This is a genomic window from Arthrobacter sp. ISL-95 (assembly GCF_018613695.1).
In the GTDB taxonomy this organism is placed as follows: domain Bacteria; phylum Actinomycetota; class Actinomycetes; order Actinomycetales; family Micrococcaceae; genus Arthrobacter.
In genome coordinates, this window is record NZ_JAGGPR010000013.1 from 56,606 (window position 1) to 112,856 (window position 56,251).

Below are 56,251 nucleotides of genomic sequence, written 5' to 3' on the forward strand. Positions count from 1 at the left end.
CGTTCTGCTGGGGCTTCGCAAAGTTGCGGCGAACCCCGGCCTCACCGTGGGCTTGGACGGCTACCTGGACTTGGGTCTCTAAGGCGATGGGTAATTTCTGGACTTCATTGAAGAAGAATCGCACCAAAATCTGGGTAGGTGCCATCACGCTGCTGCTGGTGCTTTACCTGGTGGTTTCGGTACAGCGCTCTTTCCTGTTGCTCGGCGACCCCAATCTGGTTGCCAAGGGGATCGGAGCGGCCTATCTGGTACTGCCGGTCGTCGGCGCGTGGGCGCTCATCCGTGAGCTGCTCTTTGGTGCCCGGACCGAACAGATGGCGAAGGTCCTGGAGGCCGAGGGCGGGTTGCCGGTGGATGACCTCCCGCGCACTCCGGGCGGCCGCATAGTGCGGGCCGCCGCTGACGCCGAGTTTGAGAAGTACCGCGCCGAGGCAGAGGCCGCCCCCGAGGACTGGCGTTCCTGGTTCCGTCTGAGCTGCGCCTACGATGCTTCAGGGGACCGCAAACGGGCCCGCGCGTCAATGCGTGACGCCGTGAAGCTCTTCCGCGCTCAGCCCACCCCGGCAGGCCGGTGACTGCCCAGGCTTGACGCGGTGTGAGCTACCCATTCCATTGGTCCGCGGCGCCGGAGCACGGCGAAACAGACGCCGATCGCAATGGCGGAGAGTGCTTGGGCCCAATACATGCTCACGTCCGTCCACCCCGAAGGCAACGGCTGGTTGGTGAAGCCGGACAGCACCCAGACATGGGCAGAGTAGAGGCTTAGCGTCATGGCCCCCGGCCCGCTCAGCAGGACCAGGAAATTGACCTTGAGTCGCTCCGCCAAGGTGCCAAGCAGCAGGAACATGCCCACTACCGCCGCAGCTACGCCGCCGCTGTGCAGCAGGTCCAAGGTGGTTCCGGCATGCGGGGCTGCCGTTGCCAGCCACCACCAGGAGCCCGTCTGTTCCAATCCGGTGACGTTGACCTGAAGCATGCTTTCCAACGGATATCCCCTGGTGACCGGGAGGGCTGATAATGCAGCCCGTCCGCCCCACGCCTCCATGGCCAGCGTCCCGACGACTTTTGCCAAGCCGGCAACCGCAATCCCGGACGTCACCAGCAGCAGCTGGACTCTCGCCGTCGTCAGCGCCAGCCGTCCGATCACCAGTCCGATCAGCAGATATGAGATCCACTGGACCACGGGGTAGTAACCGGTGAAGAAGAGGTCGGCGAAAAGGCGTGCAGGGGTTCCGAAATCCTCCCAGTTGGGGTTATGACCCAGCGTCAAGGGAGGGTTTGCGTCCAGCAGCAGCGGCCGGACCAGATAAGCCAGCAGCGGAGACAACAGGACCCAGCCGAGTGCCCAGAAACAGAGAGCCTTGAGCCGGAGACCAAGGAACGGCAGGATGCACAGGAACAGGACAGCGTAGTGAACCAGGATCACAGCGACGTTGACATCAAGGCCTCCCAGCATCAGTCCGACGACGGCAATCACCAGGGCGCGCATGGCAACTCCACCCCGGGCAGCCCGCAGATCCGCGCCGCTGCGGGGCTCCTGTTTGCCTGTGCTGAGCGCCAGTCCGATGCCGGCCAGTACCGCGAAGAGGGCCGCGGATCGGCCTGAAAACACCAGCCCTACAAACGTTGGGTCCCACTGCGGGGAAGGACCAAACGTGGGCATCACGTGCGTGGCCATCATCCCCAGCAAGGCCGCACCCCTGGCGGCATCGACCCCCGTGAGCCGCGGGGGAACCGTGCGTTTACCCGGGGCTTTTCGCGGAGGTGCCGTCTCTTGCGAAGTCATGCAGCGATCGTCTCATAATCACCGGCCGGCCGACTGTAGAGTTCCATGACATGGAATCCGTGAACGCCCAGTGGGCCGGAGCTTTCGAGATCGTCGTCGACTCCGATGGCTGGCAGCAGTTCAGGCGCCTCGACTCTGCGCTGTTCATGCCTCCTGCCACAGATGGGCTGGCGGAACGTGCCAGGATGTGCGCCGGAATCCACGCAACGTGGACAGCAACGTCGGGGCATGTGGTCATTGAAGCCGAAGGTCCGGACGACGGAACTGACTTCGACGTCCTCGTAAACGGTGTCCTGCGGCATCGGGTCTCCGGGGCTGGACGCGTCAGTCATGACCTTGACCTTGGTGATATGCCGCCTCACTCCCGAGTGCAATTGTGGTTGCCGCATTACGGTGTCCTGAGGGTGCTGGAGGTATCCCTCAAAGGCGAAGACGTCAGGGTGGCTCCGGAAACCGGTAAACGGTGGATAGCCTACGGAAGTTCCATCACTCAATGCCGGACAGCACATGGTCCCTCCGAGGCGTGGCCGGCGTTGGTGGCCAGGGAACTTGGCTGGCAATTGCAATCGCTTGGCTTCGGAGGCGAATGCCAACTGGACCCTGCAGTTGAGAGCACGATCTCCCAGCTTCCTGCGGATGTTATTTCCCTCTGCCTGGGCATCAACACCTATAACGTTGCCGCCTTTTCCGGAAGGTCGTTTGCAAGCCAGGTCCTTGGGTTTGTCCACAATGTCCGCCGGGCACACCCCGGGGTGCCTATCGCGATCATTTCTCCCCTGCTGTCTCTTCCCCGCGAACACGTGGCCAACTCCGCAGGCTGGACGCTGGCTGATTACAGGAACGCAGTTGCCGATGTAGTCCGGACAATCCGCGAACGCGGGGACACTCTGGTTCACCTACTCAACGGCGCCGGGGTGTTTACACCGGAGGAGGCGGGTGCGCTGATGCCCGACACTTTGCATCCCAATAACGAAGGCTATCGGCTGATGGCTGAGAGGCTGGGCCCGGCCTTGGCAGCGATCTCCGCCGCTGCGGGCTAACTCGCACACTACAAGCGCGATGCTCAACTGCTCGTCACGCCCGTATTGCCCGGCCCTTGTTTTCGAATATATGTTCGAATAGCATTGCTGCATGAATGATGTTCCCAAGCCGCCGGCAGGCCTCCAAGGTCCCATGAAAGCGATGAGCCCCGGCGTGGTCGATTTCCTTTTCAGGCAACTCGTTGCCGGTGAGCCACCGGAAGACACCCAGTGGCGCCGCGAAGGTACCGCCCTGGCTGAGCAGGCGCCTGGTGCCGAACTCGCCCGCCGGTTATCCGAGGCAGACTTGGCGTCGTTGACACCCCTTGAACTCTTTGAATATGTTCGAGCTTCCCAGCGCCTGGTGGCTTGGGCGGAACAACTCAAAGAGCGGGCTGTGGCCCAGTATTGTGCAGAGGAGCCCACGCGGGCGCCTAAACCAGCGTGACGGACGCCGCGCTGCGGCTGCGGCCGAGGCCCAGGCCCAGGCGGACGCCTACGCAGTTTCCGCACTGTGCACGCAGGGCGAGGAACTTCGCCTTGGCCTACACATGGGTGCCCAGATAGCCGCGGTGAATGAGGACCATCAGGCGGGACCCATTCTTCCAACCGGCCCGTCACAGGGTAACGTTTTTCGTATGTCTGACTTGCGCGCTAACGTTCCCGCCCTTGGTACTCTGCTGACCGCCATGGTCACCCCGTTCACTGAGGACGGCAAGGTGGACTATGACCAAGCCGCAACGCTGGCAGAAAAGCTCGTCCAAGACGGTTGCGACGGACTCGTGGTCACCGGCACCACTGGAGAGACCTCAACCCTTACTGATGACGAAAACCTCGGAATGTTCCGGGCAGTCAAAGAGGCCGTTGGTGGCAAGGCTGCCATCATTGCCGGCACCGGCACCAACGACACCGCCCACTCTGTGCACCTCTCCCAGCGCGCGGCGGAACTCGGCGTCGATGGTCTCCTGATCGTCACCCCTTACTACAACAAGCCCAGCCAAACGGGCGTTCGTGCACACTTTGAGACGATCGCGTCGGCCACGGACCTGCCCGTCATGCTTTACGACATCCCGGGCCGGTCCTCCATTGCGATCGCTCCCGAAACCATGATTGAGCTGGCGAAGCACCAGAACATCGTGGCTGTGAAGGACGCCAAAGCGGATTTTGCCGCCGCAACGCGCGTGATGGCTGAGACGGACCTGGTCTTCTACTCCGGTGATGACGGTTTGACGCTGCAGTGGATGGCGCTCGGCGCCGTCGGCCTGGTGGGCGTTACCACCCACGTAGCCACCCGCCGCTTCCGTGAGCTGATCGATGCCGTCAACGCCAGCGACCTCGCCAAGGCAAGGGCCATCAACTTTGAACTGGAACCCGTCATACGTGCAACCATGACGCGGGTCCAAGGCGCAGTAGCCGCCAAACAGATTCTCAAGTGGCAGGGAGTCCTGCCCAACTCGGTTGTCCGTTTGCCCCTCGTGGAGCCGGACGCGGCCGAGATCGAAATCATCCGCGGGGATTTGGCGGAAGCCGGAATGGACTTCGACGTCCAGGACGGTTCCGCCGGAAAGTAGCAAAACATGACCCAAACCGCCCTTCCCGGACTGGTTACTCCGCCGAAACTGCCTCAAGGCACGCTGCGGATTGTCCCGCTCGGTGGACTGGGAGAGATCGGCCGTAACATGGCGGTCTTCGAAATCAACGGCAAACTGCTGGTGGTTGACTGCGGCGTGCTCTTCCCCGAAGAGACCCAGCCCGGCGTCGACTTGATCCTGCCTGATTTCTCGTACATCGAGGACCGGCTGCAGGACATCGTAGGCGTCGTGCTGACCCATGGTCACGAGGACCACATTGGTGCGGTTCCCTACCTCCTCCGCCTCAAGGCTGACATCCCCCTGATCGGATCCCAGCTGACCCTTGCCTTGGTGGAAGCCAAGCTTCAGGAACACCGGATCAAGCCGTACACGCTGACCGTCACTGAGGGGCAGGTTGAGCAGTTCGGCCCGTTCGAGTGCGAGTTCGTAGCAGTCAACCACTCCATTCCTGATGCCTTGGCTGTCTTCATCCGCACAGAGGGCGGAAATGTCCTCCACACGGGCGACTTCAAGATGGATCAGCTGCCGCTGGATGGCCGTATCACGGACCTCCGCCACTTCGCCCGCTTGGGTGAAGAGGGTGTGGACCTGTTCATGGCAGACTCCACCAACGCTGACGTGCCGGGCTTCACCACAGCCGAAAAAGAAATCGGCCCTACCCTGGACCGGTTGTTCGGACAGGCCAGGAAGCGCATCATCGTGGCCTCCTTCTCGTCCCACGTCCACCGTGTCCAGCAGGTTCTCGATGCCGCAGCCAAGCACAACCGCAAGGTGGCTTTCGTTGGCCGTTCGATGGTCCGCAACATGGCCATCGCCGCCAAGCTCGGGTACCTGGATGTCCCGGAAGGCATCCTGGTTGACATCAAGAACATCGACAACATGCCGGACGACCGCGTAGTCCTCATGTCCACAGGCTCGCAGGGTGAGCCAATGGCAGCGCTGTCCCGCATGGCCAACGGCGATCACCGTGTGATTGTGGGCAAGGGCGATACCGTGATCCTGGCTTCGAGCCTTATCCCGGGCAATGAAAACGCCGTTTTCCGCATCATCAACGGCCTTCTGAAACTCGGCGCAGACGTCATCCATAAGGGCACTGCAAAAGTCCACGTTTCCGGGCACGCGGCCGCCGGTGAATTGCTTTATTGCTACAACATCCTCGAGCCCCTCAATGCCATGCCCGTCCACGGTGAAACGCGCCACCTCATTGCCAACGGCAACATTGCGCTCGAATCGGGCGTTCCGTCCGAGGGCATCATCCTGAGCGACAACGGCACAGTCATCGACCTCAAAGACCACAAGGCAAACGTGGTGGGTCAGGTGGAAGTGGGCTTCGTCTACGTGGACGGTTCCAGCGTGGGCGAGATTACCGACGCCGACCTCAAGGATCGCCGCGTCCTGGGGGATGAGGGCTTCATTTCCGTTATCACGGTCATCAGCCGCACCACCGGCAAGATCGTGTCCGGCCCGGAGATCCACGCCCGTGGCGTAGCCGAGGATGATTCGGTGTTTGACGAGATCATTCCCAAGATCAACGCCGCACTCGAAGAAGCTGTGCTTAACCACACAGATCACACCAACCACCAGCTGCAGCAAGTGGTCCGCAGGATCATCGGCACCTGGGTCAACCGCAAGCTTCGCCGCCGCCCCATGATTATCCCGGTAGTCCTGGAAGCGTAACCGCCCGGCAACATGAATCCCCAAGGGGGCCTGAAATCCGCGGATTTCAGGCCCCCTTGGGGTAGCGTGGCACTTATGGCGACCCGTACTACCTCCACGCCACGAGGCAGCTCCAGCAGCAAATCCGGCGGCACAGGCCGGAGCACAGCCGCATCCAAAACCAGCGCATCCGCCAGTAAAAGCGGTCGAGGCAGCACTGCCCGCACCAAGCAGGCGGCCGCCGTCGAGCCCCAAGCGCCGCTGCCGCTGCGCATGCTGTCAGGTTTCTGGCAGGGGATCGGCCATGTCGTAGGCGCCGGTGTCCGGCGAATCGGCTATGACGTCAGCGATCTCCACCCCGCCGACCGCCGGGATGGCGCAGCCCTGTTCAATCTGGTGTTGGGCATCGCGATCGCCACCTTTGCCTGGTGGGGGCTGACCGGCTGGCTTCCGGACATGGTCTATAGCGTCGTCAACGGCACCTTCGGATGGATGTCCCTCATCCTGCCGTTCATGCTGTTCGTCTGCGCTTTCCGTCTCTTCCGCAAGCCGCAGGACGGACGCGGCAACAACCGGGTGGGCATCGGCTTCATGATCATGACCTTGGCCGGCTCCGGCCTGGCCCATGTCATCGGCGGCCTGCCCACCGTTGCGGACGGTTTCGACGGCTTGCGCAAGGCCGGCGGAATGCTGGGCTTCCTGGCAGCTGCTCCCTTGGCTGCGATCCACGTAGCTGTGCCCATTGTTTTGTACGGGCTGCTGGCGTTTGTGTCCCTGTTGATCGTCACAGCCACGCCGTTCGGTGCCATCCCGTCCCGCATCCGGGGCGCCTACGAGCACCTCATGGGCGTCGACCTCATGGACGAGTCCGGCAAGGACGCCCATGACCGCAGCTACCTCTACGAAAATGAGGCCGCCGCCAAGCCCAAGAAGAAAAAGCGTATGCGCTTCTTCGGCAAGGACGAGGAACCTGACACCAGCTTGGAAGGCTACGTCGGTGACGAGGCTTTCGAGCACGCTATTGTGGACGACGACGAAAATCCGGATGCGTCTGCACCACGGGTTCCGCCGGGCGTGCGTCGTCCAACACAGGCGGAAATTGCTGTCGAGAAGATCAAGGCCGCCCAAGGCCTGGGAACAACCCCCGGGATCGAGAACCCCACCGAAGCCATCCCGATCCTTACCCCTGAGATGCCCGCACCCGCACCTCCGGTTGCGCAGGTTCCGGCGAAACCTGCGGGAGCACCCCTCCCGCAAACGCCCATCCCGCAGCGTACAGAGCAACTGTCCTTGGCGGGCGACGTCACCTACACCTTGCCGGCCTCGGACTACCTGACGCCGGGCTCCATTCCCAAGGAGCGGACGGAAGCCAATGACGCCGTCGTCGCCGCCCTGACGGACACCCTCACGCAGTTCAACGTAGAGGCCGCTGTGACGGGCTTCAGCCGAGGTCCCACGGTGACGCGCTATGAGATCGAGCTGTCACCGGGTACCAAGGTGGAGCGCGTCACCGCTTTGTCCAAGAACATCTCTTATGCCGTGGCATCGAGCGATGTGCGGATACTGAGCCCTATCCCCGGCAAATCAGCCATCGGCATTGAGATCCCCAATACGGACCGTGAAACTGTGTCCCTTGGCGATGTGCTGCGGAGCCAGAATGCGCGCCGGACGGACCACCCGATGGTCATGGGTGTCGGCAAGGACGTCGAGGGAGGTTACGTCGTAGCCAATCTCGCCAAGATGCCCCACTTGCTCGTCGCCGGCGCCACCGGCGCTGGTAAGTCCAGCTTCGTGAACTCCATGATCACCTCAATCCTCATGCGCGCCACGCCGGATGAGGTACGGATGGTCATGGTGGACCCCAAACGCGTGGAACTCACGGCCTACGAGGGCGTCCCGCACCTCATCACGCCCATCATCACCAACCCCAAAAAAGCTGCTGAGGCCCTGCAGTGGGTTGTTCGGGAGATGGACGCCCGTTACGACGACCTCGCCAACTACGGCTACAAGCACATTGACGACTTCAACAAAGCGGTCAGGGTAGGCAAAGTTGTGCCGCCTGTGGACTCCAAGCGCGTCATCAAGCCCTACCCATACCTGTTGGTGATCGTTGACGAACTCGCAGACCTCATGATGGTTGCGCCGCGCGACGTCGAAGACTCGATTGTCCGTATCACCCAACTCGCTCGTGCTGCCGGCATCCACTTGGTGTTGGCAACGCAGCGCCCATCCGTGGACGTCGTGACCGGCCTGATCAAGGCGAACGTTCCATCCCGCATGGCGTTTGCGACATCGTCCGTGACGGACTCCCGTGTTGTGCTGGACCAGCCGGGCGCCGAAAAGTTGATCGGACAAGGCGATGCACTGTTCCTTCCGATGGGAGCTTCGAAGGCCATGCGTGTCCAAGGTGCCTGGGTTACGGAGTCGGAGATCCATCAGGTTGTGGAGCATGTCAAGGGGCAGTTGCAGGCCGTCTACCGTGACGACGTCGCTGCCGAGGCGCCCAAGAAGCAGATCGATGACGACATCGGCGACGACCTCGAAGTCCTGCTCCAGGCAACGGAGCTTGTGGTGACCACGCAGTTCGGTTCAACGTCCATGCTTCAGCGAAAGCTTCGAGTCGGCTTTGCCAAGGCGGGACGTCTCATGGACCTGTTGGAATCCCGCGGAGTTGTGGGTCCTTCGGAGGGTTCGAAGGCCCGCGATGTCCTGGTCAAGCCTGATGACCTCGCTGCCGTTCTAGCCGCGATGAAGGGTCAGGAGTCACCGGCTGCGCCCGACGCCCACACGGCGGCACTGAGCGATAACGCGAACTCGAACATCGCCGTCGGCGGTTACGCCGAGGACCTCGTTCAGGCGGACCTGGACAACCGCACGCAAGCCATTGAATATCACGACGGCGCCGATGTCCCGAATGATGATCAAGAGGGTGGCGAGGACGCCTGGTCCCTCACGGGAAGGTAGCCCCAAAGAGGGTAGCCTTGTGGGGTGACTAAAGCCGAGGGTGATAACGCGACTTCCAGCAGCTCCGACATCTGGAACCTGCCCAACATCCTCACAATGCTCCGCATCGCCCTGGTTCCGTTCTTCATATGGTTCCTTGTTGCCGACGACGGCCAGTACGGTATCTGGCGCTGGGCGGCCGTAGTGGTTTTCGCCGTCGCCATCTATACGGACAAGCTCGACGGCGACATCGCCAGGGCGAGGGGCCTGATCACCAATTTCGGTAAGATCGCAGACCCCATCGCCGACAAACTGCTGATCGGTTCCGCGCTCGTTCTGCTGTCCATCCTGGGAGAGTTGCCCTGGTGGGTGACCATCCTCATCCTCGTCCGGGAGTGGGGGATCACAGCCCTCCGGTTCGTCGTCATCAGGTACGGCGTCATGCCGGCCTCCCGGGGTGGCAAGCTGAAAACAGTAATCCAAACCGTGGCCATCTTCCTCTACATCCTTCCGCTGAAGGCGTTCGCTCCCTGGCTGGGTGACGTCGCCTTCTGGGTCATGATGCTGGCTTTTGCCATTACTCTGTGGACCGGAGTGGAGTATGTGGTCCAGGCCCTTAAACTGCGCGCGGCCGGGCGGCGTGCATGACGAAAAATGAAGGCGCATCCGCAGCCGCGCAGACATCCACGGCTGCGGTCGCTATCGCCATCGGGAACAAACTCACGGTAGCCACGGCTGAGTCACTGACAGCCGGAATGGTTGCTGCAACGCTGGCCAACACGCCGGGCGCCTCCGGAATGCTGCAGGGCGGTGTGGTTGCCTACCAGAATTCGGTGAAGGCCGGCGTTCTGGGCGTTTCGCAGGAGCTGCTTGACGCTGTGGGATCCGTTGACGGGCAAGTGGCGGAAGCAATGGCCGATGGCGCCCGGAGGGTCTGCGGGGCCGACCTCGGGATCTCCACCACGGGTGTGGCGGGACCCGATCCGCACGACGGCAAAGCAGTAGGAACGGTGTTCATTGGAATTGCCGGTAAATCCGGAACCGAGTCGTTTGAATACAGGTTTTCGGGGGACAGGCATTCCATCAGGGAGCAAGCCTGCGAGGCGGCTGTGGCGCGTCTGCTTGCTGCGTTGAGTGACGTTGGTTACCGTTCGTAAAGTAGTCGGGAACAAAAACTGATTGCCAATAGTTGTGTCATTGTGTCGCTTCGGAAGAGCCGGGGCGCCTAGGATGTAAAAACCAACCCGGTCCGCCAGTCAGCGAACCGGATGAATGAGGGAGCAAGGCGATACAGATGGTAAAGCAGCCCGTATCCGTAAACGGCGTTGTCCGCTGGAAGGATGTGGGCTTGGCTGATCAGACACAGAGCGAACAGAAGGAGCGCAAAATGGTTGTACTACGCCACGAGATCGGTGATGTACTGCGCGATGTCCGCCAGCGTCAGGGCCGTACCCTCCGCGAGGTTTCGCACAGCGCCCGCGTTTCACTCGGCTACTTGAGTGAAGTTGAACGCGGCCAAAAGGAGGCTTCTTCCGAGCTCCTGTCTTCTATCTGCACAGCCCTGGATGTTCCGCTGTCCCACATGCTTCGCGAAGTCAGCGATCGCGTGGCCGTCGCAGAAGGTGTTGCAGTTCCGGACACTGTTCCGCAGGAATTCTCCCAGCGTTATGGTCGCGATCTGGACCTCACGGACGACTTCCCGCAGGGAATGCTCTCCGGAGCCCGGTAACCGTTTCGCCAGAATCATGGAAAAGGTCCCCAGCCTGAGGCTGGGGACCTTTTTCGTTGAATGCGCGGGTCGTCCAATGGGCTGGATGCTGCTCAGACGGCCTCGGATTTGGCCTCGACGTCGATTTCCGGATCCTTCACGTTGAGGACGCCATCGCCGTAGATGGCGTTAAGGCGGCCCATGTAGTCAGCGAGCGTTTGGACGTCTTCCAGCGGCCATTCGCCGAGACGTTCACGGAATACCTGCCTCCGAGCGTCCTGAACCTGGTGCATCTTCTCTTCGCCCTTATCCGTCAACCGGATGGATTGGGCCCTGCCGTCCTGCGGGTCCGCCTCCTTGTAAACAAGGCCGATTCTCTCCAGGAAAGCGATCTGACGGCTCACGGAAGGCTTGCCCACCCCAATGCAGGTGGCAAGGTCAGTGAGTCGGATGGGCCCTTCCCTGCGGATGACGGTAAGGAGCCCGTAGGCGGCCGGTTCCATGTCCGGATGGACCTGCCGTGACAATTGATGGGAGATCGAACGGGCGCGGCGCCAGAGCAGGCTCAGCTGGTGTTCCACCTGCTGGAGGGCGTCGTCCACGGAATCGCCTGGCACGGCCGGACCGGGGGTGCTCTGGAGAGGATTGCTCATGGCAACCATTCTAGAGTCCGGCGTCATGAGAGACTCTATCGGTGAGGGCAAGTGACTTTTGGCGATTAATGGACGACGAATTCGGGGCAGGCTACTCCCGGGTCCTGGCCAACTCCCTGGTACTCGCCGGTGTAGGTGGACGGACCGCGGTCGAGGCATTGGCCTCCGGTTATCAGCCGCGAGAGGTGTGGTTGGCCATGTGCGAAGTTCAGGACGTTCCTCCTGAGCGAAGGCTGGGCAGGGACATCAAGCCGGCGGCCAACTAAGCGCCGGCACTCGATGGCGGGCGCCCGCGTTGGGACACGCCGATGCTTTGTTCGAATATCTGTTCGGATGGGGATATGCTCCTGTGAGAGGAAAATTGATCCTGAAGGACGCATTCCAGAGCTTCCGGCGGACCCGGTTTATCCACATAGCCACTGCCGGCTACTAAAAATGTCAGTGCACCGTAATAACGTCTGACATGACAGGAAAGCGGCCCTTCGGGCCACTCCACAGCGAGAAAGCATCAGAGGTGTGAACCATGGCGGCAACCCCGGATCGTGAGAAGGCGCTCGAAGCAGCGCTTGCCCAGATCGACAAGCAGTTCGGCAAAGGCTCCATCATGCGCCTGGGTGATGACACCCGCGCACCAATTGAGGTCATTCCCACCGGCTCCATTGCACTGGATGTCGCCCTTGGTATTGGGGGCTTGCCCCGAGGCCGCGTGGTGGAAATCTATGGCCCGGAATCATCGGGTAAGACCACCGTGGCACTTCACGCCGTAGCCAGCGCACAGCGCGCCGGCGGTATCGCGGCCTTCATCGACGCTGAACACGCGCTTGACCCTGATTACGCCGCCAAGCTTGGCGTGGACACGGATGCACTCTTGGTCTCCCAGCCGGACACCGGTGAGCAGGCCCTGGAGATCATGGACATGCTGGTGGGTTCCGGCTCGCTGGACATCGTGGTCATCGACTCCGTGGCCGCCCTGGTGCCTCGCGCTGAAATCGAAGGCGAAATGGGCGACTCCCACGTTGGCCTCCAGGCCAGGCTCATGAGCCAGGCACTGCGTAAGATCACCGGCCGCCTCAGCCAGACCAAGACCACCGCCATCTTCATCAACCAGTTGCGTGAAAAGATCGGCGTGTTCTTTGGATCCCCGGAAACCACTACAGGTGGTAAGGCGCTGAAATTCTACGCGTCAGTGCGCATCGACGTTCGCCGCATCCAGACCCTGAAGGAAGGTGCGGACTCCGTCGGTAACCGCACCAAGGCAAAGATCGTCAAGAACAAGATGGCTCCGCCCTTCAAGATCGCTGAGTTCGACATCATCTACGGCCAGGGCATCTCCCGCGAGGGCGGCATCATTGACATGGGTGTGGAGCACGGCATCATCAAGAAGTCGGGCTCGTGGTTTACCTACGACGGCGATCAACTGGGCCAGGGCATGGAGAACTCGCGTCGCTTCCTGCGCGACAATCCAGAACTCGCCCAGGAATTGGAACGTCTGATCAAGGAAAAGCTCGGTGTGGGCGTCGCCAAGGTCGAAGAGGATTCCCCGAAGCTGAAGGCCGTTGACGGCTAGAAGAGGGCCGGCCGCGGATTCTTCGATAGCGGCCGATCCCGAACCTGATCCTGAATCCGTGGCGCGGGCCATCGTCTTGAGACAGTTGACGATGGCGCCGCGGAGTCGGCTGCAGTTGTCACGGAAGCTCGCGGAGCGGAATGTTCCCGAGGACGTGGCTGAGGCAGTCCTGGATCGCTTCGAAGAAGTTCAGCTGATCGATGATGCTGAGTTTGCCAGGATGTGGGTCCGGAGCCGCTCGCAAAGCAAAAAGCTTGCAAAAGGCGCCATCCGTCGCGAACTGGCGGACAAAGGCATCGAGCTGGATGCGGCTGAAGAAGCCCTATCGCAGCTGAGCGACGAAGATGAGGAATCGGCTGCTCGGGAGCTGGTTCAGCGTAAGCTGCGGCCCAGTATGGACCTGACCGATCGGGCTGAGCGGGACAAGTACACCCGCCGGCTGGCGTCGATGCTGGCACGTAAGGGTTACGCCCCCTCCATGGCGTTCAGGATCGTCGGTGAGGTGCTGGCAGAAGCCGGTACCCTTGAGTAGTGAGTTTGACCATTCCCTCCCCATCAGCTGCCACCTCTCCTTCTGTTGACCCCCAAACTACTGCAGAGCCACGGACCTATCAGGTTCGGACTTTCGGCTGCCAGATGAACGTCCATGATTCAGAGCGCATGGCGGGACTTCTCGAAGAAGCCGGTTATGTGCCCGCTGATGGCGAGGTGGCGGATGTCGTGGTGTTCAACACCTGTGCTGTTCGTGAGAATGCAGACAACAAACTCTACGGAAACCTCGGACAGCTACGGGAGGTCAAAGAGGCGAACCCTTCAATGCAGATTGCTGTTGGCGGTTGCCTGGCCCAGAAGGACCGCGAAACCATCGTCAAGAAGGCGCCGTGGGTTGACGCCGTGTTTGGTACACACAACGTGGGGGCACTGCCGGCCCTGCTGAACCGTGCCCGGCATAACAATGAAGCACAGCTGGAGATTCTCGAATCCCTGGATGTTTTTCCTTCAACGCTCCCCACCAAGCGTGACTCCGTGTACGCGGGGTGGGTTTCGATCTCCGTGGGTTGCAATAACACCTGCACCTTCTGCATTGTGCCTTCGCTTCGTGGCAAGGAGAAAGACCGGCGCCCCGGGGAAATCCTGTCGGAAATCCAGGCGCTCGTGGATGACGGAGCTGTTGAAGTGACGCTGCTGGGCCAGAACGTGAATTCCTACGGTGTGGAATTCGGCGACCGCCAGGCATTTTCCAAACTCCTGCGGGCTTGCGGAGAAATCGAAGGGTTGGAACGCGTTCGTTTCACCAGCCCGCACCCCGCAGCTTTCACCGACGATGTTATTGATGCCATGGCTGAGACACATAACGCCATGCCCCAGTTGCACATGCCGTTGCAGTCCGGCTCGGACAAGGTGCTCAAGGACATGCGCCGCTCTTACCGTTCCAGCAAGTTCCTGGGAATTCTGGACAAGGTGCGCGAACGCATTCCCCATGCCGCCATCACAACTGACATCATTGTTGGCTTCCCGGGCGAAACCGAAGAAGATTTCCAAGCGACCCTGGACGTTGTGGAGAAGTCGCGGTTCGCCTCCGCCTTTACCTTCCAGTACTCCAAGCGGCCCGGCACGCCGGCTGCTGACCTGCCGGAGCAACTCCCCAAGGCCGTAGTGCAGGAGCGTTACGAACGCCTCACGGCGCTGCAGGACCGTATAGCTGGAGAAGAAAACGCCAAGCAGTTGGGACGCAAAGTGGAGGTCCTGGTCACCGCGCAGTCAGGACGGAAAGCCCGCGAAACGCATCGGTTGTCCGGCCGATCCAAGGACCAAAGGCTGGTGCACTTCTCCGTGCCGGACGGTGCTGAGGCTCCGCGGCCGGGTGACTTCGTCACCGTCACCATTACCGAGGCCGCAGCGTTCCACCTCGTAGCTGATCCGGAAACTCCGGAGGATTACGTTATGCGCCGCTCCCGTGCAGGCGATGCTTGGGATCGCTCACAGGCTGATTCCTGTGGCATTCCGGCAGCAGGGGCGGCGCCAGGCAAGACGGGTGTGTCGTTGGGCATGCCGTCGTTGCCTGTTCGTCGCGCCTAGGGCCGGACCACGGAATCACATGTCGGTCACCAGTCAGGAACTTCCGCAGTCTGTCATAGCAGTTGTTGGTCCCACAGGTTCAGGTAAGTCGGATCTGGGGGTCAACCTGGCACTGGCATTGAACGGTGAAGTGATCAATGCCGACGCCCTGCAGTTCTACCGTGGCATGGATATCGGAACGGCAAAGATCACCGTGGATGAGCGTAGAGGTGTCCCGCACCACCTGCTGGACATCATGGATGTCACCCAGGAAGCCAGCGTTGCCGACTTCCAACATGAATGCCGTGCAGCCATCGCTGATATCCACTCGCGGGGAAAGCGCGCCATCCTTGTGGGCGGTTCCGGGCTGTACGTGCGCGCCGCCCTGGACATCCTTGAATTTCCGGGAACTGATCCCGATCTCCGTAAGCTTCTGGAAAAGGAGTGCGAAACGCAGGGGCTGGCGCCGTTGAGGGCCCGTCTCGAGGAAGTGGATCCGGTTTCGGCGGCCCGTCTTGGAGACGCCCGCCGCGTGATCAGGGCCCTGGAGGTACACGGTCTCACCGGCCGTCCCTTTAGCTCATTCATGCCGCAACGTGAGTACTTCCAGCCCGCACTACAGATCGGGCTGGAAGTGGATCGGGAGCAATTGAGGGAACGCCTGGCGTTGAGGGTGCACCGGATGGTGGAGGGAGGTCTCCTGCAGGAAGTTGAACGGCTCGACGCCTTGGGACTGCGGAGGGGCAAGACGGCATCGCGTGCTTTGGGGTACGCCCAATTCCTGAAGGTTCTGGACGGGGAGATGACAGCGGATGCTGCCGCCGCGGAAACCATCGTGGCTACCCGGCAGTTTGCGCGGCGCCAACTGACGTGGTTCAGGGCAGATCCACGGATCACGTGGCTCGACTGGCAGGATCCGGAGCTCGCGGCCAGGGCGGTCGAAGCCGTCCTGGCGGCCGAAAAGTAGCCCACGCAATTTCTGGCCGAACAGGCGTGGCGGGTAGCCTAGGTCCATGGATCAAACCGACGCAGTTCCCGCCCGGAAGCCCGCAAATACGGACGCTCCCGTGACACTTTCCAGCCTTGCCGGTCTGGCTTTCTCAAAGGGCCACGGAACGGGCAACGACTTTGTCCTGATAGCTGATCCAGGCGACGCCCATGAGATCACTGCGGAGCACGTGGCTCAGCTGTGCGACCGCCATGTGGGCATCGGTGGCGACGGCCTCATCCGGGCAGTCCCGTCCCGCTTTCTCCCTGAGGGCCGCGTTGCACTGGAGCAGGATCCCAAAGCGGAGTGGTTCATGGATTACCGCAACGGTGACGGTTCGCTCTCGGAAATGTGCGGCAATGGGGTGCGCGTCTTCGTCCATTTCCTGATCGCCGAGGGACTGGTGGACCTGGGACCCGGGCAGACACTTGCTATTGGAACCCGCGGCGGCGTGAAGAAGGTGGTACGCACAGCCAACGGGTATGCCGTGGATATGGGCCCGTGGGAGTTCATCTTCCCGGACGAAGCCAAGAGCAAGGCCATGGATGCGCTGGTCAGTGCCGACGGCCTGGAAGTGGCAAGGCCTGGCCTCTCAGTTAGCATGGGCAATCCGCACACGGTAGTTGCACTTGCCGAACTCAGCGAGCTCTCAGCCACACAGCTGTTCAAAGTCCCCGTAGTGGATCCCAAACCGGTTAATGGGACCAACGTCGAGTTCGTGGTTCCCGCCGAGCCTTTGGTGGAGGACGGCGTAGGAACCATCACCATGCGCGTTCATGAGCGTGGCGTGGGGGAGACGCAGTCCTGCGGCACCGGCGCGTGCGCTGCCGCCGTCGCAATCCGTCACTGGGCCGGTGATGCGGCTCCCAACGACTGGCACGTCAACGTACCGGGCGGCGTCGTGGCTGTGAAGTTCTTCCCGGGCGCGGGAGGACGCGAGCACGTAGAACTCAGCGGGCCCGCCGTGATCGTGGCTACAGGGACGCTTTCCTGACCCGGATGATCCTGAACGTCTTGGATGTGCTTTCACGGGAGACGGTGTAAGCGCTGTCCAGCTCGGAAGCGAGCCACCGCTGGAGCGAGTCCGAGCCCAGGTTCTTCTGAACAACCAACCAGGCGCTGCCACCCGGCGCCAGCCGGGGCAGCCACGTCAGCAGCAGCGAGTGGAGCTCATCCTTGCCGATCCGGATGGGCGGGTTGGACCAGATGGTGTCGAATTCGACGGCGGGATCTACCTCATGCGGGAGGCTGGCGGTGACGTTGGTGAGGCCGAGCGCCGCGGCGTTCTCGTTGGTCAACGTGATGCAACGCTCATTTACGTCTACGGCATGAACATGAGCATGAGGCGCCATCAGGCCCAAGGTGAGGGCAATCGGACCCCAGCCGCATCCGATGTCCAGCAGGTGACCCTTCGGCGACGGCGGGGGAACTTCGGCGAACAGTACCGCCGTGCCTTTGTCTATGCCGTCCGGGCTGAAGATACCCGATGAGGTCTGCAGCCGGCGCGTGGCTCCAGCAAGTTCCACTGCTAGTGGCTTGCGTGTGAATGGTCCGGCCGGTTGGGCGCTGAAATAGTGTGCAGACTCCATAATTTGCCAGATTAGTTGGCTATCGTCGGCTTGGGAAACCGCCTCCTGTGGAAGTGCGTTTGACAGCGGCTGCTAAAGTGGAGTGCATGTTCTTGATCTTTGAGTAATCAGCCCGGACGCCTGAGCCATCAGGCGTTTCACGGCACCGCCCGCGACGCAGGCCCGGTAAGGCATTTTGCCCGTCCCGGCCATTCCGCACGGCAGGTCCCTCAGGCTTAGTCCGTTGACTCCTTTTTGGAGCCGGACACTTTGAAGATCCCGCTTGATTGTTCGCAGTGGACCGCAGTTTTGTAAGCGGCCCTTTATTGCCACCGGCGAAGCATCCTCGGCCCAAGGACCCTCCCGCGGATTCCATCACGCCACTTTTACAACAGCCGCCTCCCGGATGAGGGGTGGCCGTTCAGCACACAGGAGGCCCTTTTGGCCGATGCCCGTCAGCCCAGCGCGAATAGCGCCCCATCGAGCAGCAAACAGCACTATTCTGGAATTGCCGAACAGTCTAAGGAGACCATGACCACCCAGAAGCACTCCGGATCCGATTCCGACGCCCAGGACATGAGTCCTGAACAAATCCAGGCCGTGATCGACCGGATTCTTTCCAAAGATGTACCTGCGCAGGCATCCGACGACAACGACGCCAACGGTGTGTTCGGCAAGGCGCAGGCGATTTCCACGCTGGACCAGGAACACAGCATTTACGACGGCGACCAGGAAGACCTGGCCGAACGCCGCGCCCTACGGCGTACCGCGGGATTGTCCACCGAGCTTGAGGACGTCACCGAGGTTGAATACCGGCAGTTGCGCCTTGAACGCGTTGTACTGGCGGGCCTTTGGACCGAGGGGACTCTTGCCGATGCGGAGAACTCCCTCCGCGAGCTCGCCGCACTTGCCGAGACTGCTGGATCCGAGGTGCTGGACGGCTTGGTTCAGCGCCGGCAGAAACCGGACCCCGGGACCTTCCTTGGATCCGGTAAGGCCCAGGAGCTCAAGGACATCGTTGCCGCCACCGGCGCAGACACCGTGGTGGTGGATACCGAGCTCGCGCCATCGCAGCGACGCGGCCTTGAGGACATCGTGAAGGTCAAGGTCGTTGACCGCACAACACTGATCCTGGACATCTTTGCCCAGCACGCCAAGAGCCGCGAAGGCAAGGCGCAGGTTGAGCTCGCACAGCTCGAATACCTGCTTCCAAGGCTTCGTGGTTGGGGTGACTCCATGTCCCGCCAGGCTGGTGGCCAGGTGGGTGGAGCAGGCGCTGGCATGGGCTCGCGTGGTCCCGGTGAGACCAAGATCGAGCTCGATCGGCGTCGAATCCGCACCCGTATGGCCAAGCTGCGTCGCGAAATCGCCGCTATGAAGCCTGCACGTGAGACCAAGAGGGCCAACCGCCGTCGTAACGCTGTTCCTTCCGTGGCTATCGCCGGGTACACCAACGCCGGTAAGTCGTCCCTCCTGAACCGCCTCACGGACGCCGGAGTCCTGGTGGAGAACGCGCTGTTCGCCACCCTCGATCCCACCGTCCGCAAGGCCCAAACGCCGGACGGCATCGGATACACCCTTGCGGACACTGTTGGCTTCGTTCGCTCACTGCCTACCCAACTGATTGAGGCTTTCCGGTCCACGTTGGAGGAAGTAGCGGACGCAGACCTGATTCTCCACGTTGTAGATGCATCTCACCCCGATCCTGAGGGTCAGATTGCAGCGGTCAGGTCCGTCTTCACTGAAGTGGATGCCCGCAAGGTTCCCGAGATCATCGTCCTCAACAAGGTTGATGTAGCGGATCCCTTCGTGGTGGAGCGCCTTAAGCAGAAGGAACCCCGCCACGCGGTGGTGTCAACCCGCACGGGGCAGGGCATCACGGAACTTCTGGAAGACATCAGCCGGTCCATTCCCAGGCCTGGTGTGCGTCTTGAACTGCTCATTCCCTACGAGCGCGGGGAAATGATCAACAAGCTGCACAATTCCGATTCGGAAATCCTCAGCCTTGAGCATGAGGAGAACGGTACCCGCGTAGTTGTCATGGTGCGCGAAGGTCTGGCCGCCGAGCTGGAGTCATTCGTCAGTAATGGTTGAGAAGGTGGCGGCGGACGTCGTCGAGTCGGTGGGGGAGAAGGCCACCCTCGAGTTGCTGGATCGGGCTGTTGCCGGCATGGGCGGACAAAGCCGTGCCGGCCAGCACGAAATGGCCAAGCATGTCACCCGGGCCATAGAAACCGGGGAGCATCTGCTGGTCCAGGCGGGAACGGGAACGGGTAAGTCCTTGGCGTACCTGATTCCGTTGATCGCTCATTCCATGGACAGCGACAAACCGACGCTGGTGTCCACCGCCACCTTGGCGCTCCAAACACAGATCGTGGGGAGGGACCTGCCACGTCTGCTGGAGACCATCAACCCTGCCCTTGAGCGCCCCGTCAATGTGGCGCTGGTCAAGGGCAGGGCCAATTACGTCTGCCGGCAGAAGCTCGACGGCGGGTTCCCCAGCGAAGAGCCCTCCGAGGGACAGCTGTTCTCCCTGGGGGAGGACACCAGCGTCCCCCACTTCGCCGCCTCCATGGGTGGGCCACAATCCCAGTTGGGTAAGGAAGTGGTACGCCTCCGGGAATGGGCGGAGAAGACCGCTACGGGAGACCGCGACGAGCTCATGCCTGGCGTCACTGACAGAGCCTGGCGGCAAGTATCCGTGACGTCCATGGAGTGCCTGGGCGCCCAGAAGTGCCCCGTTGCAGAAGAGTGCTTCAGCGAGCTGGCACGTTCAAGGGCTGGTGAGGCCGACGTCGTGGTCACCAACCACGCCATGCTGGCCGTCAGCGCCTTTGAAGGCCTGGCTGTCTTGCCCGAGTACGACGTCGTAGTGGTGGATGAGGCCCACGAGCTTCAGGACAGGGTAACCGGTGCCGTCTCAGGGCAGTTGTCCGTTGCCATGGTCCACGCCGCGGCATCGAGTGCCCGCAAACACACCGCCATCACCGTCGATGCCCTCAACGCCGCTGCGGACCGCTTGGACATGGCTATAGCCGGCGTGCCCAACGGCTTGTTGGCCAACGGCCTCAACGACGAACAGCTCGACTGCCTGGACCAGTTGCGGGACGCCACACGCGCTGCACTGTCAGATTCGAAAACGGATTCCTCAAACGCAGTGGACGGCGGACGGCAGCTGGCCCGTTCACGGCTCATGCTCATCCTGGAACTGTGCGAGCGGATGCTGGCCGCCAAGGAGAACCGCGAAGTGGTTTGGTTCTCCCGGAACAGCACCTTCGACCCCCAGCAGGGCTACTCGCAACCGGACGAGACGGCACCTGCTTTGATCAACATCGCTCCGCTCAGTGTTGCAGGACGGCTTCGTGAGGGACTCTTTGCCGGCCACACCGTGGTGCTGACCTCCGCCACACTGGCGATCGGCGCGGCCTTCGAGCCGGCGGCAGGTGGTCTGGGCCTCATTGGAGACGGCGCACCAAGCTGGACCGGGATTGATGTCGGATCACCCTTCGACTATCCCAAGCAGGGTGTCTTGTACGTGGCAAAGCACCTGCCCAAGCCAGGCCGCGGTACCTCGCCCGAGGCGCTGGATGAGCTGGAAGACCTCATCCGCGCATCCGGCGGCGGAGCGCTTTGTCTGTTCTCCTCCCGGCGTGCAGCCGAAGAGGCCGCCGATGCCATGCGGCTCCGTCTGGACGTGGACATCCTCTGCCAAGGTGAATCCACCATGGCGGCTCTGGTGAAGCAATTCGCGGATGAGCCCGACACTTGCCTGTTCGGCACCATGTCCCTGTGGCAGGGCGTGGATGTTCCCGGTGGCTCTTGCCGTCTGGTGGTGATTGACCGCATACCCTTCCCGCGTCCAGATGATCCCCTGATGACCGCCCGTTCACGGGCAGTAGCACAATCGGGCGGGAACGGTTTCATGGCAGTCTCAGCCACCCACGCTGCCATCCGGCTCGCTCAGGGCGCAGGCCGCCTGATCCGCTCGACGGGAGACAAAGGGGTTGTAGCGGTGCTCGACTCCAGGCTCTCGACTGAACGCTATGGGGGCTTCCTGCGCGCCGCCCTGCCGCCGTTCTGGGCGACGACGGACCGAACAGTAGTGCGTGGTGTTCTGGAGCGTCTGGGGTCCGGCAAAGCCCCTTAGGGAAAGTTCGTAGGGCGCCTAGAGGGAGCGCAGTACCGAAACGACCTTGCCCATGATGGTGGCTTGATCTCCGAGAATGGGCTCGTACTGGGTGTTCTGCGGAAGCAGCCACGTGTGACCATCCCGCTGCCGGAACGTCTTCACCGTTGCTTCGTCATCCAGCAGGGCGGCAACGATGTCGCCGTTGATGGCATCGTTCTGCCTCCGGACCACAACCCAGTCGCCGTCACAGATAGCGGCATCAATCATCGAATCTCCGGCCACTTTCAGCATGAACAGTTCGCCATGTCCCACAAGTTGCCGGGGGAGTGCAAGGACGTCTTCCACGGTCTGGTCAGCCAGGATCGGACCACCGGCTGCAATGCGGCCCACCAGCGGGACCATGGCGGTATCACTGGCGCTGGCGAGCTCGGTAACGGCAAGGCCACCCGCGCTGCGAAGGCTGGTAGGTGCTTCCACGCCGGGAATGGATCCGCCATCAAGGGTCAGGGGCATGAGGACTTCCATGGCGCGGGGACGCTTGGGATCCCTGCGGAGGTAGCCAAGCTTCTCCAGTTGGGACAACTGGTGGGTAACGCTGGACAAACTGGCCAGACCCACGGTGTCGCCGATTTCACGCATGCTGGGCGGGTAGCCGTTGTCATTGACCGATCGCTGGATGGTCTCCAGGATCTTTTTCTGCCGGACAGTCAGGCTTTTGGGACTCTTTTGAGGCTGTTGGCTCCGCAGGGGTGCCCCGCCGCCGGTGGCTTTCGCTGCCATGTTCGCCAATGCCTTTCCATTCCGCCCGATAAGTGCCCGGGGTTGTGGGGTCTGCAAAAAATGTCAGACCCTCCTGTTCCACTGAAACAGTGCTGTTTCTTCACTCAAACGTAGGGCAGGCACAGGCGTTTATCAAACATTTGTTCTAGCGAGTCTCGACACCGTTCGTTGATAAGTGCTAAAAATGTCATAGCAAGGTTCGAATATGTGTTCTATAAACCCGATGCTGAAGCTGGATGTTCGAACAAAGCGTTCGAACATCCGGGTCCGGCGAGGGGAACACAAAGAATTGGCAGCCAAGCACCGGCACCCCGGAGCCTGGCAATAGCTCAGAAGGGCTCAGCTCATGTCCGCAGTCATTACGTTCGCTGATTTCCGTACTACTCAGGCACCCGCTCGCCTGCGCCTCACCCGACGGGGACGTATCGTCTTCTTCGGCATCCCGGCCATGCTGTTGGTGGCGGCGTTGCTGAGTCTTGCCGGTTTTATCAACTCCCCGGCCAAAGCCGCGGACTCGCAAGCGCAGCTGCGTCCGCCTGTGGCGGTCACCGTCACGGTCCAGCCCGGTCAATCCCTGTGGGGCATCGCCGGCGCAGCTGCTCCGGAGCGGGATCCTCGCGATGTCATTGCCGAAATCATCCAGCTGAACGACCTCCGGGGCGGTCGCATCCTGCCCGGCCAGCAGCTGTTCGTCCCCGCAAACTGACCCGTTCATCAGCTGCAGAAACCAGGGCCTGGGCGTCACAGTTGGTCGGCAGTCCCGGCAGCCCCTTAAACTGGGTTGGTGAGTGACCAGCTGGAGCGACTTGACCGACTTCCCCTTCGGACCAACCTGCGTGGACTGAGCCCCTATGGCGCACCGCAGCTTGATGTCCCCATCCTGCTCAACGTCAACGAGAACACTCATGGCGTCCCCGCGGATGTGCAGGCCGCCATCACCGAGGCTGTCGCTGCTGCGGCCACAGGGCTGAACCGCTATCCGGACCGGGAGTTCACTGAACTTCGTGAGGCCCTTGCCGAGTACCTGGGTCACGGACTCTCGCCGGACAACATCTGGGCCGCCAACGGTTCCAATGAAGTGCTGCAGCAGATCCTCCAGGCATTCGGTGGACCGGGGCGCAGGGCGCTCGGCTTCCCTCCCACGTACTCCATGTACCCCCTGCTCGCCAGTGGCACCGACACTGAGTATGTGCGCGGAGTCCGCGCTGACGACTACGGGCTGGACGCCGAGTCGGCTGCTGCCCAGGTCCGGGAAACCGGCGCCAACATTGTGTTCCTCTGCTCGCCCAACAACCCCACAGGTACGGGGCTGAGCTTGGACGTCGTTGAGGCCGTTTATGAAGCAGGCGAAGCCAGTCAGGCGATTGTGATTGTGGACGAGGCTTATCACGAGTTCGCTCACGACAACACACCAAGCGCCTTGACCCTGTTGCCCGGCCGTGAGCGATTGATCGTCTCGCGGACCATGAGCAAGGCATTTGCCCTTGCCGGTGCAAGGCTCGGTTACATGGCAGCGGCTCCTGAAGTCACGGACGCCATCCGATTGGTTCGCCTGCCGTACCACCTCTCTGCTGTCACTCAGGCAACCGCCCTCGCGGCGCTGACCCACCGCGAAGCCCTTATGGCCGACGTCGAAGACATCAAGATCCAACGCGACCGCATTGTTACTGAGCTGCTGCGCATGGGCCTCAAGCCTGCAGCTTCGGACTCCAACTACGTCTTCTTTGGCGGGCTTGAGGAATCACACGCGATCTGGCAGGGCCTGCTTGACGCCGGCGTGCTGATTCGCGACGTCGGCATCCCTGGGCATTTGCGTGTCACTGCCGGAACCGAGCCGGAAACCAGCGCCTTCCTGCAGGCCCTGGAAGCCCTGCTGGACGGCACCTCACCACAGCGCGCCTAAACTTGTTCCTAGACCCAACCCACCCTCCGTGTATAAGGACGTCCCAATGAGCGAAACCGGCGCCGCGCCGACCGCTGCCCGCACCGCGCGCATGGAGCGCACCACCAGCGAATCTTCGGTCCTGGTGGAGATTAACCTGGACGGTTCAGGTGTCTCGGACATCAGCACCTCGGTTCCGTTCTATGACCACATGCTGACGGCACTGTGCAAGCACTCCCTGATTGACATGACAGTCAAGGCCACTGGGGACACCCACATTGACGCGCACCACACTGTGGAAGACGTCGCCATCACCTTTGGCGAGGTCCTCCGCACGGCCCTGGGCAACAAGGCAGGCATTCGTCGGTTCGGTGAGGCCACGGTTCCTTTGGACGAAGCCTTGGCGCATGCTGTTGTAGATGTCTCCGGTCGTCCCTACCTTGTGCACGGTGGTGAGCCGGCCGGCCAGGAGTACCACCTGATCGGCGGACACTTCACGGGATCGTTGACACGCCACGTTTTTGAAGCCATCACGCTGCACGCCGGAATCTGCCTGCACATGAACGTCCTGGCCGGGCGCGACCCGCACCACATCGTTGAGGCACAGTTCAAGGCCTTTGCTCGCGCGCTGCGTGCAGCGGTTGAGTCCGATCCCCGTGTTGAGGGCATCCCATCTACCAAGGGCGCGCTATGAGCGGCCAGTTTTTGAAGGATGGGGCAGTGGCTGACGCCATCGCATCCGTGAAGCCGGATTCGCCGGAGGGCAAGCCTACCGTTACCGTTCTGGATTATGGATCGGGCAATGTTCGGTCCGCTGTTCGCGCCCTCGAACGGGCGGGCGCCCACGTGGTGCTCAGCTCCAAGCCTGAGGACGTCCTCAATGCTGACGGTCTGGTGGTGCCCGGAGTTGGTGCTTACGAGACGGTCATGAAGGAGCTTAAGTCCGTTGATGCCATCCGCATGATCGGACGTCGGGTTGCCGGTGGGCGTCCGGTGCTGGCCATCTGTGTGGGTTTGCAGGTTCTCTTTGAAGCCGGCGTTGAGCACGGCACGGAATCCGAGGGTATGGCCGAGTGGCCCGGCAAGGTTGAGTTCCTTCCCGCTCCGGTCGTGCCCCACATGGGTTGGAACACCGTGGATGTCCCGGAAGGCTCCAAGCTGTTCGCCGGTGTTGAGAAGGAACGGTTCTACTTTGTGCACTCTTATGGTGTCCAGGAGTGGAACTTCGAAGTCGTGCAGCCCCGGATGGCTCCTCCCATGGTCACTTGGTCCGAGCACGGTGCACGCTTCATTGCTGCGGTGGAGAACGGCCCGCTATGCGCTACTCAGTTCCACCCGGAGAAGTCAGGCGATGCCGGAGCCCGGCTCTTGCGAAACTGGGTGGATAGTCTCCGTAAGCCCGCTTCGGTAGCATCCGGAAGCGGGGCTGCCTAGATGTGGTGGTCGGTAATATTGATGGGCCTTGCCGGCCTGCTGGTGGGTGGGGGCATCTCCTTCCACCAGCAGAAAAAGCCGCGGTGGGTTTCCATATCTTTCTACGTGCTGGCCGGGATGTCCCTGCTGGCCGCCTATCTCCTGACGCTGGGGAACTGAACCAGTCAACAAACCGCGTCTCCCTTTTCGACCTCCAAGGACACACATGACCTCCTCCGCCCAGTCCGTTCTGGAACTCCTGCCCGCCGTTGACATTGTTGACGGCCAAGCGGTTCGCCTCCTTCAAGGAGAAGCCGGCTCGGAGACCAGCTACGGGACACCGCTGGAAGCAGCCTTGAACTGGCAGAATGCCGGTGCCGAATGGGTCCATATGGTGGACCTCGACGCCGCTTTCGGCCGTGGGGACAACGCCTCGCTCATCAGTGAGGTTGTATCGCAGCTCAACGTCAAAGTGGAGCTCTCGGGCGGGTTGCGGGATGACGAGTCCCTGGAACGTGCTCTGGAACTGGGTGTTGCGCGCGTGAACCTTGGAACGGCAGCGTTGGAGAACCCTAAGTGGACCCGGCGTGCGATTGAGCGGTTCGGCGACAAGATCGCGGTCGGCCTTGATGTCCGCGGCACAACGCTGGCGGGACGCGGATGGACAAAAGAAGGCGGGGACCTTTGGGAGGTTCTGGCGCGCCTTGAGGATGCGGGTTGCGCCCGCTACGTTGTCACCGACGTCACCAAGGACGGAACGCTTCAGGGCCCGAACGTGGAACTCCTCCGCCAGATGGTGGAGAAGACCGGCAAGCCTGTGGTCGCCTCCGGCGGTATCTCAAGCTTGGAAGACCTCCGCGTTCTGCGTGAACTGGTACCGCTGGGTGTTGAAGGCGCGATCGTTGGCAAGGCCCTCTACGCCGGTGCCTTTACGCTGCCCGAAGCGCTGGACGTTGCCGGCCGCCGCTGATGCCTCATAACGCAGGTCACCAGCACGACGATCAGGGTCACGCCAGGCGCGAGCTTCCCGGCCACATCGCGGCTGCATTGGCCGGCGCCGGGGGAGCCACTGACTCTGCGGGTCAGCCGTGGTCCGGTAGGAGCCTCAGCGGTGACGACGCCAAGATTCACAACTTTGAAGACGACGACGGCTCGGCGGATGCTGGCTATGTCGCCGCCATCGCGGCGCTGATCAATGGGACGGGCAGTGAGGCTGACGTTGTAGCTTCCTTGGCCACTGCACGGGTTTTCGTTCCCGTCGTTGCCCGGTTGGCGGAGGAAGCAGAGGGCGTCGATGGCCTGCACGCTGACAAGCAAGCCGATATGGCTTTGGTCACACTCAAGGCTCCCGATGGTCGCACGGCCATGCCGGTCTTTACCTCCGCTGCTGCCCTTGAAGCATGGCATTCGGAGGCGCGCCCTGTAGCCGTTTACGCCGCCCGTGCAGCGCTTTCCGCGGTATCGGAGGGCGCGCAGCTGTTGGTCATTGACCCCGGTTCTGATTTTGCATTCGTTGTACGGCGCCCTGCTATGTGGGCTCTTGCCCAGCAGAAGAACTGGACGCCGTCATACCTTGATGATCAACTGGAGACAGCTCTCGCTTCAATGGTCTCGGCATTTCGGACGGTCCGTCGCCTTGAGACGCAGCCCGGTGGTGGTGTTGCGTCTCTGACGGCCGGTGGTCTCAAGGTATCCGGGGGCGGTGCAGGGCCGGAACTGCGTGTGGTGCTCTTCCTCGAAGATGGACTCGACGCCGTGGCTGTGCAGACCCTCGTTGCCCAACTGAATGATGCCTGGGCGCGGATGGATTCCTTTGCCGAGGGCGTTGATTCCATGGAAGTAAAACTGCAGCGCGCAGCACAGGAGCCCGCGCCGCATTAATGGCGGTTCCGGTTTTCCGGGCGCGCCCTGGGGAACAAGAGGAAATAGCCAGTGAACTTTGCTCTCTACAAAGAGATGCTGTCCATCCGCCCTGTCCGGCGTCTGCTGATAGTAGGCATGGTTGCCCGCATTCCGCATTCGGCAGCAGGCGTGCTCCTCACCCTGCACATTGTGCTGACCCTCGGCCAGGGTTATGCCGCCGCCGGTGCAGCAGCTGCCGTCATGACCATTGGCATTGCGCTGGGCGCCCCTTGGCGTGGCCGCCGGGTGGACATGGTGGGCCTCAGAAAGGCGCTGATTCCCTCAGTTGTCTCGGAGACTGTTATCTGGACGATCGTCCCGCACGTTTCCTATGAGTGGCTGCTGCCATTGGTGTTCGTCGGGGGCCTTTTCACGCTGCCGATCTTCAGTGTTGTCCGCCAGTCACTTGGGGTCATGGTTGATGGAGAGCAGCGGCGTTCGGCGTTCGCCCTAGATTCCATCGCCACCGAGCTGGTCTTCATGATTGGGCCGGCTGTTGGCGCAATCGTCGCCACCAGCGGTTTCTCGGCAATTGGACTCACAGCCGTGGGTGCCTCCGTTTCCGTAGCCGGGTTGTTCCTTATGTGGTTCAATCCGCCCACCCGCAGCGAAGTGGTGTGTACCCCGCAGGAGTCCGCGGACCGGGCGGCAGCTGACCTTGCTGCTGCCGAGGCTGCCATGGTGGCGTCAGCACCTGCCCACGTCCAGGAAGCGGCGTCCGAAATGGCGTCGTCTACTTCCCGAACTGCAGCTTTGCGAAGTCGCGTTGCAAGGAATTTCACCTGGTTCACGGTCTCTGTTGCTGCACTTTTCGCGGTGGCCGCGGGCTCGGGCATGGTGCTGAGCGGTTCCGATGTCAGCATCGTGGGATTGTTGGAACGTGGCGGGCACGAAAATCAGATTGGCATCGTGTTCTTCTTCTGGTGCTCCGCGTCGGTGGTAGGTGGCCTCATCTACGGGTCCATGAAGCGGTCCATTTCGCCCATGCTCCTGTTGCTGGGCATGGCCGCACTTACTATTCCGATGGGTTTCGCCCAGGACACGTGGACCCTGGCGTTCCTGTCTCTCCTGCCTGGCCTGTTGTGCGCCCCGGTCCTGTCCGCCTCTTCCGAGAAGGTGGCTGACCACGTTGAGGAAGAGCGTCGGGGTGAAGCCATGGGCTGGTACGGTTCCGCACTGACTGCAGGAGTCGCGCTGGGCGCACCTCTGGCCGGGGTCTTCATCGACACCGTTGGCCCGTCCGGCGGGTTCGCGGCGGTCGGAATCGCCGGCGTCGTGCTCTGCGCGGCGGGGCTCCTCCTGACGTCCATGCGCCGCCGGGCAGCGCGGGTCTGAAAAGCTCAATCGACGACGACGGCGGGTCGACCTCTTGGGTCGACCCGCCGTCGTTGGTTCTTGCCGTAGTTGGGGCTAGTTCACCGGGCCCGTGAACTTCTCGCCCGGACCCTTGCCCGGCGCATCGGGAATGAGGGAAGCTTCGCGGAAGGCGAGCTGCAGGGAGCGCAGGCCGTCACGCAACGGGCCGGCGTGCTGTGAACCGATCTCCGGGGCGGCTGCGGACACCAGGCCGGCGAGTGCGGTGATCAGCTTGCGGGCCTCATCCAAGTCTTTAAGGTCCTCGGCGTTGGGGTCATCGGCCAAGCCGACCTTAACGGCTGCCGCGCTCATGAGGTGGACGGCGCCGGTGGTGATGACTTCCACGGCCGGAACTTCGGCGATGTCACGGATCTGCTGGGAGACCCCGGATCCGGCGGCAGGAGCGGCGTCTTCGCTGTAGGAGTTGCGGGAATTGCTGTCTTCAGTGCTCATACTGGTAAGCTTGTCACAGACCGACTGGAAGTCACTATTTACGGTCACCATGTGCAGTTCATGCTCCCGCCTTCCGCAATGTGCGCTTGGTGGGATGTTTCTGTAGAATTGACTTTCAGTTTGCAAGCGGAGTTCTCTCCCACCCGCGTCAGCCGTTCCCTTTGGGGACAGGATCCCTTTCGGGACAAGAGGTTGCCGGGTACCTGGTCGGACATTTTTGGAGGCATGGCCTCCGGAAGTGCGTGCTTCCTTGAAGGAAGTGCTACCGATCGTCGAGGCCTTCGATTGCACCAGCAATTGGGGGCCTTCTCTATTTGCCGGTGACATCACCACAACCACAGGAGCTTTAACATTAGCGAGCCAAGAATCAATGAGCGTATCCGCGTCCCCGAGGTGCGGTTGGTCGGTCCTGCCGGCGAACAGGTTGGAATTGTCCGCATCGAGGACGCCCTGCGTCTTGCTGCCGAGTCCGATCTCGATCTCGTTGAAGTTGCCCCGCAGGCCAAGCCTCCTGTTTGCAAGTTGATGGACTTCGGTAAGTACAAGTACGAAGCAGCAGTGAAGGCCCGCGAGGCCCGTAAGAACCAGACCAACACGGTTCTGAAGGAAATCCGTTTCCGCCTGAAGATCGACAAGCACGACTACGAAACCAAGCGCGGACACGCACTTCGGTTCCTGGGTGCCGGCGACAAAGTCAAGGCCATGATCCAGTTCCGCGGCCGTGAGCAACAGCGTCCCGAGATGGGTATCCGCCTTCTGCAGCGCTTCGCTGAAGACGTTGCCGAGGTTGGCATCATCGAGTCCAGCCCGCGCATCGATGGCCGCAACATGGTCATGGTGATCGGCCCGCTGAAGAACAAGGCTGAAGCCAAGGCTGAAGCCCGCCGCGCTACGCAGCGTGCCGAAGCCAAGGCGCAGAATGAGGCCAAGGCATCCGGGCACGTTGACACCACGGGTGAGCAGGCTCCGTTGACTCAGAGCCTTGCTGACCTTCTGCCCGAGGGTTTCAAGGTCACCGAAGAGGAGACCACGCAGGAAACTGCTGAAGCACCCGAGGCTCAGGCATCGGTTGTTGAAGAAGCTCCCGTTGCTGAGGAAGCTGCGGTTGCGGAAGAGACTCCTGCTGCTGAAGTAGCTCCCGTTGCTGAAAAAGCTCCGGTGGTTGAAGAAGCCCCCGCTCCTGTTGTTGAAGAAGCACCCGTGGTCGAGGCTCCTGTAGCCAAGGCAGCGCCGGCGCCGGCTAAAGCAGCTCCCGCCAAGGCAGCACCGGCACCGGCTAAAGCAGCTCCCGCCAAGGCAGCACCCGCCGCCAAGGCTGCACCAGCAGTAGCTCCGAAGCCAGTTGTTCCGGCGGCCGCCCCGAAGCCTGCAGTTCCTTCGGCTCCGAAGCCCGTCGCTAAGCCGGCAGCTCCCAAGCCGGCAGCTCGGCCCGCAGCCCCCAAGGCCGCGCCCAAGCCAGCATCACGCAAGACCAACTAGTTCAACGCCGTGGAGGCCCCGCCTCCATCGGCAAGCAACCAGCACGCCGGCCCTCGTAGGCCGGCTGCGCGAAAGAATCGCGGACTCGTCCGTGGATACGTAAGGAGATCGGTTCCCATGCCGAAGATGAAGACCCACAGCGGTGCTAAGAAGCGCTTCAAGCTGACCGGTACCGGCAAGCTGAAGCGTCAGCAGGCCAACCGCCGTCACTACCTGGAGCACAAGTCCTCCAGGCTGACCCGCCGCCTCGCCGGCGACAAGCTCGTCTTCAAGGGCGATGCCAAGGTCATCAAGAAGATGCTCGGCGTCTAAGTTCCAAGTTCTTTGGTTACTGCCATCCGGCAGGGACCGACTACACCAAAAGCCTTCTCAGGCCGGCCGGGTTTCCGGCAGTAGCAGCTTGGGATAAAGATTTCTGAAGGAGTACGCACGTGGCACGTGTGAAGCGGGCGGTAAACGCCCACAAGAAGCGCCGGGTTGTCCTCGAACGCGCAAAGGGTTACCGCGGTCAGCGTTCGCGCCTGTACCGCAAGGCCAAAGAGCAGCTGCTGCACTCGTTTGTGTACAGCTACGGTGACCGCCGCAAGAAGAAGGGTGACTTCCGTCGCCTCTGGATTCAGCGCATCAACGCCGCATCCCGCGCCAACGGCCTCACCTACAACCGTCTGATCCAGGGCCTGAAGGCCGCTGAGGTTGAGGTTGACCGCCGTATGCTGGCCGAGCTGGCCGTCTCCGACGCCAACGCTTTCGCCGCTTTGGTGAACATTGCCAAGGCTGCGCTTCCGGCTGACACGTCCGCTCCGGCTGCCGTTGCTGCTCCCAAGGCTGCCAAGGCTGCCAAGGTTGCTCCGGCTGCTGCCACCGCAACGGCTGTCAAGGCTGTCGTTTCCGAGAAGCCGGCAATCGACGGCGCAGTTGCTGCTGATGGCGACGAGGCTCCGGAAGGCTACGCCATCAAGGGCAACGCCGAGTCCAAGAAGTACCATGTTCCGGGTTCCACCTGGTACAACACCACCGCGGCTGAATACTGGTTCTCCACGGTTGAGGCTGCAAAGGCTGCCGGCTTTGAGCCTGCAGGCGGCGAAGCCCGCCAGCAGATCAAGAACTAGTCGCAACTGCCACTAAAGTTCTTTATATGAACGAAACCGGGCGCCCGCAAGACTTTCCGATGACCAACCCCCGAGCTGATCGGGTGAGGGACGTCGCCAAGCTTGCCGGGCGCCCGGCCCGTTTAAAGCGCGGACGCTTCCTTGCAGAGGGTCCGCAAGCGGTGCGCGAGGCATTGACGCTGCACCGTGAGCGCACAGCGGCCGGAGGTCCCGCCGTCGTGCATGAAGTTTTTGCCAGTCAAGCGTGCCTCGAGCGCCTTCCTGAGCTTGCCGACCTCGCGCAGGGGACCTTGTTCCGGCTTGCCAGTGACGAAGTCCTGGCTGCCATGGCCGACACTGTGAATCCGCAGGGGATCGTGGCCGTGTGCAGCTTTGTGGACGTCAGCCTGGGTTCGGTGCTCGACGCCGGTCCCCGCCTGATTGCGGTCTTGTGCCAGGTGCGCGACCCCGGTAACGCGGGTACGGTGCTTCGCGCGGCAGATGCGGCCGGTGCCGATGCCGTTGTGCTTACCGAATCCAGCGTGGACATTTACAACCCCAAAGCTGTCCGTTCCACGGCCGGCTCCCTCTTCCACCTGCCGGTTGTGCTGGGTGCCGAGGTTGAGGAGCTGGTAGCGCAGTGCCGGGAGCGCGGTATAGGTGTCCTGGCTGCTGACGGCTATGGAACTGTCAACCTGGACAAGCTGCAGGATGAGAACGCTGCGCGGAGGTTGGGGAATGAATCAGTGGCGTCGGTTTACGCCCTTGAGTCTTCTACGGCGTGGCTGTTCGGCAACGAGGCCCAGGGGCTGTCTGATGCTGAGCTTGCGCTGGCCGATCACCGGGTGGCGGTGCCGGTCTATGGGGCAGCTGAGAGCCTGAACTTGGGGACGGCGGCCACTGTTTGCCTTTATGCCAGTGCGCGTTCCCAACAGGGCGCCAGAGTGGGGAATGCGTAAACCGCACGTCCCCGGGTACGGTATTGCTTGCGAGATCAGACGATGATGACTCTTCTTCGCCTATTCCAGACTCTTACAAACCCGAAGAGGTGAAGCTTTCGTGGCTGCAGGTGGCGGTACCAAAGCGATTGTGGCGGCCCTCGCTGCCAATCTGACGATTGCTGTCTTGAAATTCGTAGCTTTCTTCCTGACAGCGTCGTCGTCCATGCTCGCCGAAGCCATCCACTCGGTGGCGGATTCCGGCAACCAGATCCTGTTGCTTGTGGGTGGTAAGCGTGCCAAGAAGGCCGCGAGCCCGGAGCACCCCTTCGGCTATGGCCGCGAGCGATACATATATGCGTTCATCGTTTCAATCGTGCTGTTCAGTGTTGGTGGCCTGTTCGCCTTGTATGAGGCCTGGGAGAAGTTCCAGCACCCTCACGGTATTGAGGGAGCCTTCTGGTGGGTCCCGCTGGCCGTCCTGGTGGGCGCCATCATTGCTGAGTCGTTCTCGTTCCGGACCGCGATCATCGAGTCGAACCACACCCGCGGCAAGCAGTCATGGGTCAAATTTGTCCGCAACGCCAAGCAGCCCGAACTGCCGGTTATTCTTCTGGAAGACTTTGGAGCTTTGATTGGCCTGGTGTTCGCACTCTTCGGCGTCAGTATGACCTTAGTGACCGGCAATGGTGTCTGGGATGCCTTGGGCACCGCCATGATCGGACTCCTATTGGTGGCCATCGCCGTGATCCTGGCACTCGAAACCAAGTCTTTGCTTTTGGGAGAGTCTGCCACCAAGGAAGATGTGCAGAGGATTACGGCGGCTCTGGAAGCTGACGGAACGCGCATCATCCACCTCAAGACCCTGCACTTGGGCCCGGACGAGTTGCTGGTCGCAGCGAAAATCTCCATGGGAGCCTCCCAGAAGGGCGAAGAGATCGCCCGGGGGATCGACGACGCCGAGCAGCGTATCCGGGCAGCCGTCCCCATTGCGCGGGTCATCTACCTGGAACCCGACATCGAGCGCGTCCAGGCGCAGCAGGTTTAAATTTTGACCACGTAGATCTACAAAGAAGATGGGCTCCGCGTCGGCGGAGCCCATCTTTGTTCCAGCTGTCAGTCGTCGCTGGCTGGTCAGCCGCGCACTGTTTGGTGGTGCAGGCTGTTTAGCAGTGCAGCTGTTTGGTAGTGCTTCAGGCGATCAGGTGGCCAGTGGCTTTTTGCGCTCCAGCAAGCCGCTTAGCAAAGCTACTCCGAGGCCCAGGATGGCCAGCACCGCTCCCACCAAGGCAGGAGCCACGTAGCCCCAACCCCAGGCGATCACGGTGCCGCCCAGGAAGGCGCCGAGCGCGTTGGCGATGTTGAGGGCTGAGTGATTCAGTGAGGACGCCAGCGAGGCAGCGCCGGGAGCAGCGTCCAAGAGCCGGGTCTGCAGTGCGGGAGTCAACATGGAGCCGATACCGCCCACCACGAACGCCATGATGAAGGCAGCCCAGGCCCAGTGCGCCGCAATTGCGTAGACCACCAGGGCTGCGGCGATTCCGGGCATGACCCAATAGATGGTGCCCATCACGGACTTATCTGCAAGGCGTCCACCGAGGATGTTGCCTACCACCATTCCCAGTCCATAGAGGGCCACCACGGCGGGGATCAGGCTTTCAGGTATTCCGGCTACCGAGGTCATGGTGTGGGCGATGTAGGTGTACACGGCGAAGAAGCCGCCGAAGCCAATGATGCCGATCAGCAGCGCCAGCCATACCTGGAGCCGCTTGAGTGCTCCCAGTTCGCGCCGGATACTCGCCTCGGGGTGGGCTGCCTCGAAGGGGACGAACTTCCACACCATGGCAACGGTCAGCAACCCGATGGCTCCCACAATGACAAAGAGGAGACGCCACCCGAAGGTTTGGCCCACCCAGGTGGCTGCAGGAACGCCAATGACGTTGGAGACGGTGAGGCCTGCCATCACCATGGAGATCGCCCAGCCCCTCTTGGTGGGGGCTACGAGGCCGGCGGCAATGACGGCTGCCACTCCGAAGAACGCGCCGTGGGGAAGCCCGGACGCAAAGCGGGAGAGCAGCATGAAGCCGTAGTCGGGCGCGATGAAGGATGTCAGGTTCGCCAAGGACAGGAACAACATGAGGCCTAAAGCCAGGTGTTTTCTTGGAAGCTTTGCTCCAAAAGCGGCGAAGACCGGGGCGCCGATAACGACGCCCAAGGCATAGGCGGAGATGAGGTTTCCGGCCTCAGGGGTGCTGATGCCCAGCCCTTCCTCGATTTCCTTCAGCAGGCCCATCATGGCGAACTCGGTGGTACCGATTGCGAACCCGCCCATGGCCAACGCCAGGATGGCCAGACCAAGGTGGTTCCTGGCTGCTTTTGCGGTGGCGCATGGGGACACGGTGGTAGTCATAAGCCTGCTTCTGGAAGGTGCCTTGTGGGCCGGGGGAATACGGAGAAAATCCGATAACAAGCTTAGTCCCGGGGCGGCGACTTGGCGCTGGTTTGTGACGATTCCCATGGCCCGGGCCGCCGTAGACTGTTGCGGTGACTGGATTGATTAACGTCGTGGGCGCCGCAGTCGTCGACTCCTTGGAAGCCCCTACCCGCCTTCTGGCCGCACGCCGCACAGCACCACCCCAGTTTGCGGGAATGTGGGAATTTCCGGGCGGCAAGGTGGAAACCGGAGAAACAGCGGAAGCCGCCCTGCACCGTGAACTCGCCGAAGAACTGGGAGTTGAAGTGCAGCTGGGGCCGGAGATTGAGTCCGGCAACACCGCCGGATGGACGCTCAATGAGCGCGCTGCCATGCGCGTGTGGTTCGCCGAATTGACGGCGGGGGAGCCGCTGCCCCTGGAAGATCACGATGAACTGCGTTGGGTATCGTTGGCTGACCATGACCAGGCTCTCAGCCTTCCGTGGATCCCGGCGGACCTCCCGATTGTCCGTGCCTTGCTTGATCGGGTTACCGCTCCCGCGTGATAACGGACCGCTTAGAAGAGCGGCTGTTGCCCGGGTAGGGGAGTGGAGGCTCCTACAGGCGCCTCTGTGGACCCGCTAACAGCTCGCGCATTCCGGTGACTGAATCCGGACGTGCCGGTGAAGCCGTACTTCGCCTTGAAGAAGGTGATCCTTCCGGTAAGCCAGGTGCGGTACTCCTTGGAGGCATAGGCCCCTTGGCCATAGAGCCGCCGATACTTGCCCACCAGTTCGGGGTGCTGGGCCGCCAGCCATTGCATGTACCACTCGCGTGTTCCGGGCTTGAGGTACAACGCGCCGGCGGTGACTCCTGTGGCGCCCGCCTTGGTCAGTTCAGCGAAGAGGGAATCGAGGGCTTCATCGGAGTCCGTGAGCCACGGCAGGATTGGCATGGCCATGACGCCGCAACCTAATCCGGCATCACGAAGCCTGGCAATGAGTTTAAGGCGGGCCTTGGGTGAAGGAGTGCCGGGTTCAATGAGCTCCGCAAGATCCTGATTGGTCATGGCCAGCGAGATACCCAGGTCCACGGGGACCTGAGTAGCGGCGTGCTTGAGCAGGGGAATGTCCCGGGCCAGCAGTGTGCCTTTGGTCAAGATAGAGAATGGGGTGCCGGAGTCGGCCAGAGCCCTGATGATTCCGGGCATGAGGGCGTAGCGGCCTTCTGCGCGCTGATACGGATCAGTGTTGGTGCCGAGGGCTACTTGGGGCCGCTTCCACGAGGGCTTGGCCAGCTCTTTGCGGAGAACCTCGGCCGCGTTGATTTTAACCACCACCTGCGAATCGAAGTCCCGTCCGGCGTCGAATTCCAAATACGTATGGCTCTTGCGGGCAAAGCAGTACACGCAGGCATGGCTGCATCCGCGATACGGATTGACCGTCCACTCAAACGGCATGTTGGAACCGGAAGGCACCTTGTTGAGCACTGACTTTGCGGTGACCTCATGAAAGGTGACTCCGGAGAACTCGGGTGTGGAGATGGAACGCACAAGTCCGGCAAGTGGCAGCAAGGCATCCAAAGCCGGGGCAGGGCCCGGAGCCTCGATTCCACTGGTATCTGACGCCGGTCCACGCGTTGGCGAAAGTGCTTGTGCGTCCCATCTCATGGACTCCATTCGAAGGTATGTTCGAACGATTGTCAAGGCCGCCACGACAGGGCCGGTGAATCCGGGGACCGGCGTTGCTAGGGTTGGTCCATGATTCTGCTGACTGGCTTCGAACCGTTTGGCGAGGACAAGGTGAATCCTTCCTGGCTGGCAGCACAGGGGGCGAGGGAGCTGCTCGCCGAGGAAGGCATGGCCGTTGAAGCTGTGGAGCTGCCGTGCGTCTTTGGCGAATCGGCAGCTGCTCTCACCGACGCCATAACACGCCTGAACCCGGACATTGTGGTCTGTACTGGCCTGGCTGGGGGCCGTGGACGGGTTTCCTTGGAACGCGTCGCCATCAATTGCGATGACGCTCGAATACCGGACAACAAGGGTCAGCGCCCCATCGATGAAGAGGTCATTCCGGGCGGGCCTGCAGCGTACTTCTCAAGCTTGCCCATTAAAGCTGCGCTCAGAAACCTCCAGATCGCGGGCATCAAGGGAGAAGTCTCTCAAACTGCGGGCACCTATGTGTGCAACCACATCTTCTATGCACTGATGCACTCCTTGGCATCCAAGCCCGGCATCCGCGGCGGATTCGTCCACCTTCCCTATCTGCCGGAACAGCTTCCGGAAGGCAGCACAACTCCGTCAATGCCCTTGGAAGCGATGACGGAGGGAATCGCTGTTGTTGTCAGGACTGCCCTGCACACGCAGGGCGATCCTAAATTCTCAGCCGGCGCTATCCATTAGACAAGCTCCCATTCAACCCGGATGCTCGCTGACACCGAGGACTCTCCAGCTTCCACGGGCATGGACTCCGCAGTGAAGGAAGCCCTCACGATTCCACCCAAGGGTATGGGGCCGCCATGCAGCGGCTCCTGGGAGATGGAGACCACCTTTCCAAGCTGGAAGGATGCCAGCGAAGCGTACTGTTCGGCTCGTGCCACTGCATCCTGCCATGCAGCCTCCTGCGCCTGGGCGGTGACGGACGAAGAATCCGCAAAGCCCTGTTCGATCCCGTTGATCCGAATGTCGTCTCCGCCGGCAGCAACCGCCGCAGCAATAGCAGCCGGAGCATCCGCCTGGGAACGGATTCCCACCTGCAGAGTGGTGGACGCCACATAGGCTGTCACTTTCTGGCCCTGCCCCTCCACCCAGACCAGATCGGCGCGAAGGTTCAACCCGCTCGTTCGAAGGTCTACGGCGGAAACACCGGCCTCCCGCAAACTGGCTGCAACAGCGTTAGCCGCTTTGCCGGCGTCGTCATAGGCTTCAGCCGCCGTACCGCGGCGCGTTTCCACACCGAGCGTTAAGGTCACCAGGTCCGGAACGGCCTTTGCGCTCGCGGTCCCGGTAACAGTGATGGTTCGGTTCATGCTGAGGCCTCGATTCGCTGGACCGCAGGGCTGCCCTGCCGGCCGTGGTGAGTGTCAATGTAGCCGCCGGCCACGAGGCCGGCCTGCCTTTCAAAGAAATTCCTCGATCCCGGATTCCCGCTTCGAAGCATGGACCAACCGGCGGCAACGCCATAGAGGGGAAGGAAAGGAAGACCGAGACAGTACGCGTACTGGGTACTGTGCCGCTCCTCATGTCCCAAAAGCACCGTGTTGGTTCCGGCCACGCCCTGTGGCGCCCGGTACAGGATGACATTTCCCAGGGTGAAAGCACCGGCGTGGGGGAGCTTCCAGTGGTAACCGGCCGCGATCAGAAGCCCACGCGGGCCGGGGGAGACGGCACACTTGGCCGCGGCCGCCACCACCAATCCCAACGGCGTGGACAGGTTGAGGACATTAGCGATTTGCCGTAGGCGCTGCGCGGGAGTCATGAAGCCATGCTAAACCCGTTCTGTGTGGCGCAGCATGGGCGGCGGGGATACGCTGAGCGGGCACCCGTAGGTGCCGCACTCACATTGGGGGAAGAGGGAAAATGAACGCGAAACGCGCCTTAGGCTTCGTCGGTATATTGATTGCACTCATGTTGGCATTGACAGGTTGCGTCAAGCTCAACATGTCAGTGAAGGTCAACAACGAAAAGAGCGTGGACTACGAAGTGGTCTACGCCATCCAAAAATCCGTCCTTGGAGATAAGTCCTTCGACGAATTCATGGAGTCGAACGGTACCGGAAGCCAAGAGATGGACATCCCCGACGGTGCCACCGTGGTGGACTACGAGGACGAGAAGTACAAAGGCAAGCGGATCACCGCCGCAAACCTGGACCCCGCCAAGCTTGCGGAGTCGTCCAGCTCCGAGAGCCCCTTCGAACTGAAAAGGGACGGGGACTTCTATGTCATCTCCATGGGCGGAGTGGCAGGTGGTGAAAGCGGCGACGCTTCATCCTCTGCCATGGCGAAGTCCATGTTCGACGAAGCCTCCGTCACGTTCACCTTCCCGGGCAAAGTGGTGGAAGCCAATGGCGCCACCGTGGATGGCAACAAGGCCACGTTCGACATGCTGTCCGTCAAGGACACGGTGGTTCAAGCAAAAGCCGAGGCCAACGCGGGGATTCCCCTGTGGATCATCTGGATCCTTGTAGCCGTCCTCGTCATCGCCGCAGCGCTGGTCCTGCTGTTCGTTCTGTTGCGCAAGAGGTCCGCCCGGCAGGAGCCGGCGCTCGCCGGTGCAACTCCGTATGGGCAGCCGGACTATCCGGCGCAGCCGGGTTATCAAGCACAGCAGGACTTTTCGGCGCAGCCTGGCCAGGACGGCTATCAGTCCCAGCCCCAGCAGCCGGCCCGGAACCCCCAGCAAGACTGGGCAGGGCAAGGCTATACACCGGGTGCGCCGGCATCGCCTGTGCAGCAGCCCACTCAACAGCCGCCCACCCAGCCGCAGCCCACCCAGCCGCAGCCCACCCAGCCGCAGCCCACCCAGCTGCCGGGCCAAACGCACGACGACGGTCCGGTACCTCCGCCGCCGTCGGCACCGCCAGCTTCCGGCGCCTAGGCGCTGCCGGATTCCTGGTACAGGTACTGCCCGTCAGCGGCTCCCGCCAGGTCATGGGCTGTACAAAAACACGGCGGTTAAATCCCGGCTGTGAGGTTCAACTAGACTGAAGGGTAGTGCCTGCCGTCCGCGGCGAGCACTACCCTTTCGTTTTGCAGGCCTGCCTTGCCGGGCCGTTCCCTACTCGTAGCTAAGAACAGTAGATGACTGACACTTTGCCAGGCGCTGCCATCCCGAATCCGCTGGATGAAGCCGCCATCACCGCCGCCGTCGAGGATGCCATTGCTGCTATTGCCGCTGCTTCCTCCCTTGAAGAACTCAAGGCTGTCCGACTCGCCCACACCGGTGAGAAGTCGCCGCTGAGCTTGGCCAACCGTGAAATCGGTGGCCTCGCCAAGGAGCACAAGGCTGCCGCCGGCAAGCTCATGGGGTCCTCGCGCGGCCGGGTCAACCAGGCGCTCGCAGCCCGAACCCAGGTTCTCGAAGCCGAGAACGACGCCCGCATTCTGGTGGAGGAAACCGTGGATGTCACGGCGGGTCCGCGTCGTCGGCGTGCCGGTGCACGGCACCCACTGTCCACGCTGCAGGACCGCGTCTCGGACATCTTTGTTGGCATGGGTTGGGAAATCGCCGAAGGCCCCGAGGTGGAGTCCGAGTGGTTTAACTTTGATGCGCTGAACTTCAAGCCGGACCACCCGGCCCGCGAAATGCAGGACACGTTCTTCGTGGAGCCGCCCGAAGCCCACCTGCTGATGCGCACGCACACGTCGCCGGTGCAGGTTCGCTCCATGCTGGAACGCGAAGTGCCCATCTACGTTCTATGCCCGGGCAAGGTGTTCCGCACCGATGAACTCGATGCCACGCACACTCCTGTCTTCCACCAGTTCGAAGGGCTGGCGATCGACAAGAACCTCAGCATGGCCGACCTCCGCGGCACGTTGGAGCACTTCGCCCGCCAGATGTTCGGCGATGAAGCCTCCATCCGTCTGCGCCCCAATTACTTCCCGTTCACTGAGCCTTCCGCTGAGCTGGACATCTGGCACCCGGGTGCCAAGGGTGGCCCGCGTTGGATCGAGTGGGGCGGCTGCGGCATGGTCAATCCCAACGTCCTCCGGGCAGCCGGCATTGATCCGGACATCTATTCAGGTTTTGCCTTCGGTATGGGCATTGAGCGCACGCTCATGTTCCGCAACGAGGTTGGCGACATGCGCGACATGATCGAGGGCGACGTACGTTTCAGCGAGCACTTCGGGATGGAGATCTAACAGTGCGTATCCCACTTTCCTGGCTGCGTGAATTCGCGCAGGTTCCGGCCGATGCTACGGCCGAAGACGTCATGGCCGACCTCGTCAAGGTTGGTTTTGAAGAAGAAGAAGTCCACCGCCCCACGGACGAGCTCACGGGCCCCGTTGTGGTTGGCCAGGTCCTAAGCTTGGTTAAGGAACCGCAGACCAACGGCAAGACCATCAACTGGTGCCAAGTCCGCGTAGTTCCCGAGGGGCAGGAGCAGACCCTCACCGGCAAGGGCATTGATCCTTCCGGTGTGCAGGGCATCATCTGCGGTGCGCACAACTTCGTGGAAGGTGACAAAGTCGTTGTCACCCTTCCCGGCGCTGTCCTGCCCGGAAACTTCCAGATCTCGGCACGGAAGACCTACGGTCACCTGTCCGCCGGAATGATCGCCTCCGTCCGCGAGCTGGGCATCGGCGATGACCACGACGGCATCCTTGTCCTGTCCCGCATTGGCCTGGATCCGGAAATCGGCGTTGACGCCATGGAACTCCTTGGCCTCTACGATCAGGCAGCGGAAATCAACGTCACGCCGGACCGCGGTTACGCCTTCTCCATCCGTGGTGTGGCCCGCGAGTACGCCCACGCCACGGGAACCTCGTTCGTGGATCCCGCATCCAAGGTCAGTGCGCCGGCTACCCTGCAGGGTGGCTATGGCGTCAAGCTCAACGACGACGCTCCCATCTACGGCAAGCCAGGCTGCGATCGCTTCGTAGCCCGCACGGTACGTGGCGTGGATGCATCACGCCCCACACCGCCGTGGATGGCGGCGCGCCTCCGTCTGGCCGGCGTTCGTTCCATCTCCCTGCCGGTAGACATCTCGAACTACGTCATGCTGGAGCTTGGTCAGCCGAATCACTGCTACGACCTCGATAAGCTTGCCGGCGACATCGTGGTGCGTCGTGCGGTAGCGGGGGAGAAGATCACCACCCTGGATGACAAAGAGCGCACGCTCGACGTCGAGGACCTGCTGATCACCGATGACTCCGGCGCCATCGGTATTGCCGGAGTCATGGGTGGTGCGCACACTGAGGTGTCCGATTCCACCACGAACATTCTGGTGGAAGCTGCACACTTCGACGAAGTTTCGATCGCACGCTCCCGTCGCCGCCACAAGCTCCCGTCCGAAGCTTCCAAGCGCTTCGAGCGCGGGGTTGATTGGCACGTTGCCAACATCGCTGCACAGCGAGTCGTGGACCTCCTGGTGGAACTTGCCGGAGGTACGGCAGACGAGGCCGGGACCGACGTCGGAACCGCCCCAGACCCCGTGACCATCGAGTTGCCTGCAGAGTTCGCCACCGCCCGGATCGGCATCGATTTCACAGAAGAGCAGATCACCACGTCTCTGGTGGACCTGGGTGCAACTGTGGAGAAGACCTCGTCGGGCTACGTTGTGACGGCTCCGAGCTGGCGCAGCGATCTCGAAACCAAGGAAGACCTCTCCGAGGAAATCGCGCGCCTTGTTGGCTATGACAACATTCCCGCTACTCTTCCCGTGGCCCCTCCGGGCCGTGGCCTGAGCCGCAGCCAGCAGCAGAAGCGCCGGGTTGTCCAGGCGTTGGCGGATGCAGGGCTCACCGAGGTGCTGTCCTACCCGTTCGTCTCCAAGGCATCAAACGATACCTTCGGTGTTGCCACTGAGGGTGAAGCGCGTCCTGCCCTGAAGCTGGCGAATCCGATCAGCGAGGAAAACGGGTTCCTCCGTACGTCCATCCTGCCGGGCTTGATCGAGGTTGCCCGTCGCAATCACTCCCGCGGCTTCCGCGATCTGGCACTTTATGAAGCCGGTTCGGTCTTCCTTCCCGGCGAGAAGCTGGGGACGGATTCCATCCCGCCGCTGGGCGTCAAGCCTGCCGATGAGGTGTTGGATGCACTGTACGACGGCGTCCCTCACCAGCCGCTGCACATCGCCGCCGTCCTGACCGGACATGATTCCCCGGCTGCTGCCACGCACGCGCCGCGTGCGTGGGATTGGGCTGATGCTCTTGACGTTGCACGCCTCATGGCGGATGTTCTGGGCGTGGAGCTGGTTGTCAGCCAGGGAAGCCACCAGGCATTCCACCCAGGCCGCGCAGCTCAACTCGCGCTGCGCAGTGGCGACGTTGTGGGCTACGCAGGAGAGTTGCACCCCAAACTCCTGGCTGCTCACGACATGCCCGCACGCTCCGTAGCTCTTGAGGTCAACGTCGAAGCACTGTTCGAAGCTGCCGCTGACGTGATCGTGGCCAAGCACATCTCCGGGTTCCCCGTAGCGACGCAGGACGTTGCCTTGGTTGTCCCACAGGACGTGCCGGCAGATCAGGTCCTCTCCGCGCTGCGTGGAGGCGCCGGCGAACTCCTCGAAGACGTCGCGTTGTTCGATGTCTACGCGGGTCCCGGCATCGACGAAGGCAAGAAATCGCTGGCCTTCGGCCTCCGTTTCCGTGCCGACGACCGCACGCTGACTGCAGACGAGGCTTCTGGAGCCCGCGCCGCAGCCGTTGCTGTTGCGGCCGAGCGGTTTGGCGCGGTCCAGCGCTGATACTGCTCGCGATTGATCATCCCCGGAACCATCTGGTTCCGGGGATTTTCTTTTATCGAGATTGAGCTCCCAGCATCCTGACAGACTATTCACATGTGTATGACAGGTCTGTCATGCACATGTGAAACATGGGTATCACATCCCTCGCACGGTTCCAAGAGCAGTCCTTTGAAAGGTACCCATGAAGAAGCAGAATGTTGCTTTGCTTGTCGGGGCAGCAGTAGTGGCCCTGACGTCCTCGTTTGGTGGAGCTGCAGTGGCGTCAGAGTCGACGCCCCAAGTAGCCGCTGCCGAGGTTCAGCCCGTAGGGCACACGGTGGACAAGACGCAGACGTCGGGCTCGGCCGCATCCCCTCTGGCCGACAAGTACACCATTGCCGCACCCACCAAGAATGGCGGCGCTTCCACGGACTCGGTCATCGGCGCCGATGGGAGAGTAAGAATCACCAACCCCACGGCACCCCCCAATCGCTCCATCGTGCAGATTGAGGTCAATGGCGGCTACATCTGCTCCGGCGCGCTGATCTCCGATGACACCGTGCTGACGGCTGGACACTGCGTCCATGAGGGCGGCACTGGCTCCGAGGCCGACTACTCCTGGGGCGTCAAAGTAGCCCCGGGCCGTAATGGTTCAACCGACCCCTACGGCACCTGCGGTGCAACGGAGATCTTCACGGACCAGCGCTGGATCGACTCGGCGAACACCAACGCCGACTGGGGCGTCATCAAGCTCGACTGCACCATCGGCAACACCACCGGCTGGCTCAACTACACCGGTACCACCGCCAGCCTGAATGGAACCAGCGCCACAGTGCGCGGCTATCCGGGAGACAAGGCATTCGGCACCATGTGGTCCATGACCGGACCCATCGAGAGCACGCAGACGGAAAAGGTGTTCTACAAGATGGACACCTAGGGGGGCCAGAGTGGCGCCCCTGTCTACAACAGCTCCAACACCATCGTTGCCATCCACACCAACGGTGGCAGCTCCAACTCCGGCACCCGCATCACTCCCACCTTGGCAAACTACCTGACGTCGGTGAAGTAGCCCAGTTGAGTTAACCCACCCCACAAGTGTTCCCCGCGGCGTCTTGATTGCTGCGGGGAACACTTTTGTGTGAGCCGAGTGACGTGATCCTTGGGGAGTAGTCGACACGCCACTTAGTACAAATGGTGCCCTCTCGATTTGCCTTGCCGGAGTCCAATCTTTCGGAAAATATTAATTTTGAAAAACCGGACGTTACGATCGCAAATCCTTGCCAAGCTGCACAAGATGCTTTTGCCCTGTATTTTGTAGTTGCCCGGGGTAATCGTCCGAAGCATACGCTCTCTTCGTGATAATGCGCAAGTCAAGTGGCGTCGTACCTATAAAGGTCAGCCTCAGGTGCGAACTCTTTACTTCATTTCTCTGAAAGATCCGAACGTATCTGCTTCTGAAAACGGAGTACCGTTCAGCGTCGGGGCGATTGATAGATGTCTCCGAATTAGGAAAAGAAATTGAGGAGATATTTAGTCATGAGAATTAAGAGATTTCTAACTTCCGCACCTATTGTCTTGGCAATGGTGTTCGGTCTCGGACTCGCGGCCAGTCCGGCGCACGCCAGTCCGGCAGACGGGAATTACGCACAGTGTATATACGGAACGACTGTTGCGGATTGGACGGCTAAAAATCCCCAAGACTGCACGGGTGCTGGGACGTACGCGCTTCTTCAAAACTGGAATGTAGTACTCAAGATTTATCCGACGACCGACAGCGGCACGGCATGGAATGTCATACGAGAGGGTTATAGTAGTGCTCAGAGTTGGTGCTCCAGTAACTCATTGACATGCGGCGTCCTCACTAGCGCTGGGGTTTCGATCGCCGTAATTCTGCTTGGGCCCGCCAATAGTTGATGGGCAGCGTGAAAGGAGTTCTGATGAAGTACTCGAAGGTCAAAGCCGGACTCATCGCCGGCGCTGCATTCCTCGTAGCACAGTTCATTTATCAGGTTGTTCTCGCTGCACCTTACAATCTCGGAATCAGCCTCGTTATGGCGGCCATCGTCGTGGTGGGATCCGTCGTGGGCCGGCACGTGATGAACCGTCGAAGGAGCGGACTGACAGGTGACGTTTAGCTGGGTGGCAAGGCGCCCTTGGAAGATCAAGGGCGCCTTTCTACGTTCCCGGGTCACTTCACTCTTGGTCAGGCGACAAGGGGCCCGATCAGCTGTTCATTGAGAATGGTGGCTGCGACTCACGAGCAAAAGTGCAAGGAAGGCCGACATGGACAATCCGGTGCTTGAGCTGCGGAAGTTCAGTGACGTGCCGGGCACAGGCGGTCAGATTCAACAACTCGGCCCGCCCGCCCTCGAGCGTGCCAACAGCTTGGCCAAACCCGAGGATAGGGATGACTTCGTTGCCGGCCGGATCGCCTTATGGCACTTCGCCGCTTCGCTGCTCGATGTCGATCCCACTCGCCTCGTGCCGGACTATCGCTGCCCGCAATGCGGCCCCGGCCAGGACCACGGCCGCCCAGGGTTCATGCTCGACGGCGGCGCCGCGCCTCTGGTGCTCAGCGCGTCCCGGGCGTCGGGCTGGGTGCTGCTGGCCGGCGTCGTACATCCAGCGGAAGGTTTCCGGCTGGGAGTGGACCTCGAAGCGATAAGCGGGGTTGGCTTTGATGGCTTTGACGACGTCGCCTTGACCGCAGCCGAGAAGGAATTCCTGGTGTCCATCCCGGAGCAGGATCAAGCCAGGCAGCGCGCCCGGCTCTGGGCACGCAAAGAAGCTTGGCTGAAGATGACGGGCGAGGGTCTGCGAAGCAACCCAGCCCAGGTGAACGTGCTGGACCGTCCGGGATTGCACGACGTGAACACTGTCAGCAATCGTGATCTGCCGGAAGGCTTCGTCGCCGCCTTGGCCCTGGGCTAACGCGTCAGTGAGCTGAAGGCAGCGGCGGCAGCGAAGCTTCGTACAGCCACGGACGGAGAATCGACGCGGCATCAAACCCGGGAATGAATGAGTCCGCAGCCCCAATAAACGTGTCGGTAGACACCGAACCGTGCCGATTTGCGGCAGTCCAATGCTGCAGGAAACCGAAGAACGCCTCATCGCCGGCGGCCATGCGCAGTGCGTGAACGGCAAGGGCACCCCGCTTGTAGACCCGGTCATCGAACATCAACTCGGGGCCGGGATCGCCCACCAAGAGATCTTGAGGGCCGGCGTCGAGCCTTTTCCAGGCAGCGGTGGCACGGGCAGCAACCGTCATGGTGCGGGATTCCTCGGACCACAACCACTCCGCGTAGCAAGCAAAGCCTTCGTGCAGCCAGATATCTTTCCAGCTGGTGACCGTTAACGAATTACCGAACCATTGATGGGAAAGCTCGTGGGCGATCAGGCGTTGTGCATCCCAGGTATCGCGCATGTGGTTGTGGCCAAAGATCGAAAGGGTCTGGGCTTCGAGGGGAATTTCCAGCTCGTCCTCGGTCACCACTGAGGTGTAGTCGGCAAACGGGTACGGACCGAAGCAATCCTCGAAGGTGTGCATCATGTCGGGCTGGCGGCGCAGGCCTTGCAAGGCGTCAACCGCCATCTCGGGCGTGACTGCCACGAACTGCGGCACCCGGCCATGGGTGTCGTCAACATGCAAGGGAACCTTGACGTACCTCCCGATCTGCACGGTGGCGAGGTAGGTTGCCATAGGCTCAGCCTGTTCGTAGACCCACGTCTCCCTGCTCGACTTGCGGGAGTGCGACACCAGCCGCCCGTTGCACACGGGACGATAGTTGTCGTCGGTGGTCACGGAGATAAGGAAAGTGGACTTGTAACGGGGATGATCATTGCACGGGAACCAGGACGCGGCACCGTTGGGCTGTCCGGCCACCAGCACACCGTCGTTCAGTTCCTCCCAGCCCACATCGCCCCATAGGCCCCGCCGCGGCTGGGGGTTGCCGTCGTAGCGGATCTCGAGGGAAAACTGCTGGCCCGTCTTGAGCGGCGATGCAGGGGCCAGTACCAGGTGCTCGGCCCTGTGGCTGAACTTCTGCAGCTTCTTGCCGTCCAGCTGCACCTTGCTTGCCCGCAGGCCCACCAGGTCAAGGACAATCTGCGGAGCAGCTTCCAGGGCCGTGCAACGCAGGACCGCCTTGCCGATCAGCTTGTTGCTGCCCAGCCTGACGTCGAGGTCCAACTCGTACCTGTCCACGCGGTAACTGCTGCTGCCGTGGTTCAAGGCGTAGGGGTCGGCTTCGGTCATGGGAGTGGGGATTGGTGCGGTCATGATCCGTCCAATCTACTTGAGGTGCGGCCTCTGTGCCGACGGACCCACCCACGGGCTCACGGGGTTACCCATCCAGTACGTCCCGGCCGGGACGGTCTCACCACGCATAACCAACGACGCCGGACCAACGGTGCCGCCGTCGCTGATGCTCGCCGCTGGGAGGATGACCCCGTGCGGTCCCATGGTGGCACCGTTGCCGAGTGTTACGGTGTCAAGGCTCATGACACGGTCGTGGAAGAGGTGTGTCTGTACTACGCAGCCACGGTTGACTGTGGAGTTTTCGCCCAGGGTCACGAGGTCGGCTTCGGGAAGCCAATAGCTTTCGCACCACGTTCCGCGTCCAATCTTGGCGCCGAGTCCGCGCAACCACCACACCAGGGCAGGAGTTCCTGCGGCGGAGCGGGCGAACCACGGTGCGCTCACCATTTCGATGAAAGTGTCCACCACCTCGTTGCGCCAAATGAATGAGCTCCACAGCGGGTGTTCGCCCGAGCGGATGGCCCCTACAAGGACCCATTTGGCCACGATGGAACTGAAGGCGGCCACAGCCCCTGCGGCCAGCATGACCACGCCTCCCAAGATGGCAGCTATCCAGTAGCCCCATCCTCGGGCGATCCCGTCCAGCACCAGCATCACGCCAGCGGCGATGGCCACTGTGAGGATGACCGGTATCAGGCGGCACAGTTCCCACAATGCCCGTGCGATCTTCAGTTTGAGGGCCGGGCGGAAGGTTCGTGTTTGATCAGCATCGACGGCGGTGCGGCGCAACCTGACGGGCGGACTGCCCAGCCATGAGGTGCCCGACTTCGCCTTGATGGGCGTGGCTGACAGAACTGCGACGAGCGAATTTTTGGGCACGTTCCGTCCCGCAGCGGTCATGCCGGAGTTGCCAAGGAAGGAGCGCTTCCCGATCTTGGCCGGAGCGATCTTCATCCATCCGCCGCCAAGCTCGTAGGAGGCCACCATGGTGTCGTCAGCAAGGAAAGCGCCGTCGCCGATGGTGGTCATTTTAGGAACAAGCAGCACCGTTGAGGCCTCCACGTTCTTGCCCACCTTGGCACCGAGGAGCCGCAACCAGAGAGGTGTGAAAAGGCTTGCGTAGACGGGGAAGAGGAGGTCCCGGGCCATGTCCAGGAGGCGTTCCGTGGCCCAGACCTGCCAACCGATGCGGCTTCGTACCCGGTAGTAGCCCTCTTTAAGGCCCAAGCCCAGAAGCCTCGCAACCATCAGAATCAGCACCAGGTTGCCGAAGAACCACACTAAAGCGGCAAGTGGAAGGGCCAGTGCGATCTGTGGAAGGGCTGTCTGCAACGACTCGTGGCCTTGGATGAAAGCCAAGAGCACTAGTGCGCCGGCGAAGGCGGAGGTATAGGGGATGAGGGCCAGCAGAGCCGAGGCGCTGGCGAAGGCGGAGAACCAGAGACGGTCCACCACGGGGCGCCGGCTGATGCTTGACGGCCACTCGTGCTTGGCCTTACCACGACGTTCAGCGGGGGAGCCGGCCACGAGGTGTCCGGCTTTCACCTTGCCCAGTACGGCCGATCCGGCATCAACGTGGGCACCCGCTCCGATGCTGGCTCCGGGCATCAAGGTACTCCGTGCTCCCACAACTGCACCCGCACCCACATGGATATGTCCGATGTGGACTGAATCACCGTCCACCCACCAGCCGGAAAGGTCCACTTCGGGCTCGATGTTGGCTCCGCTGCCCAAGGACAGCAGCCCGGTAACCGGGGGTAAGGAGTGCAGGTGAACGTCCTTGCCGATCTTCGCACCCAGGGCGCGTGCGTAGTAGGGAACGAACGGGGCACTGGCGAGGCCTATGGCACCCGAAAGGTCTTGAATCTGCTCGGCCAGCCACAAACGTAGGTGGGTCTTACCGGAACGCGGGTAGCTCCCCGGTTGGATCCTGCCAAGCAGCACCTTGGCTGCAACCACTGAGATCGCCATCCGGCCCAAGGGGCTGACAAAGATCAGCCATGATGCCGCGATCCACCACCACGACACAACGGGTGCGGCAGCAAAGCCAGCAAAATCAGCCAGCAGTCGGTTGGCAACCATGAGGTAGGTCAGCCAGCGCATACCCACCAGGATGTGCAAGGGCACTCCCATGAGGACCTGGAAAATTTGCGACTTCAAGGCGGTAGGACGGACGGTGCGCTCAACAGCGGGCCCCGGCAAGCCGCCGTCGGGGAGTGACTGCCGGGCGACGTCGATCAAAGCGCCCACTCGCGGCGTGGCATAGATATCCGCCACGGTGATGGTGGGGTAGCGGACACGTAGGGCGGACACGAGTTTGGCCGCAGCCAAGGATCCGCCACCGTAGGCAAAGAAATCGGCGTCGAGTGAACTGACGGGGCTGCCTAGCACTGCCTCCCACTGCTCCACCACCCAGCGGGCGTCATCAGGCAGGTTCAGCTGCGCGTTGCCGGCTTCAGTGGCGCCGGCTCCTGCCAACGGCCAAGGGAGTGCATGACGATCCACTTTGCCGCTGGTCTTGGTGGGGAGGGAACCCACCACGGTCAGCAAGGGAATCAAAGCAGCCGGGAGGCTCTCGCCCAGAAGGCGGCGCGCCTCGTCCATGGACAATTCATAGCCGTCACCGGGGGCCAGGTATCCAACAAGGATCTGGTTGCCGGCCGCCGTTGTCTGCACTGCAGCAGCCGCGCCGGCTATGCCGGGCAAGGACTGAAGCGCTGCGTCTACTTCGCCCAGTTCGATCCGGCGCCCACCGAGTTTGACCTGTTCATCGGCCCTGCCCATGAAGATCAGGCCCGCTGCTTCGAATCGCACCAAGTCGCCTGAGCGGTACGCGCGCTCCCACCCAAGGGTGGTCATGGGGGCATACTTCTCGGCGTCCTTGGCAGGATCGAGGTAGCGGGCCAGCCCTAGGCCGCCGATGATCAGCTCGCCGATTTCGCCTTCAGCCACCGGAACGCCCTGCGGATCGACGACGGCGAGGTCCCAACCGTCCAGCGGCAGGCCGATCCGGACGGGGCCGGGCCCGCCCAAAGGAGCCGCGCAGGCAACGACGGTAGCTTCAGTGGGTCCGTAGGTGTTCCATACTTCACGGCCATCCACCGCCAAGCGTTCAGCGAGTTCGGGCGGGCAAGCTTCGCCGCCGAAGATGAGGAGGCGGACATTTTCCAGCGCCTCCACCGGCCACAGGGCGGCAAGGGTTGGCACGGTGGAAACAATGGTGATTCCGTGGTTGATGAGCCAAGGACCCAGGTCCATGCCGGTTCGAACAAGGGCTCGCGGTGCGGGCACCAGGCAGGCTCCGTGACGCCACGCCAGCCACATCTCTTCGCAAGACGCATCGAAGGCCACCGACAGGCCGGCCAGCACCCGGTCCTGGGGTCCGATGGGATCAGCTTGGAGGAAGATGCGGGCTTCTGCATCAACGAATGCCGCCGAGGAACGGTGCTTGACTGCAACGCCCTTGGGAGTCCCCGTGGATCCCGAGGTGAAGATGATCCAGGAATCGTCGTCCAGGGCGGGGGTGGAGGGCATGGAGACGGATTCCCTTGCATCGCCGGAAAGCTGGATGTCCAGGCCCGCAGCGATGACTGCCCCAACCCGGGCTTCTCCGAATACCAGGCGCGCACGCTCATCGGGGTCATCCGCATCCACGGGAACATAGGCAGCGCCCGCCATGAGGATTCCCAGTATGGCGATGTAGAGCTCATTGGTGCCAGACGGGATCCTGACGCCGATTTTGTCTCCCCGGCCAAGCCCTGCCGCATGGAGCTGGGCGACAAATCTGCGGACGGCCTTGAGGAGCTCGGTGTAGCTCAAGGATTTTTGCCCATCATCCAGCGCCGAGGCTTCGGGGAATGAGAATGCGGTCTCTTCCAGGATGTCCACGAGAGTGCGTTCGGCGGGGGCCGCGGGGCTTCCCGATAGCTGGGGACGGTACGTCATCAGGGCAGGCGTCGTGCCGGCCCCAGCGGGATGTTCTGTGCTCACGTTCGTCAGCTTTCCGCAGAAAGATGAACAAAAGGTGTCGGGCGTTTCCTGCACGTCACGCTTTGTTGACCCGCAGTTCGCTTTATGCACATGTGATGTTCAAAAGGCGATCAGGGAACCAGCAGGACTTTTCCGGTGGTCCGGCGGCCTTCAAGGTCCCGGTGTGCTTGGGCGGCCTCGGCGAGCGGGTACGTGGCACCGACCCGGACAGAGAGGCTGCCGTTGGCGGCGGCGTCGAAAATTTCCGCTGAACGCCACCGGCGTTCCTGTGCATTCTGGACGAAGTGCGCCATGGTGGGCCTGGTCAGCGTCAGTGAACCTGCGGCGTTCAGACGCTGAGGATCAAAGGGCGGCACAGGCCCGGACGCAGCGCCGAAGAGCACCATGGCGCCGCGGATGCGCAGGCTCTTCAGGGAATCGTCAAACGTGTCCTTGCCGACGCCGTCGTACACCACGTTGACTCCTTCCCCGTCGGTCAGTTCGCGAACCCTGTCGGCGAAGCCTTCGTAACGGAGTACTTCATCGGCGCCGGCCAAGGTGGACAGATCGGCTTTTTCGTCCGAGGACACAGTGGTGATGACGCGGGCACCGCGGGCCTTCAGCAGCTGGGTCAGCAGGAGGCCGACGCCGCCGGCTCCCGCATGCAGAAGGACGGTGTGGCCCGGCTCTACACGGAAGGATGAGTTCATCAGATAGTGAGCGGTGATGCCCTGCAGCGGCAGGGCCGCGGCGGTGTGGTCGTCGACGCCGTCGGGAACCGGAAGTGCCTTGCTCGCGTCAACGAGGGCGTACTCAGCGTAGGTCCTGCTTCCCTCGGCCGTGGCAATGCGGTCGCCGATGGAGAATTCCTCGACTCCATCGCCGACCCCCTCCACGGTGCCTGCAGCTTCGGCGCCCGGGGTGAAGGGGTAGTCCACTTTGTAGGTGCCGCTGCGTTGGTATGTCTCAATGAAGTTGACCCCGGCAGCTGCGACCTTGATCAACAGCTGGCCGGGGCCAGGCTTCGGTATTTCCACAGATGCGTACTCGAGGACCCCAGGTCCTCCGGGCTGCTGTGCAACGATGGCGTGCGTCATTGTGGCTCCTCACTCCGGGGCGGTCCTTCCGGTGCCCGGTTTCAGAATCCATCCTAGGGAAGTTGGGGCTTCCCCCGTGGAACGCCTAGAAGCGTCCGTGAGTCGAAGCTACCGGGCAGTCGAAGCCGCGGCCTGCTGCCAGGCCCACATCATTGAGGTATCTGACCACGATCCCGTAGGACTGCATCAGTGTGGTTTCCGTGTAGGAGATGGAGTGTTTGGCGCAGAACTCGCGCACGATTTTTGTGGCCTTGTACAAGTGTGGGCGAGCCATGTCCGGGAACAAGTGGTGCTCTACCTGACGGTTGAGGCCGCCCAGGAGGAAGTCCATGAAGAGGCCACCGGAGATGTTGCGCGAGGTCAGGATCTGGCGGTTGAGGAAATCCACGCGGCTGTCCTTGGGGAGGACGGGCATGCCCTTGTGGTTCGGTGCGAACGAGGCACCCATGTAAAAGCCGTAAACCATGATCTGAACGCCCAGGAAGGCGAACGCCATACCGATGGGCAGGAACGTGAAAGCAAGAACCGGGAGGGCGGCAAGCCTGGCCACGAGGATAGGCGTCTCTACCCAGCGGTGACGTACTTTCTGCTTGCCGAAAACAAAGCGAAGGGAGTCGAACTGGAGGCTCAAGCCCAGGAGCGTCAGGAGCGGGAAGAAGAACCAGCCCTGCTTCTTGGTGAGGAAAGCCAGGCGGCCTCTACGTTCGGCTGCAGCGTCTTCGTAGAACACCAAGGCGTTGTTCCGGATGTCCGGGTCCTTGGAGATGACGTTGGGGTGGTTGTGGTGGGCGCCGTGCTTCTGTTCCCACCAGGAGTAGCTGATGCCGGCTACTCCGGTGGCAAGGAGGCGGGCGGACCAATCGTTGGCGCGCCGCGAAGCGAAGATCTGCTTGTGACCTGCCTCGTGGGCGAGGAAGCTCAGCTGCGTGCACAGGATGCCTACGGCAGCGGCGATCAGGAGCTGGTACCAGGAATCGCCAATGAGGGCGAAGCCGAGCCAGGTGCCGGCCATGAGCATTACCAAGGCCACGAAGACCCAGATGTAGAAGCCGCTACGGCGTTCGAGGAGTCCAGCCGACTTAACGGTTTTGAGGAGCTCTGAGTAGCTCTGGACGACGGGATTTGGTTGAATTGCGCGAGCTTTGGGGCGCTCAGCGGTGGACGTGGGTGACATAAATGTGCCCCGTATCGCTAACGGGCAACGCTGCAGCCGACGTTCGGACTGCACGGTCTGGATCACCCTCCACTAAGCATACGTCGAATCTCCAAAATAATGAGACTGCTCACAACTGGGTGCATAAATATCGGACAGCATGAATATTCTTGCTGTACAGTGGAGTCATGACTATTTCTGTTGCGGTCTCCGGTGCCAGCGGCTACGCCGGGGGAGAAGTCCTGCGCCTGCTGGCAGGCCATCCGAACGTCACCATCGGTGCCATCACCGCTCACAACAACGCCGGTTCCAGACTAGGGGAGTTGCAGCCGCATCTCCACGGTTTGGCCAGCCGGATTCTGGAAGAGACCACGGTGGAGAACCTGTCCGGCCATGACGTGGTGTTCCTGGCGTTGCCGCACGGCGCTTCAGCTGAGATCGCTGCGCAGTTGCCTGAAGGGACGGTAGTGATCGACGCCGGTGCTGACCACCGCCTGCAGGACGGCGCGGCGTGGGAAAAGTTTTACGGCTCGGCCCATGCGGGCACGTGGCCCTATGGTCTGCCCGAGCTGCCGGGCCAACGCGAGGCGCTCAAAGGCGCCACCCGCATCGCCGTTCCCGGGTGTTACCCGACGTCGGCCCTGCTCGCCCTGACGCCCGGTTTCGCCAACAATTTCCTCCTGGCGGACGACGTCGTGATTGTGTCCGCTTCGGGTACTTCCGGTGCGGGCAAGGCCGCCAAGGTCAACCTCATTGGTGCCGAAGTCATGGGTTCCATGAGCCCCTACGGCGTGGGCGGCGGCCACCGGCATACACCTGAAATCGAACAGGGACTGTCCAATGCAGCTGGTGAGGCAGTGACGGTCTCCTTCACACCTACTCTGGTCCCCATGAGCCGCGGCATTCTCACGACTGCCACAGCCAAGGTTGGTCACGGCGTCACAGAAGCCGAACTTCGCCAAGCGTGGGCGGATGCCTACGACGACGAGCCATTCGTGCACCTCCTTCCGGAAGGCCAGTGGCCCACCACCAAGTCGGTGCAGGGCTCCAACCACGCTGTAATGCAGTTGGCCTTCGATTCCCACACGGGCCGCGTGATCGTTACGTGCGCCATTGACAACCTCACCAAGGGAACCGCCGGCGGAGCCGTGCAGTCCATGAATATTGCCCTCGGCCTGGACGAATCCGCCGGCCTGAACCTGCAGGGAGTTGCACCGTGACCATTACCGCCCCCAAGGGATTCCGCGCCGCAGGTATCAAAGCCGGCATCAAGGCCTCGGGCAACCCGGACCTGGCCCTGGTAGTCAATGACGGGCCGCAAAAGTCCGCAGCCGCCGTCTTTACCTCCAACCGCGTGGCTGCCGCACCTGTTCACTGGTCACGCCAAGTGGTAAGCGATGGCCGTGTGGATGCCGTGGTCCTGAACTCCGGCGGAGCCAACGCCTGCACCGGTCCGCAAGGCTTCCAGAACACCCACGCCACCGCAGAGAAAGTGGCCGGCGTTCTGGGAGTCTCAGCTTCCGACGTCGTAGTGTGCTCAACCGGCCTGATCGGCGAGCAGCTGCCCATGGACAAGATTCTGCCCGGCGTTGACGCGGCTTTCCGTGAATTGTCCGAAGATGGCGGCTCCGCTGCCGCCACAGCGATCATGACTACGGACAGTGTTTCCAAGGAAGCCGTTTTCACTGGCACCGATGCCCAGGGCAAGCAGTTCACCGTGGGAGGCATTGCCAAGGGTGCCGGGATGTTGGCGCCTGGTCTGGCAACAATGCTGGTTGTCCTCACCACCGACGCCGAAGTTCCTGCGAATGAACTCGACGTCGTCCTCCGCGACGCCACGCGCGTCACCTTTGACCGGGCGGACTCGGACGGCTGCATGTCCACTAACGACACCGTGGTGTTGCTGGCATCCGGGGCCTCGGAGGCTCTGCCTTCTGCCGAGCAGTTGAGCGAAGCGGTCACCAAAGTCTGTGCCGAACTTGCGCGCAAGCTGATCGGTGATGCCGAAGGCGCCAGCCA

At 61.9% G+C, this 56,251-nt stretch carries 54 protein-coding genes (2 of these 54 cut by a window edge); 41 read left to right on the forward strand and 13 right to left on the reverse strand.

Features of this window, described 5'->3' with window-relative positions; all coding sequences use genetic code 11:
* Both dapB and J7I86_RS17045 read left to right on the forward strand, forming a co-directional pair.
* Nucleotides 1–82: the end of a 4-hydroxy-tetrahydrodipicolinate reductase gene (gene dapB / locus J7I86_RS17040; protein ID WP_214821703.1), read on the forward strand. The gene continues 677 nt to the left of window position 1, outside the view; only the last 82 of its 759 coding nucleotides appear in the window; the start codon falls outside the window, past its left edge; the stop codon is at nucleotides 80–82.
* A 4-nt stretch (nucleotides 83–86) separates the two neighbouring features.
* Nucleotides 87–575, forward strand: a complete 489-nt coding sequence (locus J7I86_RS17045; RefSeq protein WP_214821704.1) for a hypothetical protein — start codon at nucleotides 87–89, stop codon at nucleotides 573–575.
* On the opposite strand, the gene J7I86_RS17050 is transcribed toward J7I86_RS17045, so the two are convergent.
* On the reverse strand, nucleotides 551–1,786 hold the full coding sequence (locus tag J7I86_RS17050; RefSeq protein WP_214821706.1) for a heparan-alpha-glucosaminide N-acetyltransferase domain-containing protein: 1,236 nt from the start codon (nucleotides 1,784–1,786) through the stop codon (nucleotides 551–553). The two genes, J7I86_RS17045 and J7I86_RS17050, sit on opposite strands and share 25 nt — an antisense overlap.
* Before the next feature lie 50 nt (nucleotides 1,787–1,836).
* On the opposite strand from J7I86_RS17050, the gene J7I86_RS17055 reads away from it, so the two are divergent.
* The 8 genes from J7I86_RS17055 to J7I86_RS17090 all read left to right on the forward strand — a co-directional run bounded on the left by J7I86_RS17055 (nucleotide 1,837) and on the right by J7I86_RS17090 (nucleotide 10,725).
* Entirely contained in the window at nucleotides 1,837–2,826 is a 990-nt protein-coding gene (locus J7I86_RS17055; protein WP_214821707.1) for a GDSL-type esterase/lipase family protein, read from the forward strand.
* A gap of 91 nt (nucleotides 2,827–2,917) precedes the next feature.
* A complete protein-coding gene (locus J7I86_RS17060) occupies nucleotides 2,918–3,253 on the forward strand; it encodes a hypothetical protein (protein WP_214821709.1) in 336 nt (111 codons plus the stop codon).
* A 190-nt stretch (nucleotides 3,254–3,443) separates the two neighbouring features.
* Nucleotides 3,444–4,376, forward strand: coding sequence for a 4-hydroxy-tetrahydrodipicolinate synthase (dapA, locus tag J7I86_RS17065; RefSeq protein WP_214821711.1), 933 nt, complete (start codon nucleotides 3,444–3,446; stop codon nucleotides 4,374–4,376).
* Between the two features lie 6 nt (nucleotides 4,377–4,382).
* Complete coding sequence (locus J7I86_RS17070) at nucleotides 4,383–6,074, forward strand: ribonuclease J (RefSeq protein WP_214821713.1); 1,692 nt, start codon at nucleotides 4,383–4,385, stop codon at nucleotides 6,072–6,074.
* 75 nt (nucleotides 6,075–6,149) lie between these two features.
* A complete protein-coding gene (locus J7I86_RS17075) occupies nucleotides 6,150–9,017 on the forward strand; it encodes a DNA translocase FtsK (protein WP_214821715.1) in 2,868 nt (955 codons plus the stop codon).
* Between the two features lie 24 nt (nucleotides 9,018–9,041).
* Complete coding sequence (gene pgsA / locus J7I86_RS17080; RefSeq protein WP_214821717.1) at nucleotides 9,042–9,644, forward strand: CDP-diacylglycerol--glycerol-3-phosphate 3-phosphatidyltransferase; 603 nt, start codon at nucleotides 9,042–9,044, stop codon at nucleotides 9,642–9,644.
* Nucleotides 9,641–10,153: a CinA family protein gene (locus J7I86_RS17085; protein ID WP_214821718.1), complete on the forward strand. Its 513-nt coding sequence runs from the start codon at nucleotides 9,641–9,643 to the stop codon at nucleotides 10,151–10,153. The genes pgsA and J7I86_RS17085 overlap by 4 nt, the downstream gene beginning before the upstream one ends.
* Before the next feature lie 137 nt (nucleotides 10,154–10,290).
* On the forward strand, nucleotides 10,291–10,725 hold the full coding sequence (locus tag J7I86_RS17090) for a helix-turn-helix domain-containing protein (RefSeq protein WP_024820363.1): 435 nt from the start codon (nucleotides 10,291–10,293) through the stop codon (nucleotides 10,723–10,725).
* 92 nt (nucleotides 10,726–10,817) lie between these two features.
* Here the strand turns inward: J7I86_RS17090 and J7I86_RS17095 are convergent, their stop codons facing one another.
* On the reverse strand, nucleotides 10,818–11,366 hold the full coding sequence (locus J7I86_RS17095) for a MarR family winged helix-turn-helix transcriptional regulator (protein WP_214821790.1): 549 nt from the start codon (nucleotides 11,364–11,366) through the stop codon (nucleotides 10,818–10,820).
* Between the two features lie 59 nt (nucleotides 11,367–11,425).
* Between J7I86_RS17095 and J7I86_RS17100 the strand changes: the two genes are divergently transcribed.
* The 6 genes from J7I86_RS17100 (at nucleotide 11,426) to dapF (ending at nucleotide 16,964) form a co-directional block, all read left to right on the forward strand.
* Nucleotides 11,426–11,623 (forward strand): DUF3046 domain-containing protein, encoded by a 198-nt coding sequence (locus J7I86_RS17100; RefSeq protein WP_286179943.1) that lies wholly within the window; start codon nucleotides 11,426–11,428, stop codon nucleotides 11,621–11,623.
* 257 nt (nucleotides 11,624–11,880) lie between these two features.
* The gene (gene recA, locus J7I86_RS17105) at nucleotides 11,881–12,924 is read left to right on the forward strand and encodes a recombinase RecA (protein ID WP_214821720.1); all 1,044 of its coding nucleotides are present in this window, start codon (nucleotides 11,881–11,883) and stop codon (nucleotides 12,922–12,924) included.
* A 58-nt stretch (nucleotides 12,925–12,982) separates the two neighbouring features.
* Nucleotides 12,983–13,456, forward strand: coding sequence for a regulatory protein RecX (locus J7I86_RS17110; RefSeq protein ID WP_396019902.1), 474 nt, complete (start codon nucleotides 12,983–12,985; stop codon nucleotides 13,454–13,456).
* Nucleotides 13,456–15,003, forward strand: coding sequence for a tRNA (N6-isopentenyl adenosine(37)-C2)-methylthiotransferase MiaB (miaB, locus tag J7I86_RS17115; protein ID WP_214821722.1), 1,548 nt, complete (start codon nucleotides 13,456–13,458; stop codon nucleotides 15,001–15,003). Before J7I86_RS17110 ends, miaB begins: the two co-directional genes overlap by 1 nt.
* 19 nt (nucleotides 15,004–15,022) lie before the next feature.
* Nucleotides 15,023–15,949: a tRNA (adenosine(37)-N6)-dimethylallyltransferase MiaA gene (gene miaA, locus J7I86_RS17120; RefSeq protein WP_214821723.1), complete on the forward strand. Its 927-nt coding sequence runs from the start codon at nucleotides 15,023–15,025 to the stop codon at nucleotides 15,947–15,949.
* A 46-nt stretch (nucleotides 15,950–15,995) separates the two neighbouring features.
* Nucleotides 15,996–16,964, forward strand: coding sequence for a diaminopimelate epimerase (dapF, locus tag J7I86_RS17125; RefSeq protein WP_214821724.1), 969 nt, complete (start codon nucleotides 15,996–15,998; stop codon nucleotides 16,962–16,964).
* Here dapF and J7I86_RS17130 read toward each other — a convergent pair.
* Nucleotides 16,945–17,559, reverse strand: a complete 615-nt coding sequence (locus J7I86_RS17130) for a class I SAM-dependent methyltransferase (protein WP_214821725.1) — start codon at nucleotides 17,557–17,559, stop codon at nucleotides 16,945–16,947. The genes dapF and J7I86_RS17130 overlap by 20 nt on opposite strands.
* A gap of 510 nt (nucleotides 17,560–18,069) precedes the next feature.
* On the opposite strand from J7I86_RS17130, the gene hflX reads away from it, so the two are divergent.
* Nucleotides 18,070–19,632 carry a GTPase HflX gene (gene hflX / locus J7I86_RS17135; RefSeq protein WP_214821726.1) on the forward strand — a complete coding sequence of 521 codons (1,563 nt, stop codon included), beginning with the start codon at nucleotides 18,070–18,072 and terminating at the stop codon, nucleotides 19,630–19,632.
* Nucleotides 19,625–21,685 carry an ATP-dependent DNA helicase gene (locus tag J7I86_RS17140; RefSeq protein ID WP_214821727.1) on the forward strand — a complete coding sequence of 687 codons (2,061 nt, stop codon included), beginning with the start codon at nucleotides 19,625–19,627 and terminating at the stop codon, nucleotides 21,683–21,685. The genes hflX and J7I86_RS17140 overlap by 8 nt, the downstream gene beginning before the upstream one ends.
* An 18-nt stretch (nucleotides 21,686–21,703) precedes the next feature.
* Here the strand turns inward: J7I86_RS17140 and lexA are convergent, their stop codons facing one another.
* Nucleotides 21,704–22,447: a transcriptional repressor LexA gene (lexA, locus tag J7I86_RS17145; RefSeq protein ID WP_214821728.1), complete on the reverse strand. Its 744-nt coding sequence runs from the start codon at nucleotides 22,445–22,447 to the stop codon at nucleotides 21,704–21,706.
* A gap of 346 nt (nucleotides 22,448–22,793) precedes the next feature.
* On the opposite strand from lexA, the gene J7I86_RS17150 reads away from it, so the two are divergent.
* From J7I86_RS17150 to J7I86_RS17185, 8 genes are all read left to right on the forward strand, one after another.
* On the forward strand, nucleotides 22,794–23,153 hold the full coding sequence (locus J7I86_RS17150) for a LysM peptidoglycan-binding domain-containing protein (RefSeq protein WP_214821729.1): 360 nt from the start codon (nucleotides 22,794–22,796) through the stop codon (nucleotides 23,151–23,153).
* A 78-nt stretch (nucleotides 23,154–23,231) separates the two neighbouring features.
* Nucleotides 23,232–24,350 carry a histidinol-phosphate transaminase gene (locus tag J7I86_RS17155; protein WP_214821730.1) on the forward strand — a complete coding sequence of 373 codons (1,119 nt, stop codon included), beginning with the start codon at nucleotides 23,232–23,234 and terminating at the stop codon, nucleotides 24,348–24,350.
* Between the two features lie 46 nt (nucleotides 24,351–24,396).
* Nucleotides 24,397–25,023: an imidazoleglycerol-phosphate dehydratase HisB gene (gene hisB / locus J7I86_RS17160; protein ID WP_142939621.1), complete on the forward strand. Its 627-nt coding sequence runs from the start codon at nucleotides 24,397–24,399 to the stop codon at nucleotides 25,021–25,023.
* Nucleotides 25,020–25,763, forward strand: a complete 744-nt coding sequence (gene hisH, locus J7I86_RS17165) for an imidazole glycerol phosphate synthase subunit HisH (RefSeq protein WP_214821731.1) — start codon at nucleotides 25,020–25,022, stop codon at nucleotides 25,761–25,763. The genes hisB and hisH overlap by 4 nt, the downstream gene beginning before the upstream one ends.
* A 21-nt stretch (nucleotides 25,764–25,784) precedes the next feature.
* The gene (locus tag J7I86_RS17170) at nucleotides 25,785–25,922 is read left to right on the forward strand and encodes a hypothetical protein (protein WP_162486097.1); all 138 of its coding nucleotides are present in this window, start codon (nucleotides 25,785–25,787) and stop codon (nucleotides 25,920–25,922) included.
* A gap of 46 nt (nucleotides 25,923–25,968) precedes the next feature.
* Nucleotides 25,969–26,712, forward strand: a complete 744-nt coding sequence (gene priA, locus J7I86_RS17175; RefSeq protein WP_214821732.1) for a bifunctional 1-(5-phosphoribosyl)-5-((5-phosphoribosylamino)methylideneamino)imidazole-4-carboxamide isomerase/phosphoribosylanthranilate isomerase PriA — start codon at nucleotides 25,969–25,971, stop codon at nucleotides 26,710–26,712.
* Nucleotides 26,712–27,623, forward strand: a complete 912-nt coding sequence (locus J7I86_RS17180) for an SseB family protein (protein WP_214821733.1) — start codon at nucleotides 26,712–26,714, stop codon at nucleotides 27,621–27,623. Before priA ends, J7I86_RS17180 begins: the two co-directional genes overlap by 1 nt.
* A 51-nt stretch (nucleotides 27,624–27,674) precedes the next feature.
* Nucleotides 27,675–28,979, forward strand: a complete 1,305-nt coding sequence (locus tag J7I86_RS17185; RefSeq protein WP_214821734.1) for an MFS transporter — start codon at nucleotides 27,675–27,677, stop codon at nucleotides 28,977–28,979.
* A 75-nt stretch (nucleotides 28,980–29,054) separates the two neighbouring features.
* Here the strand turns inward: J7I86_RS17185 and J7I86_RS17190 are convergent, their stop codons facing one another.
* Complete coding sequence (locus J7I86_RS17190) at nucleotides 29,055–29,453, reverse strand: DUF1844 domain-containing protein (protein WP_214821735.1); 399 nt, start codon at nucleotides 29,451–29,453, stop codon at nucleotides 29,055–29,057.
* 393 nt (nucleotides 29,454–29,846) lie between these two features.
* Between J7I86_RS17190 and infC the strand changes: the two genes are divergently transcribed.
* The 5 genes from infC (at nucleotide 29,847) to J7I86_RS17215 (ending at nucleotide 34,006) form a co-directional block, all read left to right on the forward strand.
* The gene (gene infC, locus J7I86_RS17195) at nucleotides 29,847–30,932 is read left to right on the forward strand and encodes a translation initiation factor IF-3 (protein WP_396019903.1); all 1,086 of its coding nucleotides are present in this window, start codon (nucleotides 29,847–29,849) and stop codon (nucleotides 30,930–30,932) included.
* A 117-nt stretch (nucleotides 30,933–31,049) separates the two neighbouring features.
* Complete coding sequence (gene rpmI, locus J7I86_RS17200) at nucleotides 31,050–31,244, forward strand: 50S ribosomal protein L35 (RefSeq protein WP_011774324.1); 195 nt, start codon at nucleotides 31,050–31,052, stop codon at nucleotides 31,242–31,244.
* A 119-nt stretch (nucleotides 31,245–31,363) separates the two neighbouring features.
* Nucleotides 31,364–32,041, forward strand: coding sequence for a 50S ribosomal protein L20 (gene rplT / locus J7I86_RS17205; RefSeq protein WP_214821736.1), 678 nt, complete (start codon nucleotides 31,364–31,366; stop codon nucleotides 32,039–32,041).
* A gap of 26 nt (nucleotides 32,042–32,067) precedes the next feature.
* A complete protein-coding gene (locus J7I86_RS17210; protein WP_214821737.1) occupies nucleotides 32,068–32,979 on the forward strand; it encodes an RNA methyltransferase in 912 nt (303 codons plus the stop codon).
* Between the two features lie 100 nt (nucleotides 32,980–33,079).
* A complete protein-coding gene (locus J7I86_RS17215; protein ID WP_214821738.1) occupies nucleotides 33,080–34,006 on the forward strand; it encodes a cation diffusion facilitator family transporter in 927 nt (308 codons plus the stop codon).
* Between the two features lie 153 nt (nucleotides 34,007–34,159).
* Here J7I86_RS17215 and J7I86_RS17220 read toward each other — a convergent pair whose 3' ends face one another.
* Complete coding sequence (locus tag J7I86_RS17220) at nucleotides 34,160–35,368, reverse strand: MFS transporter (RefSeq protein ID WP_214821740.1); 1,209 nt, start codon at nucleotides 35,366–35,368, stop codon at nucleotides 34,160–34,162.
* A gap of 134 nt (nucleotides 35,369–35,502) precedes the next feature.
* Here J7I86_RS17220 and J7I86_RS17225 point away from each other — a divergent pair, with 134 nt between their 5' ends.
* Nucleotides 35,503–35,937, forward strand: a complete 435-nt coding sequence (locus tag J7I86_RS17225) for a (deoxy)nucleoside triphosphate pyrophosphohydrolase (RefSeq protein WP_214821742.1) — start codon at nucleotides 35,503–35,505, stop codon at nucleotides 35,935–35,937.
* A gap of 11 nt (nucleotides 35,938–35,948) precedes the next feature.
* Here J7I86_RS17225 and J7I86_RS17230 read toward each other — a convergent pair whose 3' ends face one another.
* Nucleotides 35,949–37,040 (reverse strand): Rv2578c family radical SAM protein, encoded by a 1,092-nt coding sequence (locus J7I86_RS17230; protein ID WP_214821746.1) that lies wholly within the window; start codon nucleotides 37,038–37,040, stop codon nucleotides 35,949–35,951.
* A gap of 90 nt (nucleotides 37,041–37,130) precedes the next feature.
* Here J7I86_RS17230 and pcp point away from each other — a divergent pair, with 90 nt between their 5' ends.
* Entirely contained in the window at nucleotides 37,131–37,772 is a 642-nt protein-coding gene (pcp, locus tag J7I86_RS17235; protein WP_214821748.1) for a pyroglutamyl-peptidase I, read from the forward strand.
* Here the strand turns inward: pcp and J7I86_RS17240 are convergent.
* Complete coding sequence (locus J7I86_RS17240; RefSeq protein WP_214821750.1) at nucleotides 37,769–38,398, reverse strand: SIMPL domain-containing protein; 630 nt, start codon at nucleotides 38,396–38,398, stop codon at nucleotides 37,769–37,771. The two genes, pcp and J7I86_RS17240, sit on opposite strands and share 4 nt — an antisense overlap.
* Nucleotides 38,395–38,847: a hypothetical protein gene (locus tag J7I86_RS17245; protein ID WP_214821752.1), complete on the reverse strand. Its 453-nt coding sequence runs from the start codon at nucleotides 38,845–38,847 to the stop codon at nucleotides 38,395–38,397. The genes J7I86_RS17240 and J7I86_RS17245 overlap by 4 nt, the downstream gene beginning before the upstream one ends.
* Nucleotides 38,848–38,948: 101 nt before the next feature.
* Here J7I86_RS17245 and J7I86_RS17250 point away from each other — a divergent pair, with 101 nt between their 5' ends.
* From J7I86_RS17250 to J7I86_RS17275, 6 genes are all read left to right on the forward strand, one after another.
* Nucleotides 38,949–39,965, forward strand: coding sequence for an LppM family (lipo)protein (locus J7I86_RS17250; protein WP_214821754.1), 1,017 nt, complete (start codon nucleotides 38,949–38,951; stop codon nucleotides 39,963–39,965).
* A 203-nt stretch (nucleotides 39,966–40,168) separates the two neighbouring features.
* A complete protein-coding gene (gene pheS, locus J7I86_RS17255) occupies nucleotides 40,169–41,230 on the forward strand; it encodes a phenylalanine--tRNA ligase subunit alpha (RefSeq protein WP_062067709.1) in 1,062 nt (353 codons plus the stop codon).
* A gap of 2 nt (nucleotides 41,231–41,232) precedes the next feature.
* Entirely contained in the window at nucleotides 41,233–43,776 is a 2,544-nt protein-coding gene (gene pheT / locus J7I86_RS17260; RefSeq protein WP_214821756.1) for a phenylalanine--tRNA ligase subunit beta, read from the forward strand.
* Nucleotides 43,777–43,957: 181 nt separating this feature from the next.
* Nucleotides 43,958–44,692: a serine protease gene (locus J7I86_RS17265; RefSeq protein WP_286179948.1), complete on the forward strand. Its 735-nt coding sequence runs from the start codon at nucleotides 43,958–43,960 to the stop codon at nucleotides 44,690–44,692.
* Nucleotides 44,693–45,692: 1,000 nt separating this feature from the next.
* Nucleotides 45,693–45,890 carry a hypothetical protein gene (locus J7I86_RS17270; protein ID WP_214821758.1) on the forward strand — a complete coding sequence of 66 codons (198 nt, stop codon included), beginning with the start codon at nucleotides 45,693–45,695 and terminating at the stop codon, nucleotides 45,888–45,890.
* Between the two features lie 148 nt (nucleotides 45,891–46,038).
* A complete protein-coding gene (locus J7I86_RS17275; RefSeq protein WP_214821760.1) occupies nucleotides 46,039–46,686 on the forward strand; it encodes a 4'-phosphopantetheinyl transferase superfamily protein in 648 nt (215 codons plus the stop codon).
* Between the two features lie 4 nt (nucleotides 46,687–46,690).
* On the opposite strand, the gene J7I86_RS17280 is transcribed toward J7I86_RS17275, so the two are convergent.
* The 4 genes from J7I86_RS17280 to J7I86_RS17295 form a co-directional block, all read right to left on the reverse strand.
* The gene (locus tag J7I86_RS17280) at nucleotides 46,691–48,034 is read right to left on the reverse strand and encodes a M1 family metallopeptidase (RefSeq protein ID WP_214821762.1); all 1,344 of its coding nucleotides are present in this window, start codon (nucleotides 48,032–48,034) and stop codon (nucleotides 46,691–46,693) included.
* Nucleotides 48,035–48,046: 12 nt separating this feature from the next.
* Complete coding sequence (locus tag J7I86_RS17285; RefSeq protein WP_214821792.1) at nucleotides 48,047–51,958, reverse strand: Pls/PosA family non-ribosomal peptide synthetase; 3,912 nt, start codon at nucleotides 51,956–51,958, stop codon at nucleotides 48,047–48,049.
* Between the two features lie 155 nt (nucleotides 51,959–52,113).
* The gene (locus J7I86_RS17290; RefSeq protein ID WP_214821764.1) at nucleotides 52,114–53,079 is read right to left on the reverse strand and encodes a quinone oxidoreductase; all 966 of its coding nucleotides are present in this window, start codon (nucleotides 53,077–53,079) and stop codon (nucleotides 52,114–52,116) included.
* Nucleotides 53,080–53,164: 85 nt separating this feature from the next.
* Nucleotides 53,165–54,253 (reverse strand): acyl-CoA desaturase, encoded by a 1,089-nt coding sequence (locus tag J7I86_RS17295; RefSeq protein WP_214821766.1) that lies wholly within the window; start codon nucleotides 54,251–54,253, stop codon nucleotides 53,165–53,167.
* Between the two features lie 167 nt (nucleotides 54,254–54,420).
* Between J7I86_RS17295 and argC the strand changes: the two genes are divergently transcribed.
* Entirely contained in the window at nucleotides 54,421–55,452 is a 1,032-nt protein-coding gene (gene argC / locus J7I86_RS17300) for an N-acetyl-gamma-glutamyl-phosphate reductase (RefSeq protein ID WP_214821768.1), read from the forward strand.
* On the forward strand, nucleotides 55,449–56,251 hold the 5' portion of the coding sequence (argJ, locus tag J7I86_RS17305) for a bifunctional glutamate N-acetyltransferase/amino-acid acetyltransferase ArgJ (protein WP_214821770.1). It continues 364 nt past the right edge of the window; 803 of the gene's 1,167 nt are visible here — the first part of the coding sequence; its start codon is at nucleotides 55,449–55,451; its stop codon lies beyond the right edge, outside the window. The genes argC and argJ overlap by 4 nt, the downstream gene beginning before the upstream one ends.

Excerpts from the sequence above, each read along its gene's own strand:
- J7I86_RS17045 (WP_214821704.1), top strand. The coding sequence starts at position 87 with ATGGGTAATTTCTGGACTTCATTGAAGAAGAATCGCACCAAAATCTGG.
- J7I86_RS17050 (WP_214821706.1), bottom strand. The coding sequence starts at position 1,786 with ATGACTTCGCAAGAGACGGCACCTCCGCGAAAAGCCCCGGGTAAACGC.
- J7I86_RS17055 (WP_214821707.1), top strand. The coding sequence starts at position 1,837 with ATGGAATCCGTGAACGCCCAGTGGGCCGGAGCTTTCGAGATCGTCGTC.
- J7I86_RS17060 (WP_214821709.1), top strand. The coding sequence starts at position 2,918 with ATGAATGATGTTCCCAAGCCGCCGGCAGGCCTCCAAGGTCCCATGAAA.
- dapA (WP_214821711.1), top strand. The coding sequence starts at position 3,444 with ATGTCTGACTTGCGCGCTAACGTTCCCGCCCTTGGTACTCTGCTGACC.
- J7I86_RS17070 (WP_214821713.1), top strand. The coding sequence starts at position 4,383 with ATGACCCAAACCGCCCTTCCCGGACTGGTTACTCCGCCGAAACTGCCT.
- J7I86_RS17075 (WP_214821715.1), top strand. The coding sequence starts at position 6,150 with ATGGCGACCCGTACTACCTCCACGCCACGAGGCAGCTCCAGCAGCAAA.
- J7I86_RS17085 (WP_214821718.1), top strand. The coding sequence starts at position 9,641 with ATGACGAAAAATGAAGGCGCATCCGCAGCCGCGCAGACATCCACGGCT.
- J7I86_RS17090 (WP_024820363.1), top strand. The coding sequence starts at position 10,291 with ATGGTAAAGCAGCCCGTATCCGTAAACGGCGTTGTCCGCTGGAAGGAT.
- J7I86_RS17095 (WP_214821790.1), bottom strand. The coding sequence starts at position 11,366 with ATGGTTGCCATGAGCAATCCTCTCCAGAGCACCCCCGGTCCGGCCGTG.
- J7I86_RS17100 (WP_286179943.1), top strand. The coding sequence starts at position 11,426 with ATGGACGACGAATTCGGGGCAGGCTACTCCCGGGTCCTGGCCAACTCC.
- recA (WP_214821720.1), top strand. The coding sequence starts at position 11,881 with ATGGCGGCAACCCCGGATCGTGAGAAGGCGCTCGAAGCAGCGCTTGCC.
- miaA (WP_214821723.1), top strand. The coding sequence starts at position 15,023 with ATGTCGGTCACCAGTCAGGAACTTCCGCAGTCTGTCATAGCAGTTGTT.
- dapF (WP_214821724.1), top strand. The coding sequence starts at position 15,996 with ATGGATCAAACCGACGCAGTTCCCGCCCGGAAGCCCGCAAATACGGAC.
- J7I86_RS17130 (WP_214821725.1), bottom strand. The coding sequence starts at position 17,559 with ATGGAGTCTGCACACTATTTCAGCGCCCAACCGGCCGGACCATTCACA.
- hflX (WP_214821726.1), top strand. The coding sequence starts at position 18,070 with ATGACCACCCAGAAGCACTCCGGATCCGATTCCGACGCCCAGGACATG.
- J7I86_RS17140 (WP_214821727.1), top strand. The coding sequence starts at position 19,625 with ATGGTTGAGAAGGTGGCGGCGGACGTCGTCGAGTCGGTGGGGGAGAAG.
- lexA (WP_214821728.1), bottom strand. The coding sequence starts at position 22,447 with ATGGCAGCGAAAGCCACCGGCGGCGGGGCACCCCTGCGGAGCCAACAG.
- J7I86_RS17150 (WP_214821729.1), top strand. The coding sequence starts at position 22,794 with ATGTCCGCAGTCATTACGTTCGCTGATTTCCGTACTACTCAGGCACCC.
- hisB (WP_142939621.1), top strand. The coding sequence starts at position 24,397 with ATGAGCGAAACCGGCGCCGCGCCGACCGCTGCCCGCACCGCGCGCATG.
- hisH (WP_214821731.1), top strand. The coding sequence starts at position 25,020 with ATGAGCGGCCAGTTTTTGAAGGATGGGGCAGTGGCTGACGCCATCGCA.
- J7I86_RS17170 (WP_162486097.1), top strand. The coding sequence starts at position 25,785 with ATGGGCCTTGCCGGCCTGCTGGTGGGTGGGGGCATCTCCTTCCACCAG.
- priA (WP_214821732.1), top strand. The coding sequence starts at position 25,969 with ATGACCTCCTCCGCCCAGTCCGTTCTGGAACTCCTGCCCGCCGTTGAC.
- J7I86_RS17180 (WP_214821733.1), top strand. The coding sequence starts at position 26,712 with ATGCCTCATAACGCAGGTCACCAGCACGACGATCAGGGTCACGCCAGG.
- J7I86_RS17190 (WP_214821735.1), bottom strand. The coding sequence starts at position 29,453 with ATGAGCACTGAAGACAGCAATTCCCGCAACTCCTACAGCGAAGACGCC.
- rpmI (WP_011774324.1), top strand. The coding sequence starts at position 31,050 with ATGCCGAAGATGAAGACCCACAGCGGTGCTAAGAAGCGCTTCAAGCTG.
- J7I86_RS17210 (WP_214821737.1), top strand. The coding sequence starts at position 32,068 with ATGAACGAAACCGGGCGCCCGCAAGACTTTCCGATGACCAACCCCCGA.
- J7I86_RS17220 (WP_214821740.1), bottom strand. The coding sequence starts at position 35,368 with ATGACTACCACCGTGTCCCCATGCGCCACCGCAAAAGCAGCCAGGAAC.
- J7I86_RS17230 (WP_214821746.1), bottom strand. The coding sequence starts at position 37,040 with ATGAGATGGGACGCACAAGCACTTTCGCCAACGCGTGGACCGGCGTCA.
- pcp (WP_214821748.1), top strand. The coding sequence starts at position 37,131 with ATGATTCTGCTGACTGGCTTCGAACCGTTTGGCGAGGACAAGGTGAAT.
- J7I86_RS17240 (WP_214821750.1), bottom strand. The coding sequence starts at position 38,398 with ATGAACCGAACCATCACTGTTACCGGGACCGCGAGCGCAAAGGCCGTT.
- J7I86_RS17245 (WP_214821752.1), bottom strand. The coding sequence starts at position 38,847 with ATGACTCCCGCGCAGCGCCTACGGCAAATCGCTAATGTCCTCAACCTG.
- J7I86_RS17250 (WP_214821754.1), top strand. The coding sequence starts at position 38,949 with ATGAACGCGAAACGCGCCTTAGGCTTCGTCGGTATATTGATTGCACTC.
- pheS (WP_062067709.1), top strand. The coding sequence starts at position 40,169 with ATGACTGACACTTTGCCAGGCGCTGCCATCCCGAATCCGCTGGATGAA.
- J7I86_RS17265 (WP_286179948.1), top strand. The coding sequence starts at position 43,958 with ATGAAGAAGCAGAATGTTGCTTTGCTTGTCGGGGCAGCAGTAGTGGCC.
- J7I86_RS17270 (WP_214821758.1), top strand. The coding sequence starts at position 45,693 with ATGAAGTACTCGAAGGTCAAAGCCGGACTCATCGCCGGCGCTGCATTC.
- J7I86_RS17275 (WP_214821760.1), top strand. The coding sequence starts at position 46,039 with ATGGACAATCCGGTGCTTGAGCTGCGGAAGTTCAGTGACGTGCCGGGC.
- J7I86_RS17280 (WP_214821762.1), bottom strand. The coding sequence starts at position 48,034 with ATGACCGCACCAATCCCCACTCCCATGACCGAAGCCGACCCCTACGCC.
- J7I86_RS17285 (WP_214821792.1), bottom strand. The coding sequence starts at position 51,958 with ATGACGTACCGTCCCCAGCTATCGGGAAGCCCCGCGGCCCCCGCCGAA.
- J7I86_RS17290 (WP_214821764.1), bottom strand. The coding sequence starts at position 53,079 with ATGACGCACGCCATCGTTGCACAGCAGCCCGGAGGACCTGGGGTCCTC.
- J7I86_RS17295 (WP_214821766.1), bottom strand. The coding sequence starts at position 54,253 with ATGTCACCCACGTCCACCGCTGAGCGCCCCAAAGCTCGCGCAATTCAA.
- argC (WP_214821768.1), top strand. The coding sequence starts at position 54,421 with ATGACTATTTCTGTTGCGGTCTCCGGTGCCAGCGGCTACGCCGGGGGA.